Here is a 55,350-nt window from a genome sequence, read left to right on the forward strand (position 1 = left end):
TGCCAGCAGACAAAGAAATGGTCATGCCAGGCGATAACGTGTCGATCACCGTCAAGCTGATCAACCCGATCGCGATGGAAGAAGGTCTGCGCTTCGCTATCCGCGAAGGCGGCCGTACCGTCGGCGCTGGTGTTGTTGCAAAAATCCTGGCTTAATTCTTAAGCCTGCATAAAAGAAGACGCGTCGTCGCCCGGCGCCCTTCTTTTTATTCAACTGCCGGGGTTGGCAAGCATTTTGGTGCTATCATGTCGACCCTGACGGTTGTTGCGTCAGAAATTCCCGTATGACCTCATTGCCGTGCAAACCGCGCGGTTCGTTCTTTTAAGGAAATATCATGTCGGCACCAAACCAAAAAATCCGTATCCGCCTGAAGGCTTTCGATTACAAACTGATCGACCAGTCCGCTCTGGAAATCGTTGAAACCGCGAAGCGCACCGGCGCTGTCGTCAAAGGCCCAGTACCACTGCCTACCCGTATTCAACGTTTCGATGTGCTGCGTTCCCCGCACGTCAACAAAACTTCGCGCGATCAGTTCGAGATCCGTACGCACCAACGCCTGATGGACATCGTTGACCCAACGGACAAAACCGTTGACGCGCTGATGAAGCTGGACCTGCCAGCTGGTGTTGATGTCGAAATCAAACTGCAATAATCGGTTTTAAGAAGGCCGGCGGGGTATCCCGCCGCCTGATGATGGGGCCGGGCCTGCTCACGATCGTGAGTGCGCCCGGCCCCATTGTCATTGGTGCCATGCCTTTGGCGGGGGCTTCCGTCCTGTCTTCATCCTACTCCATCCCATTTTCTTCTTTTCACCTCTCTCACCGGGATTGCCTGCCAGCACAATGCGCGCCAGCTTGATTCCAGCAAAGAGCTCGGTCTATAAAGTGGGGTTAAAACAACAATTGTTAATTGTTTTCTTTCGCGTGCGCGTCGAATGTGAGAAATTTGTAACATGCGTGAGAATGTGTGATTATTTTACAAAAATGATCAGTGCAACGCATCGATTTATAAAACGAAAACAATATTTGAGGAGTAGTTTTGAAAAGTACAGTGATGAGCAATACCTCCCGTTTGAAGAAAAGCACCCTTGCAATAGCATTGACACTGGCCTTCTCCCAATACGCTGTGGCACAAGAAGCTGCCGCACCTGCAGAAAAGCTGCAACGCGTCGAAGTCACCGGCAGCAGCATCAAGCGCACCGAAGCTGAAACAGCTGGCGCACTGCAAGTGCTGACCCGCGATGACATCGAGCGCACCGGCCAGACCACGGCGCTGGGCATCTTGAGTTCCTCCTCCGCCATCAGCACCTCGATTGATTCGTCGAGCAGCAGCTCCGGCAGCTTCGCCACGGGTTCCTCGGGCGTGGGCATGCGCGGCCTGGGCAAGGTCGCGACCCTGGTGCTGGTCAACGGCCGCCGCATTGCACAATACGGCCTGGCCGATGGCGCACAACAGAATTTCACCAACCTGGACGCGATCCCGGCTGCCGCCATCGAGCGCATCGAAATCCTGAAAGATGGCGCATCGGCAATCTACGGTTCCGACGCCATCGCTGGCGTGATCAACATCATCCTGCTGAAAAACTTCGAAGGCGCCAAGATCACTGGCAACTACAAGGAAACGGACCGTTTCAAAGACCAGCGCAGCCGCAACGTGTCGGGCATCGTCGGTTACGGCGATATCGACAAGGATGGTTTCAACACCTACCTGACGTACGAATCCTACAAGAACGACGGTTACACCGCTGGCGACCTGCGCGGCCACTACCCTGAATGGCACCGCCAGACCCCGGGCCGTTCGACCTGGGACGCCATGAGCGCGTTCTCGCCAACCGGCAACTACTTCCTGAGCAGCACGAACATCGTTGCCGCGCCAGGCTGCCCGGCCGACAAGATCGATGCCAAGGACAAGCTGTGCAAGATGGATATCTTGCCGTACACGGGCTTGACCACCAATGCCAAGCGCTATGCGCTGGCCAGCAACACGCACTTCCGCATTGGCAAGAGCATCGACGCCAACTTCGAGATCACTAATGCCGGCGCCAGCAACGATTATATCGTTGCTCCGTTCAACGTCAGCAATGGCAGCGCCACCACGTCGTCGAGCACCTGGTACGACGCGATCAACGGTAAGATGGTTGGTCCATACTTCTATCCAAAATTACCTGTTGGCCACGCCAACAACCCTTACGGCGTACCGGTGGAATACCGCGCCCGCATGATGGACACCGGCGACGGCTTCAACTTCAACCGCACTGAATCCGATCAGACGCGCGTCATGCTGAGTCTGAACGGCGACATCGGTAATTTCGATTGGAAATCCGCCGTCGGCTACATGAACTCGAAAGCCAACAAGGCCACCCGTGCCGTGAGCGCTACTGGTTACACCAATGCCATCGTCAACGGCACCTACAAGTTCGGCCAGCAAAACGATGCCGCGCTGCTGGAGTCGATGTTCCCGGTACGTACCACCAAGGGTGAATCGAAAATCACCTTCGTCGACGCGACCGTGTCCGGTGAAGTGGCGCAATTGCCAGCCGGTCCTTTGAGCGTGGCGTTCGGTACCGACATTCGTCGCGAAAAGTATGAAATGGCCAGCTCGGACAACGTGCTGAGTGGCGACCTGGTCGGCATCGCCGGCCTGCAAGTCAAAGACACCATGGATCACTACGCGCTGTTCGCCGAAGCGACCATCCCGGTGGTCAAGCGTGTGGAAGTGAGTGCCGCAGTGCGTGCCGACAAGTCCACCAACAGCGACGTGCACTTCTCGCCAAAGCTCGGCTTGCGCGTCAACGCCACCGACACTCTGTTGCTGCGCGCCACGGCCGCTGGCGGCTTCCGTGCGCCTAACATCGTTGAAACCGGTAACGGCCTGGGCCGCAGCTCGTTTGCCACCGATGTCAGCGATCCACGTCGTTGCGCAACCGCCAGTGCCTTGAACAAGCTGGTGCAGAACAATCCGGCCGCCACCAGCGTCGACAAGGCTCAGGGCAATACCTTCCAGAACAGTGATTGCAAAGGCGGCGTGCCTAGCTTCGTGTCGGCGAACAAGGACCTGAAACCGGAAACCTCGCGTTCGATCACCGCTGGTTTCGTTTTCGAACCGGTCAAGAACTGGACCGTGGCACTGGACTACTACCATATCGAACGCAAGGACGAAATCGGTACCCGTGGCGTGGCTGATATCCTGCGCGGCGAAGCTGGCCTGCCAGCCGGACAGCTGGTGCGTGTCGATAACTCGGCTTCCGATGCGCAATTCCTGGCACTGGTAAAAAAATACGCACCTGGCAATACCACCAACTTCGGCGGCGTTGGCGCGATCGGCCTGCTGTACAACCCATATGTCAACAGCGGCAAGACCCGTGCTTCGGGCTTCGACTTTGATGCGGGTGGCCGTTTCAACACCGGCATCGGCCAGGTTCGCCTGAAACTGGAAGGTACTTACCTGTGGAAATACCAGGAATTCAGCGTGACCGACAATGCCTATGACACCAACCTGGCAGGTAACTATGACATGGGTTCGCGTCTGAAAGCCAAGCTGCGCGCCAGCCTGAAGGCCGGCTCGTTTGACCACGGCATGACCCTGAACTACGCCAGTGGTTTCAGCAACGACAGCCAGACTTCGCCGACCTACTGCGTTACCAACAAGGTTTCGGCTGAGAACATGGATGCTTGCTCGCGCGTAGGCAGCAACACCACGGTCGATTACAACCTGTCATTCAGCGGTATCAAAAATACCCGTCTGAGCCTTTACATCGACAATCTGTTCGACAAGGCCGCACCAGTGCAGTGGCGCAGAGGCTACGCCGAATCGTTCCAGTTCCGTCGTATTGGCGTATCGGCCAGCTACACCTTCCTCTGATCATCGTCAGTTGAGACTCCACCACCCGGCAGCGATGCCGGGTGTGTCAAAGACCAGGCCGCGTGCCTGGTTTTTTTTGCCCCGCCATCGATGATGGGGGATATCGCTTTACAGTGCCGCAGCCGGCCGATAAAGTTGCTGCATGCTTAACGCCCTCGATACCCATCTATTAAATGCCGCTCCCCGTGAGCGCTTGCGCGGCTGGCCGCGCTTCCTGACCGAATTCTTGTATTTCGGCATCAAGGAGGCGAGGTCGTGCCTGTTTGTGGGGCTGTTTTTTGCCGCCGTCTTCCTGGTGCCGCGCGCCGGCCTGTTCGGCCTGCCGCGCTATGACGTGCTGCTGCTGGTGGCGCTGGCGATCCAGGGCGCGATGGTTTGGAGCGGGCTGGAGACGTGGGATGAATTGAAAGCCATCTGCCTGTTTCATGCGGTCGGCTTCGCGCTGGAAGTGTTCAAGGTGTCGGGGACGATCCAATCGTGGAGCTATCCCGACTTCGCCTACACCAAGGTGTTCGGCGTGCCCCTGTTTTCCGGCTTCATGTATGCGGCCGTCGGCAGCTACATCATCCAGACCTGGCGCCTGCTCGACATGCGGATCCGCCACCATCCACCGTACTGGATGGCGGTGCTGATCGCGCTGCTGATCTACGCCAACTTCTTTACTCACCACTACATCGGCGACTACCGCTGGTATCTGGCTGCCTGCGCGCTGGGCTTGTACGCGCGCACGACCGTGGTGTTCCGCCCGCTCGACCGCGATCGCAGCATGCCCTTGCTGCTCGGTTTCGTGCTGGTCGGCTTCTTCATCTGGCTGGCTGAAAACATCAGCACCTTCTGGGGCGTGTGGCGCTATCCGAACCAGCTAGGCGCGTGGTCGGTCGTGCACGTCAGCAAATGGAGTTCATGGTCGCTGCTGGTGGTGATGACGTTCACCATCGTGGCGCACCTCAAGCACATCAAGGCCAGCATCCACGTCGCCCAGCCTTAGGCCGGGCTTCGGGACGGCTTGTTACAAGCTGGCCGCCACCACGTCGAAGCGCGCGCCCAGCGCCGCTTGCGGGCCGCCTTGCAGTTGCTTCGCATATTGGCGCAGCACTTCCGCCGAATACGTGCGCGAGGCGGGCGACAGCTTCGGCAGCAGCGGCAGCACGCGTTCCAGATAGCCCGTGCCTTCCTGCCACTTGCCTTGCGCGGCCAGGGCTGACGCCAGTTCCACCATGCGGCGGCCAACGCGCGCATCGCTGCGCGGCTGCGCCGCTTCCTCCGTGGCCAGGGCTTGCCGGTACAGTTGCTCCGCTTCCGCATTCTTGCCCTGCAAGCGCTTGATGCGGCCCAGGTTGTACTGGCGCTGCGAGAGGATGTCCGCGCTGGCCCCGGCCTGCTCGGCACTGCGCAGCGCCTGTACGCAAGCCAGTTCCGCTTCGCCAAACTGGCCTTTGAGTTCGGCCGCGTTGCAGGCATCCTGCTGTTCATTGGAGGCGGTGAGCGTCGCTGGTGCCGCGCAGGCGGCCAGCAGGCTGGCGGCGCATAGCAGGCTGATGGTATGGGTCTTCATAGTCTCCTCGGACGGGTGTCAAACACGGTGTATCGGTGGAGTCATGCCGTAATAAATATACTATAAGTTTTTTGGGGTAGGGTGGCTTTTCGCCAGCCCGCGCGATTGACGCCGCTTGCGTGCTTCAGGGATACTCCGGGCTTGTCCATTAATGCGTGCCGCCGCCATGTCCAAGACTGTCCTGATCGTGGAAGATGAACAGGCGATTGCCGACAGCATCGCCTATGCCTTGCGCACGGACGGCTTTACGCCGCGCCATGTGATGCTGGGCGAGCACGCCCTGGCCGCGCTGCGCCCCATGCCCGGCGAAGCGGCGCAGATGCCCGTTCTCGTGGTGCTCGACGTGGGCTTGCCCGACATGAGCGGCCTGGAAGTGTGCCGCCGGCTGCGCCAGTTTTCCGACGTGCCGGTGATCTTCCTGACGGCCCGCAGCGACGAGATCGACCGCATCGTCGGTCTGGAAATCGGCGCTGACGATTACGTCACCAAACCGTTTTCGCCGCGCGAACTGGTGGCGCGCATCCGCGTCATCCTGCGCCGCGCGGGTGTCGCTCAGGTGCCGCGCGAGACTGGCATGACGATAGCCGCGCCTGTCGCCGCGACCGCACCGGCGCGCTTCGAGTTGCGCGCGCTTGAGGCGCGGGTGCTGTTCCACGGCCAGCCGCTGGACCTGACCCGCTATGAATACCTGCTGCTGAAAACCCTGCTCGAGCATCCGGGCCACGTGCTGTCGCGTGCGCAGCTGATGGAGCGCGTGTGGAGCGGTGCGCCCGACACGCTCGAGCGCACCGTCGACGCGCACGTCAAATCGCTGCGCGCCAAGCTGCGCGCCGTCGATGCGCAGGTCGACCCCATCCACACCCACCGTGGCCTCGGCTACAGCCTGGCCGGCGCATGAAGATCGGCCTGCGCATCCTGCTCGGCTACTTCCTGATCGTCGGGCTGGCCGCGTGGTTCCTGCTGAATGTCTTCATGGAGCAGGTCAAGCCGGGCGTGCGCTCGACCCTGGAAGACACCCTGGTCGATACCTCGCAGCTGCTGGCCAGCCTGGTGGCGCCCGACGTGAAGGCGGGCACGCTGGCGCAGTCGCCCGTGGCCGAGCGCATGCAGGATTACGCGCGCCATGGCGTGGACGTCAATATCAATGGCGTGCGCAAGCGCACGCTTGATTACCGCATCACCATCACGGACCGGCACGGCATCGTGCTGTTCGATTCCAGCGGGCGCGACGTGGGGCGCGACTATTCGCGCTGGAATGACGTGTATCTGACCTTGCAGGGCAAGTATGGCGCGCGCAGCACGCGCAGCCGGCCTGACGACGAGATGTCGACGGTGATGCACGTGGCCGCGCCGATTCGCGACGGCAATGAGGTGATCGGCGTGCTGACGGTGGCCAAGCCGAATGCCAGCGTGCAAGCGTTTGTCGAGCGCAGCCAGCGCAAGATATTGCAGCGCGGCGCCGTGCTGTTGCTGCTGTCGCTGCTGATCGGCCTGGCGTTCGCCTGGTGGCTGCACCATGCGCTGGGCAAGCTGATGGACTATATCGGCGACGTGGAAGCGGGGCGCAAGGTGGCGCTGCCGGCGCTGGGCACGAACGAGATCGGTACTCTGGGGCGGGCCTTGGAGGCGATGCGCACGCGCCTCGAGGGCAAGGAATATGTGGAGCAGCTGATGCACACCCTGGCGCATGAATTGAAAAGCCCGATCGCCGCCATCCAGGCCTCGGCCGAGCTGCTGCAGGAAGACATGCCGCCGGCCGAGCGGCGCCAGTTCCTTGCCAGTATCCTGGAACAGAATGCGCGCCAGCGGCAGCTGATCGACAAGCTGCTGGCCCTCGTGCGCGTGGAAAAGCAGCAGCGCCTGGATCATCCCGAGCGCATCGCGCTGGGGCCCTTGCTGGCGCAAGTGGCGCAGGACGCGGCCGCCACCCTGGCGGCGCGCGGCGTGCGCGTGCAGCTGCAGGCCGAAGAGACGAGCGTGGCCGGGGACGCCCTGCTGCTGCGCCAGGCGCTGGGCAACCTGCTCGACAACGCCGCCGGCTTTGCGCCGCCGGGCAGCTGCATCGACCTGACGGCGCAGCGCCACGGCAGCCAGGTGGAAATTGCCGTGCGCGACCGCGGCGCGGGCATTCCCGCGTATGCGCTCGAACGCGTCTTCGAGCGTTTTTATTCCCTGCCGCGCCCGAGCGCCGGCAAGAGCACGGGCCTGGGCTTGCCCTTCGTGCGCGAGGTCGCCTCGCTGCATGGCGGCACGGTCGAAGTGCTCAATCACGCGGAGGGGGGCGCCTGCGCGCGCCTGTGCCTGCCGCTAGCCTAGCGCACTTTATTTGCCCGCTTCACACAGACTGCATCGTCAGCGCATACAGCTTTTTTACACTGGCCGCCTTACTTCAAGGATGCGCCATGCAAAAAACCCTCTTAGTCAAAGCGTTGATCGTGTTCGGCCTGATGTTGCTGATCGGCCTGCCTTTGCTGATGATTCAGGAAACGATCAAGGAGCGGATGGAATTCCGCCAGGAAGCCGTCAACAGCATCGCCGCCGATTCGGTGCGCGAACAAACCATCATCGGCCCCATTCTCGTGATTCCCTACACGGAGCAATATGAAGAGCGTGTGGAGGTGGCCAAGGGCGATGACAAGGAAGCGAAATTGCCGGTGCGCACCGAGTTGCTGCGCCGCCTGGTGCAGCGCCGCCTGATCGTCTACCCAAACGATCTGCAGATCAACGGCAACATCGAGACGGACCGCCGCTACCGCGGCATCCACCAGGTGCTGGTCTACAGCGGGCAGCACGCGTTCAAGGGCGACTTCACGGTGCCGGCCAGCAGCCAGCTGCCGCGCAAAACGCCGGACTCGCGTGTGACCCTGGGCGCGCCTTTCGTGGCCCTGTCCATCGAGGACGTGCGCGGCATCCGCAATATCCCGAAAATCGACTGGGGCGGCCAGAAGATCGAGTTCGAGCAGGGCACCGACCTGTTTGCCTTCCGCAGCGGCCTGCACGCGCCGCTGGGCGCCATGCCGCTGGCGCAAGCGCAACAGGTGAAATTCAGCTTTGACCTGGGCCTCGATGGCATCGAACGCCAGCATTTTGTGCCGGTGGCCAAGAACAGCCAGATCAGCATCAAGTCGAACTGGCCCCATCCGCAGTTTGGCGGGCGCTTCCTGCCGTCGCCGAAGAACCGCCAGATCGACGCCCAGGGTTTCAACGTGGCGTGGAATATCTCGTCGCTGGCCACCAATGCGCAAACGCAGCTGAGCACCATCGAGGGCGAATTCAAGGTGCCCGACAATGCGCCGCTGGGCCAGATCGACCGCTTCAGCGTGGGCTTCATCGAACCGGTGAACGTGTACTCGCAATCGGACCGGGCCACCAAATATGGCTTGCTGTTCGTGGCGCTGACCTTTGCCGCCTTCTTCATCTTTGAAATCCTGAAGAGTCTGCCGATCCATCCGGTGCAATATCTGCTGGTGGGCCTGTCGCTGGTGATCTTCTTCCTGCTGCTGGTGGGCCTGGCCGAGCACATCGCCTTCCTGGCCGCCTACCTGATCGCCAGCGCCGCCTGTATCGTGCTGACCAGCTTTTATCTGGTACACGTGCTGCACAACGCGTGGCGCGGCATCGGCTTCGGCGTGGCGCTGACCTTGCTGTATGGCGCGCTGTATGGCTTGCTGAGCTCGGAAAACAATGCGCTGGTGATGGGCAGCATCCTGTTGTTCGCCGTGCTGGCCGCCATCATGGTGGCGACGCGCAAGGTGGACTGGTATCAGATTGGCAAAGGAGTGCCGCAAGAGTAAGGACTGGCAAGGCGCCATGCGCCGCCATGCATACAGCCAGCCCGGACGGTGATCTGTCCGGGCTGGCTTTTTATTTGGCGGCGGCATTAATTGGTAGTTGGTTGGTATTGTTTACGGTATTCTATTGGCATTGCTTTTTAAGTAATGGCGGGTGCTGCGGCACCTGCCCGGGGCGGTGCGAGGATGGCGTGTCGTCCTGGTTGTTCTTCCATCTGATAAACGGAGATGAAATATGATCAAGAAGTCGATGGCTTTCCTGTTTGCGCTGGGCTTGAGCGCCTCGTATGCGTTTGCCGCTGGCGATGTCACGCAGTGCTATAGCGAGTGCGGGCAAAAAGTGGCCAATTGCCGGGCGCACCTCGGTGGCAGCCCCATCTGCGAAGATCTGTACCAGCATTGCCTGATCAACTGCCAGCAATAAGCTTTTTCGGGCGTCGCGCCCGGGAAGTGCAGGGCAGGGCGCGCAAGCCATTGCGCGCCCTGTGTGTTTCCGCCATTGCCCGCCAGGGCGCATGCCGCCGTGCTTTGCGCCCGTCAAGTTGGCTTGCGGCGGCATTTTTCCGGCGCGCCGACAACTCCCGCAGGGGCGTCGCGCAACACTTTGACATACCTCGTGTTAACTTGTTGCGTCAAGGGTTTTTGTGCTATATACTAGCCGGCTTCGGTATGGATTCGTCTTTTTTGAGTCCTACGTTACTTTGTAGTTAAACAAGCCCCGCCCAATCGCAGGTGGGAATGGAGAAAAAATGAGCCTAGGCCTTCTCGGTCGCAAGGTTGGTATGATGCGCATTTTCACGGATGAAGGGGATTCGATTCCTGTCACCGTGTTGGACGTATCGAACAACCGTGTTGCGCAAATCAAAACCCCTGAAACAGATGGTTACTCCGCTGTTCAGGTCGCATTCGGTCAACGTCGCGCTTCCCGCGTGACCAAAGCTGTTGCTGGTCATCACGCTAAAGCTGGTGTTGAAGCCGGTACTCTGTTGAAAGAGTTCCGTGTCGACGCTGCCAAAGCCGCTGAACTGAAAGCTGGCGATGTTGTCGCTGCTTCCCTGTTCGAAGTCGGTCAAAAGATCGACGTGCAAGGCGTTACCATCGGTAAAGGCTATGCAGGCGTTATCAAACGTTACCACTTCGCTTCTGGCCGTGCAACGCACGGTAACTCGCGTTCGCATAACGTTCCAGGTTCCATCGGTATGGCACAAGATCCAGGTCGCGTTTTCCCTGGTAAGCGCATGACCGGTCATCTGGGTGACGTTAACCGTACGATCCAGAACCTCGTGATCGCCCGTATCGATGCCGACCGTCAGCTGTTGCTGGTCAAAGGCGCGATTCCAGGTGCGAAAAATGGCCAGGTAGTTGTCTCGCCAGCCATCAAAACCAAAGCCAAGAAGGGAGCTTAAACGATGGAACTCAAGCTTCTGAATGCGCAAGGTCAAGCCGCCTCGAACGTTGCTGCAGCCGATACGATTTTCGGCCGTGACTACAATGAAGCGCTGATCCACCAAGTCGTCATCGCTTATCAAGCGAATGCACGTAGTGGTAACCGCAAGCAAAAAGACCGTGAAGAAGTTCACCACACGACGAAAAAGCCATGGCGCCAAAAAGGTACCGGCCGCGCTCGTGCTGGTATGTCGTCGTCGCCACTGTGGCGCGGCGGTGGTCGGATTTTCCCGAACTCGCCTGACGAAAACTTCACCCACAAAGTGAACAAAAAGATGTATCGCGCAGGTATCTGCTCGATCCTGTCGCAGCTGGCTCGCGAAGAGCGCCTGATCGTCATCGACGATCTGACGATCGACGCGCCAAAAACCAAGCTGCTGTCGCAAAAATTGAACGGCCTGGGCTTTGATTCGGTTCTGATCATCACCGACGTTCTGAACGAAAACCTGGAACTGGCATCGCGCAACCTGCCTAACGTACTCGTCGTTGAGCCACGTCACGCAGACCCGATGTCCCTGGTGTTCTACAAGAAGATCCTGGTCACCAAAGCTGCATTGGCCAAGATTGAGGAGATGCTGGCATGAGCGCGATTTTGAAACATAGCGAAGAACGCTTGATGAAGGTGCTGTTGGCGCCCGTGATTTCCGAAAAGGCCACCATGGTCGCGGAAAAGAACGAGCAAATTGTATTCCGCGTACTGCCGGATGCAACCAAGCCTGAAATCAAGGCAGCGGTCGAACTGCTGTTCAAGGTTGAAGTTCTGTCCGTGCAAACTGCAAACCGCGAAGGTAAGCAAAAGCGCACCGGCAAGTTCAACGGCCGTCGTAACCATACCAAGCGTGCTTTCGTGTGCCTGAAGCCTGGCCAGGAAATCAACTTCTCCGAGGAGGCTGCATAATGGCACTCGTTAAGATGAAACCAACCTCGCCAGGCCGTCGCGGCATGGTGAAGGTGGTGAATGCCGACCTGTACAAGGGTCGTCCATTCGCTGCCCTGGTTGAAAAGAAATCCAAGACCGCTGGTCGTAACAACAACGGTCACATCACCACCCGTCATATCGGTGGTGGTCATAAGCAACACTACCGCTTGATCGACTTCAAGCGCACCAAAGATGGTATTCCAGCGAAAGTGGAACGTATCGAATACGATCCAAACCGCACCGCGAATATCGCTCTGCTGTGCTACGCCGACGGCGAACGTCACTACATCATCGCAACCAAAGGCATGGCCGTTGGCGACAGCGTGATGAACGGTTCGGAAGCACCGATCAAATCGGGTAACTGCTTGCCAATCCGTAACATCCCAGTCGGTACCGTGATGCATTGCGTCGAAATGCTGCCAGGTAAAGGTGCCCAAATGGCACGTACCGCCGGCGCTGGCGTTGTGCTGATGGCACGTGAAGGTACCTACGCTCAAGTGCGTCTGCGCTCGGGTGAAGTACGTCGCGTGCACATCGAGTGCCGTGCAACGGTTGGTGAAGTCGGCAATGCCGAGCACAGCCTGCGTAAAATCGGTAAAGCTGGTGCGATGCGCTGGCGCGGTGTTCGTCCTACCGTTCGCGGTGTGGTCATGAACCCTGTCGATCACCCGCACGGTGGTGGTGAAGGTAAAACAGCAGCTGGTCGTCATCCAGTTTCGCCTTGGGGCCAACAGACTAAAGGTAAGAAGACACGCAGCAACAAGCGTACTACTTCCATGATCGTCTCGCGCCGCGGCAAGAAATAAGGGGTAGCACATGACACGTTCATTGAAAAAAGGGCCGTTCTGTGACGCCCACCTGGTGAAAAAAGTTGAAGCCGCGCAAGCAGCCAAAGACAAAAAGCCAATCAAAACCTGGTCGCGTCGTTCGACAATCATGCCTGACTTCATCGGCCTGACGATCGCGGTTCATAACGGCAAGCTGCACGTGCCGGTTTATGTTTCCGAAAACATGGTTGGTCACAAGCTCGGCGAATTCGCACTGACCCGTACGTTCAAGGGCCATGCAGCTGACAAAAAGGCTAAGAAATAATGGAAACTAAAGCTATCCTCAAAGGTGTGCGCCTGTCGGACCAAAAGGGCCGCCTGGTTGCTGACCTGATCCGTGGCAAGAAAGTTGACGCTGCACTCAACATCTTGCAATTCAGCCCGAAAAAAGGTGCTGCGATCATCAAACGCGTTCTGGAATCCGCTATTGCGAATGCCGAGCACAATGATGGTGCGGACATCGACGAATTGTTCGTGAAAACGATCTACGTCGAAAAGGGCCCCGTCCTGAAGCGCTTCACCGCGCGTGCAAAAGGCCGTGGCGACCGTATTTCGAAACAATCCTGTCACGTTTACGTGACTGTCGGTAACTAAGGAGCCACGATGGGTCAGAAAATTCATCCAACCGGTTTCCGTCTGGCGGTCACCCGTAACTGGGCTTCGCGCTGGTATGCAGGCAACGGTAATTTCGCTGCCATGCTGAACGAAGACTTGAAAGCACGTGCTTACCTGAAAAAGAAACTGAAGAACGCATCCGTTGGCCGCATCGTTATCGAGCGCCCAGCCAAGAACGCGCGCTTCACGATCTACAGCTCGCGTCCAGGCGTGGTCATTGGTAAAAAAGGCGAAGACATCGAAGTACTGAAGTCGGCGCTGACCAAGATCATGGGCGTACCTGTTCACGTGAACATCGAAGAAATTCGCAAGCCAGAAATCGACTCGCAACTGATCGCCGATTCGATCGCTCAGCAGCTGGAAAAACGGATCATGTTCCGCCGCGCCATGAAGCGTGCAATGCAAAATGCAATGCGCCTGGGTGCTCTCGGTATCAAGATCATGTCGTCCGGCCGTCTGAACGGTATCGAAATCGCGCGTAAAGAGTGGTACCGCGAAGGCCGTGTGCCTCTGCATACCCTGCGCGCCGATATCGACTACGGTACCAGCGAAGCGTCGACCACCTACGGCATCATCGGTGTCAAGGTGTGGGTATACAAAGGTGACCGCGCGCCTAACGGCGATGCACCAGTCATCGATACCCCAGCTGACGAGAAGAAAAGCCGCGGCCCACGCCGTGACGATGGCAAGCCAGCTGGCCGTCCACGTCCAGCCGGTGCCGGTGCGAAACCATCCACAGCACCAGGTGCACGTGTGCGTACCGCCGCTAAACCGGCCGCCGCAGCAGCACCAGCTGAGAAAGCAGGAGAATAATCATGCTGCAACCAGCACGCAGAAAGTATCGTAAAGAGCAGAAAGGCCGTAATACCGGTATTTCGCACAGCCGCGGCACCGCCGTGTCGTTTGGCGAATTCGGTCTGAAGGCAGTTGCGCGCGGTCGTATCACTGCGCGTCAAATTGAAGCGGCGCGTCGTGCAATGACGCGTCACATCAAGCGCGGTGGCCGTATCTGGATCCGTATCTTCCCGGACAAACCGATTTCGAACAAACCGGCTGAAGTCCGTATGGGTAACGGTAAAGGTAATCCTGAGTACTACGTCGCTGAAATTCAGCCAGGCAAAGTACTGTACGAAATGGATGGCGTTGATGAAGCGCTGGCACGGGAAGCATTCCGTCTTGCCGCCGCTAAACTGCCACTGGCGACGACGTTTGTCATCCGCCAAGTCGGCCAATAATTGGAGTTGTATATGAAAGCATCTGAACTCCGCGGCAAGGACCAGCCAGCTCTGCAAAAAGAGCTGAATGACCTGTTGAAGGCACAGTTCGGCCTGCGCATGCAAATCGCTACGCAGCAGCTGAGCAACACTTCGCAGCTCAAGAAGGTACGCCGCGATATCGCGCGTGTGAAGACGGTAATGAATCTGAAGGAAGCCAAATGAACGAACCAGTGAAACAGTCGCTCAAGCGCACGCTGATCGGTAAAGTGGTTTCGGACAAGATGGACAAGACCGTTACCGTTCTGATCGAGCGCCACGTAAAACATCCTTTGTATGGCAAGATCATCATGCGCTCGAACAAGTATCACGCGCATGACGAGACCAACCAAGTCAAGGCCGGTGATACGGTCGAGATCCAGGAAGGTCGCCCGATCTCCAAAACGAAGGCATGGACGGTGACACGTGTGGTTCAAGCCGCACCAACCGTTTAAATAAAAACCACCGTTTCGGCGGTGGGTTTTAATTAGTACTTGCAGGCCCGCAAATTGTATGTAATACTTGCGGGCTTCGTTCATGTAACGCCGCAAAGTGTCTGGCCACAGACAGTAGCATTCGCGGTCAGTTGATGTATGAAGGTCATGCACCCAAACAGTGAAGCCCAGCAGGGCGGCTCTGGCGGGACCAAGACTGACCGTGGGTCTACATTGTGTGGATTCTTCGGCTTAAGTTGGGAAAGAGAATACTATGATTCAAACTGAAAGCCGGCTCGAAGTGGCTGACAATACCGGTGCCAAAGAAGTAATGTGCATCAAGGTATTGGGCGGCTCCAAGCGCCGTTATGCTGGCATTGGCGATGTGATCAAGGTAACCGTTAAGGTTGCTGCGCCACGTGGCCGTGTCAAAAAAGGTGAAATTTATAACGCCGTGGTTGTGCGCACCGCTAAAGGTGTTCGCCGCCAAGACGGTTCCCTGGTGAAGTTCGACGGCAACGCCGCCGTTCTGTTGAACGCCAAGCTGGAACCGATCGGTACCCGTATTTTTGGACCTGTCACACGCGAACTGCGTACTGAGAAGTTCATGAAAATCGTGTCCCTGGCACCGGAAGTCCTGTAAGGAGTCGTAATGGATAAGATTCGTAAAAACGACGAAGTCATCGTTCTGACCGGGAAAGACAAGGGCAAACGTGGTGTGGTACAGCAGCGTATCGATGCTGAACATATCGTGGTTGACGGCATTAACATCGCTAAAAAAGCGACTAAGCCAAACCCGATGACTGGCGTAACTGGTGGTATCGTCGATAAGACCATGCCAATTCACGTGTCCAACGTTGCATTGTTTAATGCAGCGACTGGCAAGGCAGATCGCGTGGGTTTCAAAGAAGTGGACGGCAAGAAAGTTCGCATCTTTAAATCCTCCGGCGAAGTAGTGAAGGCTTAAGAAATCATGGCACGTCTCCAAGAATTCTATAAAGAAAAAGTCGTTGCCGACCTGACCAGCAAGTTTGGTTACAAGTCGGTAATGGAAGTTCCACGCCTGACCAAGATCACCCTGAACATGGGTGTTGGTGAGGCTATCGCGGATAAAAAAGTTCTCGAGCACGCAGTTGCTGACTTGACCAAGATCGCCGGCCAGAAGCCAGTGACCACCAAGTCCCGCAAAGCGATCGCAGGCTTCAAAATCCGTGAAGGTTACCCGATCGGTACGATGGTCACCCTGCGCGGCGCTCGCATGTACGAGTTCCTGGATCGCTTCATTACCGTGGCTCTGCCGCGCGTACGCGATTTCCGTGGTGTGAACGGCCGTGCATTTGATGGTCGTGGCAACTACAACATCGGTGTCAAGGAACAGATCATTTTCCCTGAAATCGAATACGACAAGATTGACGCGTTGCGCGGTATGAATATCAGCATCACGACAACCGCTAAGACCGATGACGAAGCCAAAGCTTTGCTCGCCGCCTTTAAATTCCCTTTCAGGAACTGATCATGGCCAAACTGTCACTGATTAATCGTGAGATCAAGCGTGCTGACCTGGTGGCGAAATTCGCCCCTAAGCGCGAAGCTCTCAAGGCCATCGTCGATGACCAATCGAAATCGGAAGAAGAGCGCTACGAAGCTCGCCTGAAACTGCAGGCGCTGCCACGTAACTCGAACCCGACGCGTCAACGTAACCGTTGCGCCATCACTGGTCGTCCGCGCGGCACATTCCGTAAATTCGGTCTGGGTCGTATCAAGCTCCGTGAATTCGCCATGCGTGGTGAAATTCCGGGTATGACAAAAGCAAGCTGGTAATAGGAGAATATGCAATGAGTATGAGCGATCCTATCGCCGATATGCTGACCCGCATTCGCAATGCACAAGGCGTGCAAAAGACGACCGTGGCCATGCCATCGTCGAAAGTCAAAATTGCGATTGCCAGCGTCCTGAAGGACGAGGGTTACATTGAAGATTTCGCTGTTGCCGAAGCTGGTGGCAAAGCGGAACTGAAAATCGGTTTGAAGTATTATGTTGGCCGTCCCGTCATTGAGCGCTTGGAGCGCGTGTCCCGTCCGGGTCTGCGCGTCTACAAGGGTAAAGACGAGATCCCTGTTGTGATGAATGGCTTGGGTGTGGCGATCGTGTCGACTCCGCAAGGCGTCATGACTGACCGCAAAGCACGCGCTACCGGTGTCGGCGGCGAAGTTATTTGCTACGTGGCTTAAGGAGTTACACATGTCTCGAGTAGCTAAAATGCCTATCGTAGTGCCAGCTGGCGCCGAAGTCGCCATCTCCGCACAAGCGATCACCGTAAAAGGCCCGCTGGGCGTACTTTCCCAGGCCCTCACCGGCCAGGTCAAAGTGGAAAACAATGCAGGAACCCTGAGTTTCGACGTGGCGAACGACAGCCGCGAAGCCAATGCCATGTCCGGCACGCTGCGCGCACTGGTCAACAACATGGTTGTTGGCGTCACCAAGGGTTTCGAGAAAAAGCTGAACCTGGTAGGCGTGGGTTACAAGGCGCAAGCTCAAGGCGACAAGTTGAATCTGTCCCTGGGTTTCTCGCACCCTGTAGTGCATGACATGCCAGCTGGCGTTACCTGCGCAACACCAACCCCGACCGAGATCCTGATTAAAGGTATCGACCGTCAACAGGTTGGCCAGGTAGCCGCTGAAGTTCGTGCTTACCGCGCTCCTGAGCCTTATAAAGGCAAGGGCGTTCGCTATGCGGACGAAGTGGTTAAGCTTAAAGAAACCAAGAAGAAGTAATTAGGGGCTGACGATGGATAAGAAAGAATCACGGCTTCGCCGCGGACGCCAAACCCGCATCAAGATTGCGGAATTGAAAGTAAATCGCTTGTCGGTGCATCGCACCAACCTGCACATTTACGCCAACCTGATCAGCCCGGACGCTAAAGTCCTGGTTTCGGCCTCGACGGCTGAAGCGGAAGTTCGCGCTGAACTGGCAGGCCAATCCGGCAAAGGCGGCAATGCCGCTGCTGCAGCCTTGATCGGCAAGCGCGTCGCTGAAAAAGCGTTGAAAGCAGGGATTACCGAAGTTGCGTTTGACCGCTCCGGTTTCCGTTACCACGGCCGTGTGAAAGCGTTGGCAGAAGCCGCACGCGAAGCCGGTCTGAAGTTCTAAGGATCAATCATGGCAAAAATGCAAGCAAAAATGCAAAGCGACAAGCCGGATGATGGCATGCGCGAAAAAATGATCGCGATCAACCGCGTGACCAAAGTGGTCAAGGGTGGTCGTATCATGGGTTTCGCCGCGCTGACCGTAGTTGGTGATGGCGATGGCCGCGTCGGCATGGGCAAGGGCAAATCGAAAGAAGTGCCAGTTGGCGTGCAGAAGGCAATGGAAGAAGCCCGTCGCAACCTGATCAAAGTACCGCTCAAAAACGGCACCTTGCATCACACGGTTGTTGGTCGTCACGGCGCCTCCAAGGTCCTGATGAACCCAGCTAAGCCTGGTACTGGCGTTATCGCTGGTGGCGCAATGCGCGCTATCTTCGAAGTGATGGGCGTGACGGACGTGGTGGCGAAATCCACCGGTTCGAACAACCCATACAACCTGGTACGCGCTACGCTGGACGGCCTGTCGAAAATGAGCACTGCTTCCGATATCGCTGCCAAACGCGGCAAGTCGGTCGAAGACATTCTGGCTTAAGGTGGACAAAATGACAAACACAGTCAAAGTGCAATTGGTCAAGGGCTTGATCGGTACGCGCGAATCGCATCGCGCTACCGTGCGCGGTCTGGGTCTGCGTCGTGTAAATTCGGTTTCCGAATTGCAAGACACCCCATCCGTACGCGGCATGATCAATAAAGTATCGTATCTCGTTAAAGTTGTCGGGTAAGCCTTCGGGCTTACACGAACGGAGCAAATCATGGAATTGAATACTATTGCACCAGCCGAAGGCGCTAAGCACTACAAGCGTCGCGTCGGTCGCGGTATCGGCTCCGGCCTGGGTAAAACCTCGGGTCGTGGTCACAAAGGTCAGAAATCGCGTTCGGGCGGCTTTCATAAAGTCGGTTTCGAAGGCGGTCAGATGCCTCTGCAACGCCGTCTGCCTAAGCGCGGTTTCAAATCGATGCACGCAACCTTCAAAGCTGAAGTGCGCCTGTCCGATCTGAACAACCTGGCTGTTGGCGATGTCGACATTCTGGTCTTGAAGCAAGCTGGCGTTCTGGGCGTGTTGGCCCGTGACGTGCGCGTGATCTTGTCCGGCGAAATCACCAAAGCGGTGAATTTGAAGGGCTTGAAAGTGTCCGCTGGCGCGAAAGCAGCCATCGAAGCAGCCGGCGGCTCGGTAGCCTGAGTTGACCGCTAACAGCTTGATCGGAGCGAAAATTGGCGACTAATCCACAACTTGCTAAAAGTGCAGCGGCCGGTTTCCCTTGGGGACGGCTCTGGTTTTTGCTTGGCGCATTGGTGGTTTATCGTATCGGTGCTCACGTCCCGGTTCCCGGGATTGACCCGACACAATTAGCCTCGCTGTTCAAGGAGCACGAAGGCGGCGTCCTGGGCATGTTCAACATGTTCTCGGGCGGTGCCTTGTCTCGTTTTACAGTGTTTGCGCTGGGTATCATGCCTTATATCTCGGCCTCGATCATCATGCAATTGCTGTCGATCGTGTCACCGCAGATGGAAGCGTTGAAAAAAGAAGGCGAAGCAGGTCGTCGCAAGATCACCCAGTACACCCGGTATTTCACGGTTGCCCTGGCACTGTTCCAAGCGTTAGGCATTGCAGTCGCACTGGAGTCGCAAGCTGGTCTGGTGTTGGAACCTGGTCTTGCATTCCGCTTCGTGACGGTCGTCACTTTGTTGACCGGAACAATGTTTTTGATGTGGTTGGGTGAGCAAATTACCGAGCGTGGCTTGGGGAATGGCATCTCGATCATCATTTTTGCCGGGATTGCAGCAGGTCTGCCGTCGGCGTTGGGTGGCTTGTTCACTCAGGTGTCGAATGGTTCGATCGGCAGCTTCAGCGCGATTTTCATCGTGATCCTGGTAGCACTGGTAACGTACTTCGTTGTATTCGTCGAACGTGGTCAGCGCAAAATATTGGTCAATTACGCGAAGCGCCAGGTAGGCAACAAGATTTATGGCGGTCAAACCAGCCATTTGCCGTTGAAGCTGAACATGGCCGGCGTGATCCCGCCGATCTTTGCTTCTTCGATCATCTTGTTCCCGGCCACTATCGTGGACTGGTTTTCAAAGGGCGCCGACAACGCTAACCCTGCGGTGCGGTTCTTGAAAGATTTGGCAGCATCGATGGGGCCTGGTGAGCCTATCCATGCGCTGTTGTACGCAGTGGCGATCGTGTTTTTCTGTTTCTTCTATACAGCGCTGGTCTTTAACAGCAAGGAAACAGCGGATAACTTGAAGAAAAGCGGTGCGTTCATTCCCGGGATTCGTCCAGGCGAGCAGACAGCCCGTTACATCGACAAGATCCTGACACGCTTGACACTTGCCGGCGCAGTCTACATCACCCTGGTGTGTTTATTGCCGGAATTTATGCAAGCCCAGTGGAAAGTACCATTCTATTTCGGCGGTACTTCTTTATTGATTATTGTAGTTGTCACCATGGATTTCATGGCGCAAGTACAGAACTACGTGATGTCGCAGCAATATGATTCACTGCTGCGCAAAGCAAATTTCAAGGGCGGAATTCCGACGCGTTAAGCGCGGTAAACATACCGAATGGCAAAAGACGACGTCATACAGATGCAGGGCGAGATTCTTGAGAATCTCCCAAATGCAACATTTCGAGTGAAGCTGGAGAACGGACACGTGGTGCTCGGGCATATTTCAGGTAAAATGCGGATGAACTATATTCGCATTCTCCCTGGAGACAAGGTGACGGTGGAGTTAACGCCGTACGACCTGAGCCGAGCCCGCATTGTGTTCCGTACCAAGTAACACACTGAATCAAACCAAAGAAGCGAAAGAAAGAGCCCAAAAATGAAAGTTCTCGCATCAGTCAAGCGGATCTGCCGCAACTGCAAGATCATCAAGCGCAAAGGCGTAGTCCGCGTTATCTGCGTGGAACCACGTCACAAGCAGCGTCAAGGTTAATCGAGGAATAACAAATGGCACGTATTGCAGGGGTTAATATCCCAAATCATCAGCATACCGTTATCGGCCTGACGGCCATCTACGGTGTGGGCCGTCCACGCGCAGAGAAAATCTGTGCATCGACCGGTGTAGCAACCAACAAAAAGATCAAAGATCTGGATGACAGCGAACTGGAAAAGCTGCGCGATGAAGTAGGTAAATTCATCGTCGAAGGCGATCTGCGTCGTGAACTGTCCATGAACATCAAGCGTTTGATGGATCTGGGTTGCTACCGCGGCATGCGTCATCGTAAGGGTCTGCCTTGCCGTGGCCAGCGTACGCGTACGAACGCACGTACCCGCAAGGGACCGCGTAAAGCCGCTCAATCGCTGAAAAAATAATCCGCTAGGGAATAATTATGGCTAAGTCGCAAAATAACGCCGCATCAGCACGCGTGCGTAAAAAAGTTAAAAAGAACGTCGCTGAAGGCATCGCACATGTCCACGCATCGTTCAATAACACCATCATTACCATCACCGATCGTCAAGGCAATGCCTTGTCGTGGGCTACCTCCGGCGGTGCAGGCTTCAAGGGTTCGCGTAAATCGACCCCATTCGCAGCGCAGGTCGCCGCGGAAGCCGCTGGTAAAGTGGCTGTTGAGTGTGGCGTAAAGAACCTGGAAGTACGTATCAAGGGCCCAGGTCCTGGTCGTGAATCCGCCGTTCGCGCGCTGAACAACCTGGGCATCAAGATCACCGAGATCCAGGACGTGACGCCGGTACCGCACAACGGTTGCCGTCCACCGAAACGTCGTCGTATCTAAGATAGTGTTGCAGAGGGCGCTTCGGCGCCAGCTGCTTTGCTGTCTGTTGTAACTCAGTACAGTTGTGTGAAAACGCTGGAGCAGGGAGCCGGAAACGGTTATACTGCCCGGCTGTTCTTGCCTGTCAAATTCTGTTTGACGGGTTTTTCGTTTTCAGCCACCGTCTGATTGAAACCAAATCAGACTAGCGCCTAACCGCATCAGTGTGTTTGATCATGCATGTGGCTGGGGCGTTATCATTTAAAAAAAGGAAGTATCGTGGCACGTTATATCGGACCTAAAGCAAAACTTTCCCGCCGTGAAGGTACAGACCTGTTCCTGAAGAGCGCACGTCGCTCGCTGGACAGCAAGTGCAAACTGGACGTCAAGCCAGGCCAGCACGGTGTCAAATCCGGCGCCCGCACCTCGGACTACGGTAACCAACTGCGCGAAAAGCAAAAAGTCAAGCGCATGTACGGCGTGCTGGAACGTCAATTCCGCCGCTACTTCGCTGAAGCAGACCGTCGTAAAGGCAACACCGGCGAAACGCTGTTGAAGTTGCTGGAAACGCGTCTGGACAACGTTTGCTACCGCATGGGCTTTGGCTCGACCCGCGCTGAAGCGCGTCAATTGGTCAGCCACAAAGCGTTCACCGTGAACGGTATCGTTGTGAACATCGCTTCGTACGCAGTCAAAGTTGGCGACATCGTTGCTGTTCGTGAAAAATCGAAAAAGCAAGTGCGTATCGTTGAAGCACTGTCGCTGGCTGAACAAGTTGGTATGCCTAGCTGGGTTTCGGTTGATGCCAAGAAAATGGAAGGTACCTTCAAGTCCCTGCCAGAGCGTAACGAAATCGCTAACGACGTCAACGAATCGCTGATCGTCGAGCTGTACTCGCGTTAATAGTAGTCAGTAGCAAGATCTCCGCCCACTTTGCTTTTGTAAAGTGGGCGTTTCACTAATGCCATCAGCCTTATCGGTGTAATGAGCCGAGGGTATTGAAAAGGACATTTCATGCAAAACAGTTTGTTGAAGCCACGTATTATCGATGTTGAAGCTCTCGGTGCAGGTCACGCCAAGGTCGTGATGGAACCGTTCGAGCGCGGCTATGGCCACACATTGGGTAACGCGTTGCGCCGCGTTCTGCTGTCGTCGATGGTAGGCTACGCGCCGACCGAAGTGACGATCGCTGGCGTCGTCCACGAATATTCCTCCCTCGATGGCGTGCAAGAAGACGTCGTCGATCTGTTGCTGAACTTGAAGGGTGTGGTTTTCAAAGTCCACAACCGCGATTCGGTAACCCTGACCCTGAAAAAAGAAGGCGAAGGCGCGATCCTGGCCTCCGACATCGACCTGCCGCATGACGTCGAACTGATCAACCCTGACCACGTGATCGCCCACCTGACCGCTGGTGGCAAGCTGGACATGCAGATCAAGGTTGAAAAAGGCCGCGGCTACGTTCCTGGTAACGTGCGTCGCCTGTCGGAAGACACGAACAAGACCATCGGCCGCATCATTCTGGATGCGTCGTTCTCGCCAGTGCGCCGTGTATCGTACTTCGTTGAATCGGCCCGCGTTGAACAGCGTACCGACCTGGACAAGCTGATCATCAACATCGAAACCAACGGCGTGATCTCGCCGGAAGAAGCGATCCGCCAGTCGGCCCGCGTCCTGGTGGACCAGTTGAATGTGTTCGCCGCTCTGGAAGGCACAGAAGCCGCCGCCGAAGCGCCATCGCGCGCTCCTCTGGTCGATCCTATCCTGTTGCGTCCAGTCGACGATCTGGAGTTGACCGTGCGTTCGGCGAACTGCCTGAAAGCGGAAAACATCTACTACATCGGCGACCTGATCCAACGTTCGGAAAACGAACTGCTGAAAACGCCAAATCTGGGCCGCAAGTCCCTGAACGAAATCAAGGAAGTGCTGGCATCGCGCGGCTTGACCTTGGGCATGAAGCTGGAAAACTGGCCGCCTGCCGGCCTGGAAAAGTAATTCGAAGTTTGTAGCAAACTGCCTGGGACAGGTGTCCCAGGCTTTTATTTTTGAAGTACCAAACCGGTCCGCGATGAAACCCTGGTTTCATTGATCGAAGAACTGGATTTAAACTCACTACCGAAAGGATTTACCATGCGTCACGGTCACGGCCTCCGTAAACTGAATCGTACCTCGTCCCACCGTCTGGCAATGCTGCGCAACATGACAGTATCGCTGCTGCGTCACGAAGCGATCAAAACCACCCTGCCAAAAGCAAAAGAACTGCGCCGCGTTGTCGAGCCAATTCTGACCCTGGGCAAAACCGACTCCCTGGCAAACAAGCGTCTGGCCTTCAACCGCCTGCGCGACCGTGAAATGGTCGTCAAACTGTTCGCTGAACTGGGCCCACGTTTCGCCAACCGTAACGGTGGTTATGTGCGTATCCTGAAAATGGGTTTCCGCGTCGGCGATAACGCTCCTATGGCGTTCGTTGAACTGATGGATCGTCCAGATACGACCGAAGCAGTTGAAGTTGCTGGCGAGTAATCCCAGTAGCCGCTTCAAGAAAAGCCAGGCCTAGCCTGGCTTTTTTGTTTTCTGCTGCAGCTATCCTTGCTGCGGTGTACTATTCTTCTTTCGCGCCGGCCCTGCAGCCACTGCACGCCCCGCGCGTCTCTTGTTGAATGGCACAGCTGATGCCGCAGAAAAAGGTCGTTCATGTCCCGTTTCCCTTCCAGCGCCACCGCGCGCGCCGCTCCCCTACGTCAACTGTTGCTGTGGTTTGCCACCAGCTTGCTGCTGGCCATGGCCGTCTTTGGCGCCAATCATGCCCGTGCCGACGATGAATTCCTCGATCCCGAGCTGGCCTTCAAGTTTTCCGCCCGCATGCAGGATCCGTCCACCATCGCCGTCACCTATGTGATCGCCGATGGCTACTATATGTACCACGAGCGCTTCAAGTTCGAGGCTGTGGGCGCCAAACTGGGCACGCCCGTGTATCCGGCTGGCAAAGTCAAGTTTGACGATACTTTCCAGAAGAACGTTGAAACGTTCCGCAAGACGCTGACCATCACGATTCCCGTGGAAGCGGCCGGCGCGTTCACCCTGAAGGCGACGGGCCAGGGCTGCTCCGACAAGGGCCTGTGTTATGCGCCGCAGGATGCCACGGCCCAGCTGGTGGGCGGTGGCGGTGGCCAGAGCATGGCGCCGGGCGGCTTGCCATCGAAATTCGCCTTGCCGGCCGCGCCCGCAGTCGACACGGCGGCCGTCAACGGTCCGCAGGCGCAAGCGTCGCCTGGCGTGTCCGTGATGAGCATTCCCCAGGCCGACATTACCAGCACGCCCGAGCCGGTCGCGGCGGCCCCCGTGGCGGCAAGCGCCGCGCCCGCGCAAAGCGAAATGGGCAAGATCGAAGCGGCACTGAAGGGCGGCAAGCTGCTCGTCATCGTGCCCCTGTTCATGTTGCTGGGCCTGGGCCTGGCCTTTACGCCGTGCGTGCTGCCGATGGTGCCGATCTTGTCGTCGATCATCATCGGCGATGGCGCCAAGGTCAGCCGCTCGCGCGGCTTGCTGCTGTCGCTGACGTACGCGTTGGGCATGGCCATCGTCTACACGGCGCTGGGCGTGGCGGCCGGTCTGGCGGGCGAAGGCCTGGCCGCGCAACTGCAAAACCCGTGGGTGCTCGGTTTCTTTGCCTTGCTGATGGCGGGCCTGGCCCTGTCGATGTTCGGTTTTTATGAGCTGCAAGTGCCGGCTTTCCTGCAAGGCAAGCTGACGTCCGTGTCGAACCAGCAATCGTCGGGCCGCCTGGCGGGCGTGTTCGTCATGGGCGCCATTTCCGCCCTGATCGTGGGGCCATGCGTGGCCGCGCCGCTGGCCGGCGCCTTGCTGTACATCAGCCAGACACGCGACGTCGTCATCGGCGGCAGCGCCCTGTTCGCCATGGCCGTGGGCATGAGCGTGCCGCTGCTGCTGGTGGGTGTGTCGGCCGGCACCTTGTTGCCGCGCGCCGGCGCGTGGATGGATGCCGTCAAGCGCTTCTTTGGCGTGCTTCAGCTGGGCGTGGCCTGGTGGCTGGTCTCGCCCGTGCTGCCGGGCGCCGTGCAGATGCTGGGCTGGACGGTCTTGTTTGTTGGCTATGGCATGTATCTGCTGGTGGGCAAGAGCGGCGCGAAGAACGCCTGGGTGGCCAAGGCCTTCGGCCTCGTGTTCGCCGTGCTGGGCGCGATGCAACTGGTTGGCGTGGCCAGCGGTGGCCGCGACCCGCTGGCGCCTCTGGCGCACCTCGGTGGTGGTCAGGTGCATGCGCAACCATTTACGCGTGTAAAGACCCTGGCGCAGCTCGATGCGGCGTTGGCCCAGCTGAACGGCAAGCCGGCCTTGCTGGACTTTTATGCGGACTGGTGCGTGTCGTGCATCGAGATGGAAAAACTGACCTTCGTCGACCCCGCCGTGCGCGAGAAGATGGGGCAAGCCGTGTTGCTGCAAGTGGACGTGACGGCCAATGATGCGGACGACAAGGCCATGCTGAAACGTTTCCAGCTGTTCGGCCCGCCGGGCATCATCATGTTCAATCCGCAGGGACAGGAAATTGCCCAGTCGCGCGTGATCGGCTTCCAGAACGCGGCCACTTTCCTGACCTCGTTGCGCAAGCTGGAGGAGTAGGGCGGGTTAGCCCGTCAGGGCGTAACCCGACACCACCGCACACATCAACAAGGTTGTCGGATTACGCGGCGTTCCGCCGCTAATCCGACCTGCGCTCAGCCTGCTTTATGGTGTGCACCATGACCACGATGGTGGCCGCGCATTCCACCATCTTTGCCGCCAGGCACGCTGTCATCAAACAATTTCTTTTGCTCCGGCGTCAGCACGGCGTAGAACGTTTTCAGCGAGGCCAATCGGCTTTCCTGGTCGGCGATGCGTTCCTTCGACATGGCGATCCATTGTTCCATGCGTTCCGGCGCCGACAGCTTGGCCATCGCTTCGCGCTTGGCTTTCCAGTCGCCCATCGGCTTTTTCGGTGCGTTGGCGGCCGTGAACGTGGCCCAAGCCGGTTCCTGGGCGGCCGTCAGCTTCAGCTTGTCGTGCAGGCGAGCCTGGTACTTGGCCATGCGTTCGGCGGGATTGCCTCCGCGGTGCTGGCCGCGCTGGCCTTCATGTTGCATCTTGGTGCTGGCGGCAGGCGCGCTGGCGGCCGCTTCCTGGGCGTGGACGGTCAGCGATGCCGCACTCATGCCGAGTACGCTCATGGCGATGATCAAATTCTTGCGTAAAGTCTTCATTGAGGCGTTCATCTGGATTCCTTTGTAAAGTGAGGGATGTACATGTTGCTGCACATGAATCCATGTTGGACTCGCCATGTTTCCCCGAAGTGTCCGCTGCCAGACAGTTTGTATCTATATGTTTCTTCGGGTCTTCTATATACAAGACGATACAAATGCGTTGTGCAAGGCCGGGGGAAGTGGGGATAATTCGTACCATGGAACCCACTTCTACAATTCTCATCGTCGACGATGACCGCGATATCCGCAGCCTGCTGGCGGACTACCTGGAAACGAACGCCTACCGCACCCTGGGCGCGGCAGATGGCACGGCCATGTGGAAAATCCTCGATGAAACGCGGCCCGATTTGATCGTGCTCGACTTGAACCTGCCCGGTGACGACGGCCTGACCTTGTGCCGCAAGCTGCGCGCCCAATCGACGGTGCCGGTGATCATGCTGACGGCGCGCAATGAACCGCTGGACCGCATCCTGGGCCTGGAAATGGGCGCCGACGATTATTTGCCGAAACCGTTCGAGCCGCGCGAATTGCTGGCGCGCATACGCAGCGTGTTGCGCCGCAGCCATGCCATGCCGTCGAACGTGCCGTCGGACAAGGCGCAGCAAATCCGCTTTTCCGGCTGGACCCTGGACTTGACGGCGCGCCACCTGCTCAATCCCAGCGGCCTGGTGATCATGCTGTCGGGCGCGGAATTCCGCCTGCTGCGCGTCTTCCTCGAGCACCCGAACCGCGTGCTCAACCGCGACCAGCTGCTGAACCTGACGCAGGGCCGCGACGCGGACCCGTTCGACCGCTCGATCGATATCCAGATCAGCCGCCTGCGGCAAAAACTCGGCGAAGATGCCCGCTTGCCGCAAATCATCAAGACCGTGCGCAACGGCGGCTACGTGCTGGCCGGCCAGGTCAATGTGGAGCCGCACGCGTGAAGGCCTTCCTGGGCTCGATGACGGGCAGAGTCTTCGTGTTTTTGCTGATCGGCATCGTCGCTTCGGCCGCGCTGACGCAGTGGCTGGCCGTAGGCGAACGCCAGCGCGCCATCGAGCAATACCGCGATTACCACGCCGTCGAGCGGGCCGAGCAGCTGGTGATGGCGGCCGACGTGGTGCCGCTGGCCTCGCGCGCCGCCTACCTGAAGGTGGCCAACAAGGGCAGCGTGCGCCTGGAATTGCGTCCCGATGTCGAGCATGTACCGGGCAAGCCGACGGAATTTTCCACCGCCCTGCAAGCCAAACTGGGTGAAGGTTTCAAGGTCAGCGCGCTGGCCGAACGCCCGGCCGCCTGTATCGAACCGCGCAAATCACCGGGCATGTTTTCCGCCAAGCCATGGGGCGGCACCTGCGAAAACCTCGACGTGCGCATGCAGGATGGCCACGTGCTGCGCCTGATGGTCTTGCCGCCGCGCCAGCAGCCGCCATTCAATGAACATAACGACTGGATGACCTTGCTGCCTTTCCTGATCAGCATTGCCATCCTCGCCTACCTGGTCACGCGCATGACCATGCGCCCGCTCAAGCAGCTGGCGCAGGCGGCGAAAGACCTGGGCAACGACATCAACCATCCGCCGCTGACCCTGTCGGGCGCCAGCGAAATCCGCCAGGCCAGCGCCGCCTTCAACGCCATGCAGGCGCGCATCCGCCAGCACATTTCCCAGCGTACACAGATGCTGGCCGCCATTACGCATGACTTGCAAACGCCGCTCACGCGCTTGCGCCTGCGTCTGGAAAAAGTGGCCGATACGGAATTGTATGACCGCCTCGTGGGCGACCTGTCGGCCATGCAAAGCATGGTCAAGGAAGGGCTGGACCTGGCCCGCTCGATGGACAGCACGGAAGCGATGCAGGCGCTCGATCTCGATTCCCTGTTGGACAGCGTTTGCTCCGACGCGGCCGATGCCGGCCAGAATGTCACCTTGGCCGGGCAAGCCAGCATGGCCTTGATGGCGCGCCCGATCGCCATGCGGCGCTGCCTGGTGAACCTGATCGACAATGCCGTCAAATATGGCCAGTACGCGCAAGTCACCGTCGAGCGCATCCCCGGTGCCGCGCGCATCCGCATCCGCGATGGCGGGCCGGGCATTGCGCCAGATCAGCTGGCCAAGGTGTTCGAACCGTTTTACCGTATCGAGACCTCGCGTTCGCGCGAGTCGGGCGGCACGGGCCTGGGCCTGACCATCGCGCGCAATATCGCCGAGCAGCACGGCGCCACGGTTTTGCTGTCCAATCACGTCGACGGTGGACTGGAAGTCACCCTCATCGTGCCAGAGTATTACGCAGGAAAGTGAGCATTTCCGTGCGACAATATTGTGCTTTATGCCTCCCTGGCAACTACATTCAACCTGCAGCCCTGCGCTGCGACAGCGTGACAGAACAATGAAAAAGACTAGTCTGGCAATCCTCGTGGCTGCGGCCCTGTGTATCGGTGGCGGCATCTGGTATTTCACTCATCCGTCCGGCGCGGCGGCCGGTGGGCAGGATGGCAAAGGGGGCAAGGGCGGACAGGCGCCGACGACGGTGAGCGTGGTCGCGCCCGTGCGGGAGGATGTGCCGATGGTGCTGCAAGCCAATGGCAGCGTGATGCCGATCAGCAGCGTCGACTTGCACCCGCAGACGACCAGCACGATTACCAAGGTGCATATCCGCGAAGGCCAGTTCGTCAAGCAGGGCGAGCTGATGTTTACGCTGGACGCGCGCAGCGAGCATGCGAATGTCGACAAGGCGCAGGCGCAGGTCTTGCGCGACCGCGCCTCGGTACAGGATTTCGAGCGCCAGCTCAAGCGCAACCAGGATTTGCTGAGCAAGAATTTCATTGCCCAGGGCGCTGTCGATACCCTGCAAAGCCAGCTCGACGCGGCACGTGCCTTGCTGGCCGCCGACCAGGCCGCCTTGCGCGCCGCCCAGGTCGATTCCAGCTACACCGTCCTGCGCGCGCCGCAGGCGGGCAGGGTGGGCGCCATCAATGTCTATGCGGGCAGCCTGGTGCAGCCGACCACGTCGCTGACCAGCATCACCCAGCTCGACCCGATCGACGTGGTCTTCACCTTGCCGGAAAGCAGCTTGTCCGGCTTGCTGGCGGCGCAAAAGGCGGGCGAGGTGGCGGTCAAGGCGCTGCTGTCGGACGCGGGCGGCAAGCAGCTCGATGGCAAGCTGAACTTTATCGACAATGCCGTCGATCCCGCCACGGGCGTGATCAAGATCAAGGCCCGCTTCAATAATGGCGGCACCGATTTGTGGCCAGGCCAGTACGTGAATACGCAGCTGACCGTGCGCACCCTCAAGGATGCGCTGGTGATCCCGCAAAACGCCATCATCACGAGTACCGCCGGCACGTTTGTGTACTCGATGGAAGCGGACAGCACGGCCAAGATGCGCAAGATTGCCCGCGTGTACGCATTTGGACCGAATGCCGTCGTCACCGGCCTGGCCGGCGATGAAAAAGTCATCGTCGATGGCAAGCAGAACTTGCGTCCGGGTAGCAAGGTGCGCCTGGCGGAAAAACACAAGGCTGCCGATGGCGCCGCCGCAGCACAGGGCAAGCCAGCATGAACCTGTCCGAACTGAGCATCCGCCGCCCCGTCATGGTGGTGCTGCTGTCCCTCTCCATCATCCTGGCCGGCGTGCTGGCCTACCTGCAAATTCCCGTGGCAGCCTTGCCGAGCTACAACACGCCCGTCATCAACGTGAGCGCCGACCTGGCCGGTGCCAGCCCGGAAACCATGGCTTCGTCGGTGGCCTTGCCGCTGGAAAAACAATTTTCCACCATTTCAGGCCTCAGCCTGATCACGTCCACGAGTACCCTGGGCAATACCTCGCTGACCCTGGAGTTTGACGCCAGCATCAATATCAATGAGGCGGCCGTCGACGTGCAGGCGGCCCTGCTGCGCGCGCAGCGCCAGTTGCCGACGGAAATGACGGACTTGCCGTCCTACCGCAAGGTCAATCCGGCCGATGCGCCCGTGCTGTTCATCCAGATGACGTCGCCCTCGCTGAACTTGTCGGACCTCAACGATTATGCGGAAAATCTGATCGCGCCGAGCCTGTCGACCCTGCCCGGCGTCGCCCAGGTCATCGTCAATGGCCAGAAGCGCTTTGCCGTGCGCGTGCGCGCCCGTGCCGACCTGATGAATGCGCGCAACTTGACGATGGACGAGCTGGCCATTGCCTTGCGCACCTCGAACACGAATTCCCCGCTGGGCATCCTTGACGGCCCCAGCCAGACCCTGACCATCCAGGGCAATCCGCAAATGATGAAAGCGGCTGATTTTGCCGAACTGATCGTCGCCAGCCGCAATGGCCAGCCCGTGCGCCTGAAAGACGTGGCCGAGGTGGAAGACAGCTTTCAATCGATCAAGGCCGTCGGCAGTTTCAATGGCGAGCGCTCGATCAGCCTGATGGTGCAGCGCCAACCGGACGCCAACACCGTGCAAGTGGTCGATGGCGTGCGCCGATTGCTGCCGGGCTTCAAGGAGCAATTGCCGCAGTCGATACAGATCAGCCTGGTCAACGACCGCTCGCTGTCGATCCGCGAAGCCATCCACGACGTGAATCTGACCCTGGCCCTGACGGTGGTGCTGGTGGTGCTGGTGATCTTTTTGTTCCTGCACCGCGCGGCCGCCACCTTCATTCCGGCCGTCACCATGCCGATCTCGCTGCTCGGCGCGCTGGCCCTGCTGTACTGGCTCGGCTACAGCCTCGACAACGTGTCCCTGCTGGGCATTACCCTGGCCGTGGGCCTCGTCGTCGACGATGCCATCGTGGTGCTGGAAAACATCGTCCGCCATATCGAGATGGGCAAGAAGCCGATACGCGCGGCGCTGGAAGGGGCGAAGGAGATGGGCTTTACCATCATTTCGATTTCCGTCTCGCTGGTGGCCGTCTTCATCCCCATCTTCTTCATGCCGGGCGTGATCGGCTTGCTGTTCCATGAGTTCGCCGTCGTCGTCTCGCTGGCCGTGCTGGTGTCCGCCATTGTGTCGCTGACCCTGGTGCCGATGCTGGCCAGCCGCTTCCTGCCGGCCGACTCGCGCGAGCACAATGACAGCGACCCGAGCCATGGCGAGAAAACCTTTATCGGCCGTCATTTCGAAGCGGGTTTCACGGCATTGCGCAACGGCTATGTGCATCTGCTCGACAAGGCCCTGGCGCACCGCAACGTGGTGCTGTTCGTTGCCGTGTGCACCTTTGCGCTGACGGTGCTGCTGTACGCGACCATTCCGAAAGGATTCTTCCCCGAGGAAGACCTGGGCCAGATCCAGGTGAATACGGAAGCGTCGGAAGACATCTCCTCTGCGGCGCTGCAAGATTTGCAGGCGCGCGTGGCGGCCGTGCTCAAGGCGGACCCCAGCGTGCAGGACGTGACGTCGTTCGTCGGCGGCGGCAACACGGGCCGCATGTTCATGGTCTTGAAGCCGCGCAGCGAGCGGCCGAAAATGCCCGTGGTGCTGGAAAACCTGCGCCGCGCGGCGGGCACCGTGCCGGGCATGGCCGTGTATTTCCGGCCCGTGCAAAACTTGCAGCTGGGAGGACGCCAGAGCAAGAGCCGCTACCAGTACACCCTGCAAAGCGTCAGTCCCGACGCCTTGAATGACTGGGCGGAAAAGTTTATTGCCGGCATGCGCACGGATCCCGCCTTCCGCGACGTCACCAGCGATTCGCAGATCAAGGGTTTGCAGGCATCGCTGAGGATCGACCGCGACAAGGCCAATCTGCTGGGCGTGCAAATGTCCGATATCCGCACGGCACTGTACAGCGCCTTTGGCGAGCGGCAAGTGTCGACCATCTATTCGTCGGCAGCCAGCTATTACGTGATCCTGGAAGCGGCCACGGCAGACCGCCAGTATGACGATGCGCTCACGCGCGTGTCCGTGCGCAGCAAGACGGGCGAACTGGTGAAACTGTCAAGTATTGCCTACGTGGAACGCACGATCGGGCCCACGTCCGTCAACCACCAGGGACAGTTGCAGGCCGTCACCATCGCCTTCAACCTGGCGCCGGACGTGCCGCTGGGCATCGCCACGGGCAAGATCGACGCGATGGCCAAGGACATGAGCTTGCCGGCCTCCATCATCACGCGCTATGGCGGCGACGCGGCCGTGTTCCAGAGCTCGCAGGCTAGTCAGATCATCCTCATCATTGCCGCGCTGGTCGTGATCTATGTGCTGCTCGGCGTGCTGTATGAAAGCTATATCCACCCGCTGACCATCCTGGCCGGCTTGCCATCGGCGGCCGTGGGCGCGCTGCTGACCCTGCGCCTGTTCGGCATGGACCTGACCATGATCGCCATCATCGGTATCCTGATGCTGATCGGTATCGTCAAGAAAAACGCCATCATGATGATCGACTTCGCCCTGCATGCGCAGCGCAACGAAGGCATGAGCCCACCTGAGGCCATCCGCCAGGCGTGCATTCTGCGTTTCCGTCCCATCATGATGACGACGGCGGCAGCCCTGATGGGCGCCTTGCCGATCGCCCTGGGCCTGGGCGCCGGCGCCGAGCTGCGCCAGCCGCTGGGCCTAGCCGTGGTCGGCGGATTGCTGTTCTCGCAAGTGATTACCCTGTTCATCACTCCCGTCATCTATTTATTCCTGGACAAGTACAGCGGCACGGGGCCGATGACGGACGAGCAACTGGTGGCGCTCGACAACAAGGCTTGAGTACTTGAGCACTTGCGTGACCCGTGACCGGCGTCTCCTTCCTGCGTGAATGGGGCGCCGGTTTTGTATGGGCAGTGATACATACGGTAACAACCGTCAAGGGAGGGCTCGGGTACTCTGGTCAGCGCTGCAAGGAATGTCGCTATCCTGTACGCTTCGGGTTGGAAAGGCCGAGGAAGTGTTCCCAAAAGCAAGGGACTCTGGCACTATGGCTGCCCTGTAATGTTATTTCTTCGCTACACAGAAAGCACGATTCATTTTGCATGACACGACCCATTTGTTGGCTGCCGATTCCGATGTTTGCCCCACCTGCGGGCAAGTGATCCAGCCACCACCGGCCTACGGGTCCAGGACCAGCACGACGCGCAAGGTGGCGCTCGGCGTGTCCGTCTTGCTGCACGTGCTGCTGGCGGCGTATGTCCTGTTGCGCGGCGACACGATCGAAAAGATTCCGCCGCCGAAGAAGGAAAGCGCGATGGTCTACATCGCGCCGCTGAAAGACAAGCCGCAACCGAAGCCGCAACCGAAGCCCACACCAAAACCGAAGGACACGAAAGTGGCCAAGGTGAAACCGCCGCCGGCCCCGAGCAAGCGCGTGGTGACAAAAGACGTGCCGCGCGACAAGCCGAAACTGGAAACCTACACGCCGCCGCTGGTATCGAAAGTGCCGTTGCCGCCGCCGCCGGCTGAAGACATGAGCTCGATGATCGAGCAGCGCCGCAAGCAGCGCGAGGCGCAGAACCCCACGCCGCCGGCCGAGGAAAGCGAAAACGACCGCGCCATGCGCGTGGCCAAGGCGAATATCGCCGGCGCCCAGGGACGCAATTCGGGCAGCGACCGCGAGGATTCGGGCGGCGTGTTTTCCATCGTCAACCAGACCTCGTTCAGCGCGGAAGTCAAGTTCAAGGGCTGGAATGGCAACTTCAAGCGCAATTGGCTGAAGCAGGAAAAAGTCGAACTGGGCAATGAACCCGATATCGAATCGGCCATCATCAAGAAGATGATTCAGCTGATCCGTGCCGAAAAACCTGGTGATTTCGTGTGGGAATCGCGGCGCCTGGGGCGTAACGTCAACCTCAGCGCCAGGGTGGAAGACACGGCCGAGCTGACGGCGTTCCTGCGCCAGGAATTCTTTTCCGAGAAGCGCTCTGGGCCGGGACGGCGCTAGGCGCCAGGACGCGCTGCAATAAAAAAAGGCTGCGTCGTGTGAACGGGCAGCCTTTTTTACGCAGCGTTGATCTCGATCAAGCCGGTTTGTCGGTTCCCGCTTCCGGCTCGACGTCGTCTTCCATCTCGATCAGTTCGACCATCTGGGCCGCGCCGTCTTCGCTGATGCCGGCCAGTTCCATGATCTTGTCATTGGCTTCGTCGATGCCGACTCTTTTCAGAGCCGAGAACAGTTGCACAGTGAACGGGAAGCCAACGCCGTCTTCATCCACGTAGCTGTCGAGCTTGGCTTTCGCCTGGCGCAAGGCATTCACGGATTCGTTGCGGTTCAGCTTATCGACTTTCGTCAGGATGCAGTGGATCGGTTTGCCCGTCGGGGCGAACCATTCCAGCATCTGGATGTCCAGGTCGGTGAACGGGCGGCGCGAATCCATGATCAGGATCAAACCTGCCAATTGCTCGCGGCGCTGCACATAGTCACCCAGCAGGCGCTGCCAGTGCAATTTGGCCGAGCCCGATACTTCCGCATAGCCGTAGCCCGGCAAGTCGACCAGCAGGCATTCGATCTCTTCAACGATGGTGGCATCCTTGCGGTGCTGCGCCACGTGGGCGCCGCCGATGGAGAAGTAGTTGATGTGCTGGGTACGGCCAGGTGTCTTGGAGGCGAACGCCAAGCCTTTCTGATTACACAAGATGTTGATGGCGGTCGATTTACCGGCATTGGAGCGGCCGGCAAAGGCGATTTCCGGCACCGTGGTATCGGGCAGGTCACGCAATTGGTTGACGGTCGTAAAGAAGCGGGCTTGCCAGAGTTTTGACATGGGAGTAGTAAAGCAACAAAAGGGAGCGATAAGGGAGCGATAACGCCAAGAAGCTATTGTACAATAAGGGGTTGTTTATTGTTGCCGGCGTAGCAGCGATGCGGCTTGCGGCCCTGAAAATAAAGCAAAAATCCACAGGGCGCGGCAATGTCCACCACTAATTTCTCACTGTCTCAGGGTGCCTGAATGAATCGTGCGTTTTCACCGTTGTTCAAATCCATGCTGCTCGCTTTGCTGGCTGTATCGGCAACTGCCTCCGCGGTCGAAGCACCGAAACCGGCCGTCAAGGCTGACGCTGCCAAGGGCGCTACCCTGTACGCCGATGGCGATGCGGCGCGCGGCCTGCCTGCCTGCGTCTCCTGCCATGGCGCGGCCGGCAATTCGACCATCACGGTCAATCCGAAGCTGGCCGGTCAGCACGAAAGCTATATCTACAAGCAATTGGTCGACTTCACGACGCCGCAGCGCAACCAGCCCGTCATGACGACGTACGCGAAGATGCTCAGCGACGCCGACAAGAAGAATATCGCTGCCTACCTGGGCACGCAGCTGTCCAAGCCGGGCGCCGCGAAAAACAAGGATACGATCGACCTGGGCAAGAAAATCTACCGTGGTGGCATTGCTTCCAAGCAAGTTGCAGCCTGCGCCAGCTGTCATGGCGCGACGGGCAATGGCATTCCCGTCCAGTATCCGCGCATCGCCGGCCAGCATCAGGATTACACGGTGGCCCAGTTGACGATGTTCCGCAGCACCAAGGCCGATGCCCGCAAGAACAGCGCGGAAATGCACACCATCGCCGCCCGCATGTCGGATGACGAGATCGCCGCCGTGGCCGATTATATCGCCGGCCTGAAGTAAGTTTTCATAGTGGCAAGAGATTGCCAGGCGCAGCAGCGCGCGTGAACAAGGGCGGCCGTCTCAACGGGCTGCCCTTTTTCATGGTAGGGGCCAAACAGGAGTATGCTGCCGCCTTGCGCGGAGAAACACTCTGCTCCATGCCTACATTTTCTTGAAGATTGCATATCCCGTATGAGTATCCACGTATGAGCACAGGCACGACCGGAATCGAGTTAAAGACCCAACGCCGCAGCCTGGCTGAATTCGTCGAGCTGGTCTCGTCGATGCGCTTTGCCATCAGCCTGCTGACCCTGATCGCCGTCGCATCGATCATTGGCACCGTGCTCAAGCAAAACGAGCCCATGCCCAATTATGTCAACCAGTTCGGTCCGTTCTGGTTCGCCGTTTTCGACAAGCTGAGCCTGTATTCCGTGTATTCGGCCTGGTGGTTCCTCGTGATCATGGGTTTCCTCGTCGCCTCGACCTCGCTGTGCATCGTGCGCAATGCGCCGAAGATGCTCAAGGACATGCGTAGCTGGCGCGAAACCGTGCGCGAGCAATCGTTGCGCAATTTCCACCACAAGCTGGAATGGCAGGTGCCGCTGCCGCGCGCCGTGCTGGCGCAGCAGATGGTGATGCGCCTGAAAGACGCCGGCTATGCGGCCAAGGTGGTCGAGAAGGACAACGCCACCCTGGTGGCGGCCAAGCGTGGCGCGGCCAATAAATGGGGCTATATCTTTGCCCACGGCGCCATCGTCATCATCTGCGTGGGCGGCTTGCTCGACTCGGAAATGCCGATCCGTGTGCAACAGTGGTTCTTCGGCAAGACGCCATTTGCCGGCAGCGGCGTGATCGCCGACATTCCCGCCCAGCACCGTTTGAGCCTGTCGAATCCTACGTTCCGCGGCAATACCATGATTCCGGAAGGTTCGTCGAGCAACACGGCCATCATTCCCCAGGCCGACGGCGTGCTGATCCAGGATCTGCCCATCACCATCCTGCTGAAAAAATTCCACATCGATTTCTACAGCACGGGCATGCCCAAGCTGTTCGCCAGCGATGTGGTCGTCACCGATCATGAAACAGGGAAAAGTTTCCCAGCGACCATCAAAGTCAACCAGCCGCTGCTGTACAAGGGCCTGGCCCTGTACCAGTCCAGCTTTGAAGATGGCGGCAGCAAGCTCAAGTTGACGGGTTTTCCCATGACGGGCAAGACGACGAAACGTTTCGATATCGGCGGCGAAGTGGGCGGCAGCACGCCGCTCGAGCGCAGCGATGGCAATTCCTACACAGTGGAATGGTCGGGTTTCCGTCCGTTCAACGTGGAAAACCTCAGCGCGGGCCAGGATGTGCGCGCCGTCAGCAAGGCGGAAAGTTTCAACGAGAAATTCTCCGTCGGCCTGGACAAGCGCCTCGGCTCGGCCGCGAAGAACGCGAACAACAAGGATCTCAAGAACGTCGGCCCCTCGGTGCAATACAAATTGCGCGACAAGACAGGCCAGGCGCGCGAGTACCAGAACTACATGCAGCCCGTCACGGTCGATGGCACGACGGTGTTCCTGGCCGGCATGCGCGTCAACCCCAGCGACCCGTTCAGCTATCTGCGCATTCCCGCCGATGACAATTACAGCGTGAACGAATGGATGCGCTTGCGTGCCGCGCTGCAAGATCCGGCGCTGCGCCAGCAGGCGGCCACGCGCTATGCGGCGCGCGCCATGCCACAGGCGGGCGCGGAAGCCTTGCGCGGCCAGTTGCAGGAATCGGCCGCGAAAAGCCTCGGCATCTTTGCCGGCAATGGGCAAGAGGGCGGTTTCCTCGCCATTTCGCGTTTCCTGGAGAAAATTCCTGCCGCTGAGCAAGAAAAAGCGGCCGACATCTTCATGAAAATCTTGAATGGCAGCCTGTGGGACTTGTGGCAGGCGGCGCGTGCCCAGGACGGCTTGAAAGCCATCGAGGCCGATGACAAGCATGGCCGTTTCCTGCAACTGGCGACGAATGCGCTGTCCGACAGCTTCTTCTATGGCGCGCCCGTGTATCTGCAACTCGACGACTTCACGGAAATCAAGGCATCCGTGCTGCAAGTGACGCGTTCGCCAGGCAAGAGCGTCGTCTACCTCGGTTGTCTGTTCCTCGTGATCGGCGTATTTTCCATGTTCTATATCCGCGAGCGCCGCCTGTGGGTGTGGATCAAGGATGGCGAGGGCGGCAGCGAGGCCTTGATGGCCATGAGCACGCAACGCAAGACCCTGGATTTTGAAAAAGAATTTGAGAACTTGAAGGCAAAGCTGCCGCAATCGGCGTAAGCTGCGCTGAGTTGGATTGGCTGAGTTTCGGGACGCTGCAGCGCCGCCGGGAATGGAGAAAATGATGGAATTGGCAAACAAGCAAATATATACGCAGGAACCAGGATTTTTCAAGCGCCTGAGCCTGATCGATTGGCTGTATGGCGCCGGCTTGCTGGCCGCCTCCCTGTTCGGCCTGATGCGTTTTGGCGCCTTCATGGATATCTATGAAAAAGCCATCCTGCTGGCCGCGGCGCCCACGTTCGCGTGGCTGGGGTGGTACTGGAAGCCCGTGCGCTGGCTGATCCCCGTGGCGGCCGTGCTGTCGCTGTTCGCCATCGAGCTGTATGCGGGCCACCTGGAGATGGCGAACCAGAAATTCTTCCTGAAATACATCTTGTCGAGCCAGTCCGCCATCCTGTGGATGGGCACGCTTTTCGTGCTGTCGACCCTGTTCTACTGGATCGGCCTGGTGGCGCGCTCGGAATTCGGCTCGTCCGTCGGTTCCCTGCTGTGCTGGGCCGGCGTCGTGCTGGGCCTGACGGGCATGCTGGTGCGCTGGTACGAGTCTTACCTGATCGGCGCCGACGTGGGCCACATCCCCGTATCGAACCTGTATGAAGTGTTCATCCTGTTTTCCCTGATCACGGCCATGTTCTACCTGTACTACGAGCAGCATTACGCGACGCGCCAGCTGGGCGCCTTCGTCATGCTGGTCATTTCGGCGGCCGTCGTGTTCCTGATGTGGTACACGGTCACGCGCGACGCGGCCGAAATCCAGCCGCTGGTGCCGGCCCTGCAAAGCTGGTGGATGAAAATCCACGTGCCGGCCAACTTCATCGGCTACGGCACCTTCGCCCTGTCGGCCATGGTGGCTGCGGCCTACCTGCTCAAGTCGAGCGGCTACCTGGTCGACCGCCTGCCGTCGCTGGAAGTGCTCGACGACGTCATGTACAAGGCTATTTCCGTCGGCTTCGCTTTCTTTACGGTAGCGACCATCCTGGGCGCCCTGTGGGCGGCCGAAGCATGGGGCGGCTACTGGTCGTGGGATCCGAAAGAAACGTGGGCGCTGATCGTCTGGCTCAACTATGCAGCCTGGCTGCACATGCGCCTGATGACGGGCTTGCGCGGCCGCGTCGCCTCGTGGTGGGCGCTGGTAGGTTTGCTGGTGACGACGTTTGCTTTCCTGGGCGTCAACATGTTCCTCTCCGGCCTGCATTCTTACGGCAAACTTTAATGACAGAAGCGTCATGAACGGCCCGGAAAAACTGGTGTAAGGTATATCCAATCACCTTTTTCCGGAGCCGCCATGTTGATCAAGCGCAGTCCCAACGGCATTGAGTTGCCGTATTCTTCCGAAATCACGCCGCGCGCCGTATTCGAATCGCGCCGCAGCTTCATCAAGCAAGTGGCGCTGGGCTCCGTGTCCAGTGCGGCCTTGCTGGAAATGGCCAGCCGCGAAGCGTTCGCGCAAGGCACCAATCCCAAGCTGGCTGCCAAGCTCAATCCTGCCTATTCCGCGCTGGACAAGCAGACGGCCTATAAAGACGCCACCAGCTACAACAATTTCTACGAATTCGGCACGGACAAGAGCGATCCGGCGCAAAACGCGGGCACCCTGCGCACACGGCCGTGGACGGTCAGCATCGAAGGCGAAGTCAAGAAGCCGATGACCCTGGACCTCGACGCGCTGCTGAAGCTGGCGCCGCTGGAAGAGCGCGTCTACCGGCTGCGCTGCGTGGAAGGCTGGTCGATGGTCATCCCTTGGGTCGGTTACTCCTTCTCGGAAATCATCAAGAAGGTCGAGCCGACGGGCAATGCCAAATACGTGGAATTCATCACCCTGGCCGACAAGAAACAGATGCCGGGCGTGGGCAGCCGCGTGCTGCAGTGGCCGTATACGGAAGGCTTGCGCATCGATGAAGCGAACCATCCGCTGGCGCTGCTGACCTTGGGCATGTATGGCGAAACCTTGCCGAACCAGAACGGTGCGCCCGTGCGCATGGTCTTGCCGTGGAAATATGGTTTCAAGTCAGCCAAATCCATCGTCAAGATCCGCTTCGTCAAGGAACAGCCGCGCACGTCCTGGAACCTGTCGGCGCCGTCCGAATACGGTTTTTACTCGAACGTGAATCCGAACGTCGATCATCCGCGCTGGTCGCAAGCTTCCGAGCGGCGCATCGGCGAAGACGGTTTTCTCGCGCGCAAGCGCAAGACCCTGATGTTCAACGGCTACAACGATGTCGCTTCCTTGTACGCGGGCATGGACCTGAAGAAATTCTTTTAAGGAAAGACCATGGCCCTCAATCCCACAGCCAGGCAGTTGTCGCTGCTGAAAAGCCTGATCTTTTTGCTGGCGCTGCTGCCGTTTGCACGCATGGTCTGGCTGACGTACACGGGGCAGTTGGTGGAGCCGCTGGAATTCATCACGCGCGGCACGGGCGACTGGACCCTATATTTCCTGTGCATCAGCCTGGCGGTGACGCCCTTGCGCCGTATCACGCAGTGGAATTGGCTGATCAAGCTGCGGCGCATGCTGGGCCTGTTCGCCTTTTTCTACGCGGCGCTGCACTTCACCACCTTTTTATGGTTCGATCACTTTTTCGATGTGCAGGAAATGTGGAAGGACGTGCTCAAGCGCCCGTTCATCACGGTAGGCTTTATCGCTTTCGTGCTGCTCATTCCGCTGGCCGTGACGAGCACGAACGGCATGGTCAAACGACTGGGTGGCAAGCGCTGGCAGTGGCTGCACCGGCTGATCTACATCATCGCGCCGCTGGGCATCTTGCACTTCTGGTGGATGAAGGCGGGCAAGAATAATTTCGCGCAACCGATCCTGTTCGGCAGCATCGTCGCGCTACTGCTGTTAATCCGCGTTTATTTCGCCTGGAGCAAGCGGGAGAAAAGCGCCAGGGCGGCCAAGGCTGCCACCCCGGTACGCTCGGCTTAGGTTGCCGGCACGATCACCGGTGGCGGCGGCACGGGCGCCGGTTCGACGGGGCCTTTGGCTGGCGCGCCTTTGGCCGCGGGTGGCTTGGGCAGGTACAGGGGGCCGGTCTGGCCGCAGCCGGCCAGGACGCTAGAAACCACAATGGCGGTGCCGATATAAAACGCTGAGGATGACTTCACGATTAGAATCACGGTTTGATTAAGATCTTTGGAGTGTAGCATGAGCGAATCGGAATTCCTGGCCCTGGCCGAAGCCACCCTGACCCAGATCGAGGCGGCGCTGGACCGGCTGAACGATGAAGACGTGCTCGACGTCGAATGCAGCCGTAGCGGCAATGTGCTGGAAATCGAGTTCATCGATAACGGCACGAAAATCATCGTCAACAGCCAGGCCCCCATGCGCGAAATGTGGGTGGCCGCCCGTTCCGGCGGTTTCCACTACAAGCGCGTGGGCGACGAGTGGATCAACACGCGCGACGGCTCCGAACTGTTCGCGGCCCTGTCGGCCATGGCCAGCGAGCAGGCGGGCGCGCCGGTGGTCCTGAAGTAACTCTGACTGCCGTGGCAATAAAAAAAGGGCAGCCTTTGCAGGCTGCCCTTTTTGCATGATTACCGTTTAAAACAACTCGTTCTTCACGGCTTCTTTCGCTTTCTCTTCCTCCGGCGTGCCGCGCGCCGCGCCTTCCAGGCTGCCTACGCCCGTGCCCGGTGGATTTTCCGCATAGTAGTACTCGTCGCCCACGTGGATCAGGCCTTCCGGCACGGCGCGTTCCTCGACGGGAATGCTTTTCAGAGCTTTCGCCATGTAGCTGATCCAGATCGGCAAGGCCAGGCCGCCGCCCGTTTCGCGGTTGCCCAGGTTGCGCGGCTGGTCGTAGCCGATCCAGGCGATACCGACCAGCTTGGCCTGGTAGCCGGCAAACCACGCATCGATGGAATCGTTGGTCGTGCCCGTCTTGCCGGCCAGGTCGGGACGCTTCAAGGCCATGGCTTTATTGGCCGTGCCGAAGCGCACGACGTCATTGAGCATGCTGTTCATCATGAAGGCATTGCGCTCGTCGATGACCCGGTTGGCTTCCTCGCCCGCGAGGTCCGGCTTGGCTTGCGACAACACATTGCCATCGCTATCGGTGACCTTGGCGATCAGGTACGGGTTGACCTTGTAGCCGCCATTGGCGAACACGGCATAGGCGCCCGCCATCTGCAGCGGCGTCACGTTGCCGGCGCCCAGGGCCAGGGTCAGGTATGGCGGGTTTTTGTCCGCGTCAAAGCCGAAGCGCGTCGCGTATTCCTGGCCATACTTGGCGCCGATCTTGTGCAGGATGCGGATGGAAATCATGTTTTTCGATTTCATCAAGCCCTTGCGCATGGTCATCGGGCCATCGTATTTACTGTCGTAGTTCTTCGGTTCCCACGCCTGGCCGCCCGTCTGGCCCGCGTCGAACGAGATCGGCGCATCGTTGATGATGGTGGCCGGCGACAGGCCCCGTTCCAGCGACGCGGAATAGATGAAGGGCTTGAAGGCCGAACCTGGCTGGCGCCATGCCTGCGTGACGTGGTTGAACTTGTTGCGGTTGTAATCGAAACCGCCCACCATGGCGCGGATGGCGCCGTCGGTGGTGCTGGCCGAGACGAACGCCGATTGCACTTCCGGCATCTGCGTCAAGACCCAGGCATTGCCTTCTTGCATGACGCGGATCACGGCGCCGCGCTTGATGCGGCGGTTCGGCGCCGCTTTTTCCGACAGCCAGGCCGCGCCGAAGGTCAGGCCGGGGCCGGTAATGGTGATTTCCTCGCCGGCCGAGGTGACGGCCTGCAGCGATTTGGGTGACGCCTGCAGCACCATGGCGGCGATGATGTCGTCGCTGTCCGGATGGTCGGCCAGTTCCGTTTCGATCGCATCGTCCGCTTCGGCCTTGGTTTTCGGAATTTCGATATACGCTTCCGGGCCGCGGTAGCCGTGGCGTTTTTCGTAATCCATCACGCCCTTGCGCAAGGCGATGTAGGCGGCATCTTGGTCGGCCTTGGTAATGGTGGTATAGACGTTCAGGCCGCGCGTATAGGTGTCTTCCTTGAATTGCTCGTAGACGAGCTGGCGCGCCATTTCCGACACGTATTCTGCATGCACGCCAAAGGCGCTGCTGTCGGTTTTCACTTTCAGCTCTTCATTCTTGGCTTCCGTGTATTGCTCTGGCGTGATGTAGCCCAGCTGCGCCATGCGCTGCAGAATGTATTGCTGGCGCATGCGCGCGCGTTTCGGATTGACGACGGGGTTGTAGGCCGACGGCGCCTTCGGCAAGCCGGCCAGCATGGCCGCTTCGGCCACGGTCAGGTCCTGGATATTCTTGCCGAAATAGATTTGCGCGGCCGAGGCGAAGCCGTAGGCGCGCTGACCCAGATAAATCTGGTTCATATACACTTCCAGGATCTGGTCCTTGCTGAGGTTTTTCTCGATCTTCCAGGCCAGCAAGACTTCATACGCCTTGCGTTTCAAGGTCTGTTCGCTGGACAGGAAGAAATTGCGTGCCACCTGCTGCGTGATGGTCGAGGCGCCTTGCTTGGCGCCACCCGTCAGGTTGTGCAGGGCCGCGCGCGTGATGCCCAGGTAATCGACGCCGCCATGTTCATAGAAGCGGTCATCTTCGATGGCCAGCACGGCTTTCTTCATGACATCGGGAATATCCTTGATGTGCACCATGTTGCGCCGCTCTTCACCGAACTCGCCGATCAGCACGCTGTCGGAGGTGAAAATGCGCAGCGGCATTTTCGGCTTGTAATCGGTCAGGGTATCGAGCGCCGGCAGGTTCGGATACGCCATGGCCAGGCCGAATACCACCAGCAGCACGCCGACGACGCCCAGGCCCAGGAACGATACCAGGGCCATCAGCAAAAAGCGTTTGGGTTTGCTGCCCTTCTGGGGCGGTTTCGAGCCAGCGTTGCCAGCGGATTTTGAAGATGTCATGCGTGTCATGTCTTTCAGTAAATTTATGCCGGTCAATTATAAGCGAGCTTGCCGGGGTGGCAGCGCGCTGTGGCGCTTGCCGGGGGAGACAGTCGAAACTTGCCGATACTCTATATAAGCGTGTATTGGCCCGCTGGCAACCAGGATTTGGTAACAATTATCCTGCGCCAGATCACGGCCCTGCCAGATAGGCGCCGCGCGCCGCAGACTCCAGCGTGAAATCCATTTACAAGCCAGCGCTGCCGGGACTAGGCTTTCGGGTGGCAGGACCTCCTTCCACGCTGACTTTTCTCTATGAAAAACATGTCCATCAGCAGTTTTCTTGGCACCGGCTTGCTGGGCGTCGACATGGCGGACGATGCCGTACGCGTGGTCGAGTTGAGGCGCCGGCGGGGGAAACTGTCGTGCCGGCATTACGGCAGTTCTGCGCTGGCCGCAGGAGTGATGTTTGAAGGCAATATCGAAGATCTGCAGGGCCTGGCCGATGCCGTGCGTCAGGCTTATCGCGACAGTGGCAGCGGCTGCACCCGCGTGGCGCTGGCCATGCCGGCCACGGCCCTGATCACGCATGCGATCCGCCTGCCTGCCGGATTGCCGGAGGAGCAGCTGGAAATCCTCGTGGAACTGGAAGCGGCGCAATACATGCCGTTTCCGCTGGAAGACGCCAGTCTGGATTTTGTCATGCTCGGCCCCGCGCCGCCGCTTGCCGGCCAGGCAGGCAGCGAGATCGACGTGCTGCTGGTGGCGGCGCGGCGTGCCAGCGTGCAGCACCGTCTCGATGCGGCCAAGGCGGCCGGGTTGACGCCGGTCATCATGGATAGCGAGGCGCTGGCCTTGCAGGCGGCGCTCGCACAGGGCGGCTGGCAAGCCTTGTCCGACGGCGGCGTGGCGTACCAGTTGGCCTGGGGCCTGGCCATGCACCGGTACGCCCGATGAAGACCGTGGCGAAAGTGCCGTGTATCAACCTTTTGCCATATCGCCAGGCGGCGCGCCGCAAGCGCATTCAGTGGCTGCTGTGGCAACTGGCCGGCGGGGCGCTGATGGGATTGCTGCTGGCCCTGGCGGCAGGCGCCTGGCTGCAACAGCAGCTCGACGCACAGCTGCGCCGCCAGGAGGACTGGCAACATCGCATGCAGCAAGTCAATGTCGTCCTTGCCGCGGGCAAGCGGGTGCAGGGCGAGACGGCGGCGCTGCTGCAGCGCCAGCAGGCCATTGCCAGTTTGCAAGAGCAACGCCATGCCTGGGTGCGCATGCTGGCGGCTCTGGCCCGGGCGATGCCGACTGGCGTGGCCTTGCACAGTGTGCGCCAGGAAACGGCGATGGTGCGCCTGCAAGGGCAGGCCGTGTCGCAGGACAAGGTCGCGGCATTGCTGTTGGCGCTGGAGCAGGCCGCGCCCTGGTCCCGCCCTGAAGTGCTGGAAGTGCGCGGCGCGGCCGATGGCGCCGTGGAATGGACGATACGGCTGGCTTTGGCACCCGCTGGGCAATCTTAATCGTGGAGGTTGATCATGCTGAGCTTGAAGACCGCATCGCTGTGGCCGTTACCGGCGCGCCTCGCTTGCGCCGCCCTGGCCGGTGCGCTGGTGGCCGCGCTGCTGCACGCCGTGTGGCTGGCTGGAATGATGGCCGCCGTGCAGGCGGCGCAAGGCGAGGAGGGCCGCTTGCGCACCGATTATCTGGCGGCGCAGGCCAGGGCGAAGCAGTTGCCGCAGTGGCGTGCAGAGCAGGGCCAGGCCGGCGCCGAACTGGCCCTGCTGGAACAGCAATTGCCGGACCAGCAAGCAATGGCGGCGCTGTTGACGGACATTAACGCCGCCGGCCAGGCGCGCGGCCTGCAATTTTCACTGTTCAAGCCGGGTGCTGCGCGGCCGCAAGCGCCGTATGTCGCCTTGCCGATCGCCATACAGTTGCGCGGCGGCTACCACGCCATGGGCGCGCTGCTGGCGGACCTGGCGCGCTTGCCGCGCATCGTCACCGTGCATGCGCTGGCCCTGACCCTCGGCAAGGACCGCTTGCTGACCCTCGATGCCGTGTTGCAAGCGTATCGCTTGCCCGAAGCGGGGGAACTGGCGGCGCAAGCGGTATTGGCACCCAAGGCGGGCGCGCCCGTAGTGACACCAACTTGGCGTCCGCTTGCCGCTGTCGCGCCGCATCCCTACGAGGCCGCCGCCCTGGCTGATCCTTTTAACGCCTTGCCGCCCGCGCCCAGTCAGCAGGGTGGCGTGGCGGGGCCCGACCTGCGGCGAATGCGCGAACCGCTGGAAAGCGTGGCCTTGCCGGCCATCAGCATGGTTGGCAGCGTGCAACAGGATGGGCGCCTGAGCGCATTGCTGCTGGCGGGCCAGCGCGTGTACCGGGTGGCGGTGGGCCAATATCTGGGACCGGACCACGGCCAGGTCACGCAAATCAGTGAACAGGCGCTGCAATACAAGGAGCTGCTGCAGGATGGGGGAGGCGGGTGGCGCGAGCGGCGCGGCAGCCTGGCCTTGCAGGTGGCGGGGGCTGCTCCGAAGGCCAGCCTGCCCGAGGCGGCGCCATGAGGCCGCACCGCATGCTCCTGGCCGTGATGCTGTGCCTGCATGCCGGCGGCCTTGCCCAGGAAGCCGTGGTGCAGGTGTCGGCGCCGCGCCTGTATGCGGGCGACAAAATCTCCGTCGATTTCCAGAACGTGGGCGTGCGCGCGGCCCTGCACATCCTGGCCGATGCGTCGGGGCAAAACATCATCGCCAGCGACAGCGTGGCGGGCAATGTGACCGTGCGCTTGCGCGACTTGCCGTGGGACCAGGCGCTCGACGTGCTGCTGCAGGCCAAGGGCCTGGACATGCGGCGCAACGGCAACGTGCTGTGGATCGCGCCGCGCGAGGAAATCCTTGCGCGCGAAAAGCTGGAACTGGAACAGCGCGCGCAGATCGCGGAACTCGAACCGTTGCAGTCAGCCATCTTCCAGCTCAATTACCAGAAGGCCGAAGCGTTCCGCACCGTGTTCGGCCTGGACGCGGGGGAAGGGCGCAGCCGGCTGCTGTCGCGCCGTGGCAGCGTGCTGATCGAGCCGCGCACGAATCAGCTGTTCGTCACCGACGTGCCGGCGCGCCTGGAACAGATCCGCCAGCTGATCGCGAAGACGGATATTGCAACGCGACAAGTGATGATCGAGGCGCGCATCGTCGAGGCGAACGACAGTTTCAGCCGCAACCTGGGCGCGCGCCTGGGTTTTACGGACCAGCGCCTGGCGGCAGGCCAGCTGCCAGGCTTTTCCCTGGGCGGCAGCGGACGCCGCGCGGCTGTCGGCGGCAGCTACCAGGGCGTGGGCGAGGCGACGGGGCAAACGGTGGCCGGCAGCGGCGCCTTCGTGCCGAACACGCAATTCGTCAATTTGCCGGCCGCCAGCATCAATGGCTTGCAGCCGGCCAGCTTCGCCCTGAGCCTGTTTTCGGCGGCCGCCAACCGCTTCTTGAACCTGGAATTGTCCGCGCTGGAAGCGGACGGCCGGGGCAAGATCATTTCCAGCCCCCGCGTGGTGACGGCCGACAAGGTGCTGGCGCTGATCGAGCAGGGCATTGAGCTGCCCTACCAGGTGGCCACCAGCAGCGGCGCCACGTCGATCACGTTCCGCAAGGCGAATTTGCGCCTGGAAGTGACGCCACAGATCACGCCGGACGGCAATGTGGTGCTGGAAGTGGACGTCAACAAGGATAGCGTGGGCCAGGAAACCCGTTCCGGCTTCGCCATCGACACCAAGCACGTGCGCACGCAAGTGATGGTGGAAGATGGCGGCACGGTGGTGCTGGGCGGTATTTATCAGCAATCCGAACGGGGCACGGACAGCAAGGTGCCGATTCTTGGCGACATTCCCGTGCTCGGTGTTTTTTTCCGTAGCACGGGCCGCAGTCAAGAAAAAACGGAACTAATGGTGTTTATTACGCCGAAAATAGTGGCAGATCGGCCAGCAACACGTTAATGTCACATCTTTACGTTTAAGTAACAATGCAAACGAAAGCGGACTGATGGCGACTATGCGGAATGTATCTTTGGGCAACACTTATTGGAGTCGGGTATCGAACTGGCTGGTCTTGCTGGCGCTGGGCGCCTTGCTGGCCGCGTGTGGCGGCGGTGGCGGCGACCCGACCCTGGGTGTCAAGGATGGCGCGAATGCCGGTGTCGGCAGCGTGGTACTGGTGGCTGGCGCAACAACGATTGTGGCATCGGGCGCGGACGGGACGGAAGTCGTGCTGACGGCAGTGGTGAAAAATCCCGGCAATAATGCCATGACTGGCCAGACGGTGACCTTCACCGCCAGTTCTGGCACCATCAGCAACACCAACCGCGTGACGGATGCGAATGGCACGGTGACGGAAAAACTCAGCGTGAAGGGCGATGCGAGCTTGCGCGACATTACCATCAAGGCCAGCAGCGGCGGCGTCGAGTCGGCCCCCGTGGTGGTGAAAGTGGTGCCTGTCACCTCGGGTATTGCCAGCTTGCTGCTGACCTCTTCCGGCGGCACTCTGGCGTCGTCGGGCGGTATCGCCGTCAACATGATCGCCTTTGTCAAAGACGCCAACAATGCCGTCGTGCCCAATGCCAGCGTGACATTCAGTGCCGATTCGGGCGCGCTGGGTGCGACAAAGGTCAATACTAATGCGCAGGGACAGGCGCTGGTCAGCCTGAATACGGGGGGCGACGCCAGCTTGCGCACGATCAAGGTCACGGCCAGCGCAGGCGCGCAGACGGCCAGCACGGACATCGGCGTCAGCGGCACCCGGCTGGTCATCAGTGCCTTTTCAACGGTGAACCTGAAGACGAGCACCGACATGGTGGTCAAGCTGGTCGATTCGAGCGGCAATCCCCTCGTTGGCAAACCGGTGACCTTCAGCGCCCGCAGCAATGCCATCACGGTCAAGGGCGGCGGCGCCAGTCCCGCGCTGACGGACAACAACGGCCAGCTGGTGTTGAGCTACAACGCCCAGGCGGGCAGCAGCGACAGCATCAGCGTCAAGGCGCAGGGTGACAGCGTCGTCTTGCCAATTGCAATCAATGCATCGAACTTCACGATCAATGCCGTGTCGGGAGGCAATGTTGCCTTGGCGACCTTGAACACGAACACCTGCTATGCGGTGACGGTGCATAGCGATGTGGCTGGCGTGCCACAAACGGGCAATGTGCGTTTCAGCACGTCGCGCGGCGCCATCTACCAGGACGCCGCCTGCGGCACGCCATTGCAGGCGCCGCTGGCGCTGGTGGGCGGCAATGCCATCGCTTACGTACAGGCCAGCGGCGCCGGCCTGACCGCCCTCACGGCGAAGTACGAAGACAGCGGCGCCTCGGTACAGTCGGAAGTGGAGTTCGTTGCACCACTGACGGCCCAGGCCACGATCAGCCTGCAAGCCGACCCGGCGGTCATCGGCGCCAATACGGCCGGCAGCACAGCGCAGCGCAGCGCCTTGCGCGCCATCGTGCGCGATGGCATGGCGGAAAACAACCTGGTCAAGAATGCACAGGTGAGCTTCTCGATCCAGACCGACGCCAGCAATGGTTCTCTGAGCTCGCCTTCGCTGGTTGCCACCGACAGCGATGGCGTGGCCACGGTCAGCTACATCGCGGGGCAGGGCACCACCGGTGTCGATGGCGTCGTTGTCAAAGCGCAACTGCAGGGTGTGTCGAGCAATGCGGCCACGGTCAAGCTGACGGTGACGAAAAAATCGCTGTTCATCAGCGCCGGCAGCGGCAATGCGCTCGACGCCTCCGACAGCAGCACCTACCGCAAGACGTATAGCGTGTTTGTGACGGACGCCGCCGGCAACCCCGTGCCGGACGTGATCATCACGGCAGCCGCCTGGCCACGCTATTATTACAAGGGTTATCTGCAATACTCTCAGGCTGCCCAGTCGTGGGTGGTGGCGGCCGCGTTGAAGTGCGACAATGAAGACCGGGACCGCAGCGGTACCTTCAATCCGAATAACGACCTCAATCTGAATGGCCGTCTGGACCCGGGCATTCCGCTCAATCTGTCGACCGGCGGCAAGACCGACAGCTCGGGAACGGCGCTCGTCACCCTGACTTATCCGCGTGACAGGGCCCACTGGCTGGACGTCGAATTGACGATTCGCGGCAATAGTTCCGGGACGGAGGCAACTTATGTCGGTTACACTTTGCTTCCGGGGCTGGCCACGGACTTTAACCGCGTGGATATTTCACCGCCAGGCGTAATTAGTCCGTATGGGCAAGCCACTGATTGTCGTAATCCAAATTAACTGTCGCAGCACATGCAAAATCTGTTTTTAGTAGGCCTCATGGGCGCAGGTAAAACCACGATCGGGCGCATCCTGGCCCGCAAGCTGGGCTTGCGCTTTGTCGATTCCGACCACGAAATCGAAGCACGCACGGGAGCGACCATCCCGTGGATCTTTGAAATCGAGGGCGAGGCCAGCTTTCGCCGGCGCGAGGCCGAGGTCATCCGCGACCTGAGCGCCCAGCAAGGTATCGTCATGGCCACGGGCGGCGGGGCCATCCTCAACGCCGACAGCCGCGCCTACCTGAAGGAACGGGGCACGGTCGTCTACCTGCGCGCCAGCGTCAGCAACATCCTCGCGCGCACCAGCCACGACAAGAACCGTCCCCTGCTGCAGACGGCCGACCCGCGCCGGAAGCTCGAAGAATTGACGGCGCAGCGCGAGCCCCATTACATGGAAGTGGCCGACATTGTGATCGACACGGGCCGTCCTAACGTACAATCGATGGTTCAGACCATCCTGATGCAGCTGGCCAGCCTCGAATGCGAGGCCTCGCCCAACTGCGTCATTCATGCAGAGCCTTCGATGAACGAGCAATCCAAAATGTTGTTGAGCGTAGACCTCGACGAACGCAGTTATCCGATCGCCATCGGTCCTGGCCTGCTGGCCGACGCCGACGCGCTGCTGCGCCATATCAGCGGCCACAAGGTGGCCATCGTCACCAATACCACCGTCGCGCCGCTGTACCTGGGCCGCCTGCAGGCGGCGCTTGCCAGCGACGGCCGCGAAGTGATCAGCATCGTCCTGCCGGATGGCGAAGAATATAAAAACTGGGCCAGCCTGATGCAGATCTTCGACGCGCTGCTGGCCAATAAATGCGACCGCAAGACCACCCTGGTGGCGCTGGGCGGCGGCGTGATCGGCGACCTGACCGGCTATGCGGCAGCGAGCTACATGCGCGGCATCGGCTTCGTGCAGGTGCCTACCACCCTGCTGGCGCAGGTTGATTCCTCCGTCGGCGGCAAGACGGGCATCAACCACCCGCTGGGCAAGAACATGATCGGCGCCTTCTACCAGCCGCGCGCCGTGATCGCCGATACCTCGACCCTGGAAACCCTGCCGGCACGCGAGCTGTCGGCGGGCCTGGCCGAAGTGATCAAGCATGGCGCCATCATCGACGCCGCGTTTTTCGACTGGATCGAGGCGAACATGGCCAAGCTGATGGCGCGCGACAAGGGCGCCTTGGCCTACGCGATCGCCCGCTCGTGCGAAATCAAGGCCGACGTGGTGCGCCAGGACGAACGCGAAGGCGGCTTGCGCGCCATCCTGAACTTCGGCCACACCTTCGGCCACGCCATCGAGGCGGGCCTGGGCTACGGCCATTGGCTGCACGGCGAAGCCGTCGGCTGCGGCATGGTGATGGCGGCCGACCTGTCGTGCCGCATGGGCTATATCGACCAGGCTGCCGTCGAGCGTGTGCGCAAACTCGTCGCCGCCGCCGGCCTGCCGGTCAAGGCGCCGGACCTCGGCGTCGAGCGCTGGCTGGAATTGATGGAGGTCGACAAGAAGAACGAGGGCGGCGCCATCAAGTTCATCCTGTTGCAACCGCTGGGCAGCCCGAACATCACGTCCGCGCCCCACGAACTGGTGCTGGCCACCCTGGCCGCCGGAGTGCAATAACGTGCTGCCGGAAGACTTCCTTGCCCCTTATGCGGCCCACTCGGCACAGGGCCAGGGACGTCGTTTTGCCGAGGCGCCGCACGCCTCGCGCAGCCAGTTCCAGCGCGACCGCGACCGCATCATCCACTCCTCGGCCTTCCGCCGCCTCGAATACAAGACCCAGGTTTTCCTCAACCACGAGGGCGACCTGTTCCGAACGCGACTGACGCACAGCCTGGAAGTGGCGCAAGTGGGCCGTTCGATTGCGCGCAACCTGCGCCTCAATGAAGACCTGGTGGAAGCCATCGCGCTCGCGCATGACCTGGGCCACACGCCGTTCGGCCACGTGGGCCAGGACGTGCTCAATGAATGCATGCAGGAGCATGGCGGCTTCGAGCACAACCTGCAAAGCCTGCGCGTGGTCGACACGCTGGAAGAGCACTACGGCGCCTTCGATGGCTTGAACCTGATGTTCGAGACGCGCGAAGGCATCTTGAAACACTGCTCGCTGACGCATGCGCGCGAACTGGGTCCCGTGGCGCAGCGCTTCATCGACCGCACGCAACCGACCTTGGAAGCGCAGCTGACCAACCTGGCCGATGAAATCGCCTACAACAGCCACGATATCGACGACGGTCTGCGTTCCGGCCTGATCACCATCGCCCAGCTGGAAGAGGTGGAATTCTTCGGCCGCCTGTGGCGCGACGTGCAGCAGGCGTTCCCCGGTCTGTCGGGCCGGCGCGCCATCTATGAAACCCTGCGCCGCCTGATCACGGCCCTGGCCGACGATCTGATCGTCACCTCGACCGGCCTGATTGCCGATGCCGCGCCGCGTGATGTGAACGAAGTGCGCGCCAGTGCCCCGCTGATCCGTTTTTCGGACGCCATGCGCAAGGATGCGACGGACCTGAAACGCTTTTTACGGGCGAACCTGTATCGCCACTATCAGGTCAACCGCATGCGCGTAAAGGCCAGCCGCATCGTGCGCGAACTGTACGACAGCTTCATGGCCGAACCGGCCCTGCTGCCGCCCGACTACCAGCTCAAGGATGGCGACGTCACGCAGCAGGCGCGCAAGATCGCCGACTACATCGCCGGCATGACGGACCGCTACGCGATCCGCGAGCATCGCCGGTTGTATTCGCTCGACGAGTTGTAACGGTCCCTGCGGGCACTGACCTGCCCGCGCGGCGCTGCGTGTCGGGTTACGCCGTGCCGGCTAACCCGACCTACCAATGCAAGCGGTCATGGGGAATCCGATCTACTCCGCATTGTCGATCCTGTCAATTGGCATGATCATCTAGGTCCCCGCACTATCACCCCAATACCCCCGCAGCATCTTCTTTTCTATCATGGCAGCAAGTCAACAAGGGCTTGCCGCCCATAGTCAAGGAGAGTGTCATGATTGAATCGCGCCGCAGTTTCTTGCGCGCCTTGCCAGCCGTAACCATCGGGGCGGCCATCGCGCCGCTGCCGAGCAAGGCGGCCACCAAGGGCGAAGGTGGCCAGCGCTGGGCGATGGTGGTCGATGTGCAGAAGTGCATCGGCTGCCAGGCTTGCACGGTCTCCTGCATCATGGAAAACGCCGTACCGGAAAACAGCTTCCGCACCGTCGTCTCCATCTATGAAGTCAAGGAAGAGAACCGTTGCGGTACCTACATGCTGCCGCGCCTGTGCAACCACTGCGCCAATCCCCCCTGCATTCCCGTCTGTCCCGTGGGCGCCACCTTCCAGCGCAAGGATGGCGTCGTCGTCGTCGATGGCGACCGCTGCGTGGGCTGCGCCTACTGCGTGCAAGCGTGTCCGTACGACGCGCGCTTCATCAACCACGAAACGGGCAAGGCTGACAAATGCACGTTCTGCGCGCACCGCGTCGACGAAGGTTTGCTGCCGGCCTGCGTGGAAACCTGCGTGGGCGGCGCGCGCATCTTCGGCGACCTCAATGACCCGGAAAGCCTGGTGCACCAGCTGCTCACCGAGAACAAGGTGAAGGTACTGAAACCCGAGCAGGGCACCCAGCCCCACGTATTTTATTTGGGACTGGACACGCGCTTCGCCGGCCACGTCGAAGGCGAAGCGACTCTTTGGCAACCGAGCAAACACGGGAAATAAACCATGGACAGCCACATCACCGAAATTGTCAACGTCACGCGCGAAGCGGCATGGCTGCCGTGGGCGGTGCAGTATTTTTTCCTCATCGGCCTCAGTTACGGCAGCTTCATGCTGACCTTGCCGTACTTCGTCTTCGGCCGCAAGGCGTATGAACGCCTGGGGCGCATCGCGCTGCTGGCGTCCCTCGTGTGCGGCATGACGGCGCCCGTGGCGCTGCTGGCCGACCTGCACGGGCCGGGCCGCTTCTACCATTTCTATATCTACTTCCAGCCGCAATCGTGGATGTCGTGGGGCTCGTTCTTTATTCCCCTGTATTTGGGTTGCCTGATGCTGTACGCGTGGCTGGCGCTGCGCGTGGATTTTGCCACGCGAGGGCAGGGACATGACCGACTTGCCTTTGCCTATCGCCTGCTGGGACGCGGTGGCGCCGCTTCCTTGCGCGCTATCCGCATCGCCGCCGTTTGCACCTTGCTGGCCGCCTTCGTGGTGGGCCTGTACACGGGGATGGAAGTGATGGTGGTGCGTGCCCGTCCCCTGTGGTTCACGCCCTTCCTGCCGGCGCAATTTGCGGCCACGGCCTTTGTTGGCGCGGTGGGCCTGGCGCTGCTGTTCAACCGCTTCCTGCCGGGCCGCGAGCAGGCGCTGGAAGTATCGCTGAACCGCGCGCTGGCCCTGTCGCTGGCGCTGGTGCTGGCCCTGGGCAGCGGCTGGCTGTTCGTCAGTCTCTCCGGTGTGAGCGCCAGCCACAGCATGGCGTTCACCCAGGTGGCGGGCATGCCGCAATGGCAGTTCACGGCTGTCTGGGCCGTGCTGTCGTCCATCGTGCCGATGGCCCTGGCCATCTGGCGCCCGGCCAC

General features: G+C 59.8%; 61 protein-coding genes and 1 pseudogene (1 of these 62 only partly in view). 57 read left to right on the forward strand and 5 right to left on the reverse strand.

The window, feature by feature from the left end; genetic code table 11:
* The 4 genes from AC54AG_RS21625 to AC54AG_RS21640 all read left to right on the forward strand — a co-directional run.
* Positions 1-155 (forward strand): EF-Tu C-terminal domain-related protein (locus AC54AG_RS21625; RefSeq protein WP_479723897.1); only part of this gene is annotated, 155 nt, incomplete at its 5' end.
* 179 nt (positions 156-334) lie between these two features.
* Positions 335-652, forward strand: coding sequence for a 30S ribosomal protein S10 (rpsJ, locus tag AC54AG_RS21630; protein ID WP_010394389.1), 318 nt, complete (start codon positions 335-337; stop codon positions 650-652).
* A 401-nt stretch (positions 653-1,053) separates the two neighbouring features.
* On the forward strand, positions 1,054-3,861 hold the full coding sequence (locus AC54AG_RS21635) for a TonB-dependent receptor plug domain-containing protein (RefSeq protein ID WP_496631553.1): 2,808 nt from the start codon (positions 1,054-1,056) through the stop codon (positions 3,859-3,861).
* Between the two features lie 142 nt (positions 3,862-4,003).
* A complete protein-coding gene (locus AC54AG_RS21640; RefSeq protein WP_046681662.1) occupies positions 4,004-4,849 on the forward strand; it encodes a DUF817 domain-containing protein in 846 nt (281 codons plus the stop codon).
* 21 nt (positions 4,850-4,870) lie between these two features.
* Here AC54AG_RS21640 and AC54AG_RS21645 read toward each other — a convergent pair whose 3' ends face one another.
* Positions 4,871-5,416: a tetratricopeptide repeat protein gene (locus AC54AG_RS21645; protein ID WP_496631554.1), complete on the reverse strand. Its 546-nt coding sequence runs from the start codon at positions 5,414-5,416 to the stop codon at positions 4,871-4,873.
* A 166-nt stretch (positions 5,417-5,582) separates the two neighbouring features.
* Here AC54AG_RS21645 and creB point away from each other — a divergent pair, with 166 nt between their 5' ends.
* The 33 genes from creB to dsbD all read left to right on the forward strand — a co-directional run bounded on the left by creB (position 5,583) and on the right by dsbD (position 26,211).
* The gene (gene creB / locus AC54AG_RS21650; protein ID WP_338680549.1) at positions 5,583-6,314 is read left to right on the forward strand and encodes a two-component system response regulator CreB; all 732 of its coding nucleotides are present in this window, start codon (positions 5,583-5,585) and stop codon (positions 6,312-6,314) included.
* On the forward strand, positions 6,311-7,732 hold the full coding sequence (gene creC, locus AC54AG_RS21655; RefSeq protein WP_496631555.1) for a two-component system sensor histidine kinase CreC: 1,422 nt from the start codon (positions 6,311-6,313) through the stop codon (positions 7,730-7,732). Before creB ends, creC begins: the two co-directional genes overlap by 4 nt.
* A gap of 86 nt (positions 7,733-7,818) precedes the next feature.
* The gene (gene creD / locus AC54AG_RS21660; protein WP_496631556.1) at positions 7,819-9,210 is read left to right on the forward strand and encodes a cell envelope integrity protein CreD; all 1,392 of its coding nucleotides are present in this window, start codon (positions 7,819-7,821) and stop codon (positions 9,208-9,210) included.
* A gap of 232 nt (positions 9,211-9,442) precedes the next feature.
* Positions 9,443-9,631 (forward strand): hypothetical protein, encoded by a 189-nt coding sequence (locus AC54AG_RS21665; RefSeq protein ID WP_034753196.1) that lies wholly within the window; start codon positions 9,443-9,445, stop codon positions 9,629-9,631.
* A gap of 325 nt (positions 9,632-9,956) precedes the next feature.
* A complete protein-coding gene (gene rplC, locus AC54AG_RS21670; RefSeq protein ID WP_010394393.1) occupies positions 9,957-10,613 on the forward strand; it encodes a 50S ribosomal protein L3 in 657 nt (218 codons plus the stop codon).
* 3 nt (positions 10,614-10,616) lie between these two features.
* Positions 10,617-11,237, forward strand: a complete 621-nt coding sequence (gene rplD, locus AC54AG_RS21675; protein WP_034753197.1) for a 50S ribosomal protein L4 — start codon at positions 10,617-10,619, stop codon at positions 11,235-11,237.
* Complete coding sequence (gene rplW, locus AC54AG_RS21680; RefSeq protein ID WP_010394398.1) at positions 11,234-11,551, forward strand: 50S ribosomal protein L23; 318 nt, start codon at positions 11,234-11,236, stop codon at positions 11,549-11,551. Before rplD ends, rplW begins: the two co-directional genes overlap by 4 nt.
* Positions 11,551-12,378, forward strand: a complete 828-nt coding sequence (rplB, locus tag AC54AG_RS21685; protein WP_034753198.1) for a 50S ribosomal protein L2 — start codon at positions 11,551-11,553, stop codon at positions 12,376-12,378. The genes rplW and rplB overlap by 1 nt, the downstream gene beginning before the upstream one ends.
* Positions 12,379-12,388: 10 nt before the next feature.
* The gene (gene rpsS / locus AC54AG_RS21690; RefSeq protein ID WP_008444295.1) at positions 12,389-12,664 is read left to right on the forward strand and encodes a 30S ribosomal protein S19; all 276 of its coding nucleotides are present in this window, start codon (positions 12,389-12,391) and stop codon (positions 12,662-12,664) included.
* Positions 12,661-12,993: a 50S ribosomal protein L22 gene (gene rplV / locus AC54AG_RS21695; RefSeq protein ID WP_170840583.1), complete on the forward strand. Its 333-nt coding sequence runs from the start codon at positions 12,661-12,663 to the stop codon at positions 12,991-12,993. Before rpsS ends, rplV begins: the two co-directional genes overlap by 4 nt.
* A gap of 9 nt (positions 12,994-13,002) precedes the next feature.
* Positions 13,003-13,827: a 30S ribosomal protein S3 gene (gene rpsC, locus AC54AG_RS21700; RefSeq protein WP_034753199.1), complete on the forward strand. Its 825-nt coding sequence runs from the start codon at positions 13,003-13,005 to the stop codon at positions 13,825-13,827.
* 2 nt (positions 13,828-13,829) lie between these two features.
* Entirely contained in the window at positions 13,830-14,249 is a 420-nt protein-coding gene (gene rplP, locus AC54AG_RS21705) for a 50S ribosomal protein L16 (RefSeq protein ID WP_034753201.1), read from the forward strand.
* 12 nt (positions 14,250-14,261) lie between these two features.
* Positions 14,262-14,453, forward strand: a complete 192-nt coding sequence (gene rpmC / locus AC54AG_RS21710) for a 50S ribosomal protein L29 (protein ID WP_010394412.1) — start codon at positions 14,262-14,264, stop codon at positions 14,451-14,453.
* Positions 14,450-14,722 (forward strand): 30S ribosomal protein S17, encoded by a 273-nt coding sequence (gene rpsQ / locus AC54AG_RS21715; RefSeq protein ID WP_010394415.1) that lies wholly within the window; start codon positions 14,450-14,452, stop codon positions 14,720-14,722. The genes rpmC and rpsQ overlap by 4 nt, the downstream gene beginning before the upstream one ends.
* A gap of 253 nt (positions 14,723-14,975) precedes the next feature.
* A complete protein-coding gene (gene rplN, locus AC54AG_RS21720) occupies positions 14,976-15,344 on the forward strand; it encodes a 50S ribosomal protein L14 (protein ID WP_008444317.1) in 369 nt (122 codons plus the stop codon).
* A 9-nt stretch (positions 15,345-15,353) separates the two neighbouring features.
* On the forward strand, positions 15,354-15,668 hold the full coding sequence (gene rplX, locus AC54AG_RS21725; protein ID WP_034753204.1) for a 50S ribosomal protein L24: 315 nt from the start codon (positions 15,354-15,356) through the stop codon (positions 15,666-15,668).
* Positions 15,669-15,674: 6 nt separating this feature from the next.
* The gene (gene rplE, locus AC54AG_RS21730) at positions 15,675-16,214 is read left to right on the forward strand and encodes a 50S ribosomal protein L5 (RefSeq protein ID WP_010394421.1); all 540 of its coding nucleotides are present in this window, start codon (positions 15,675-15,677) and stop codon (positions 16,212-16,214) included.
* Between the two features lie 2 nt (positions 16,215-16,216).
* The gene (gene rpsN, locus AC54AG_RS21735; RefSeq protein WP_010394423.1) at positions 16,217-16,522 is read left to right on the forward strand and encodes a 30S ribosomal protein S14; all 306 of its coding nucleotides are present in this window, start codon (positions 16,217-16,219) and stop codon (positions 16,520-16,522) included.
* A gap of 14 nt (positions 16,523-16,536) precedes the next feature.
* On the forward strand, positions 16,537-16,932 hold the full coding sequence (gene rpsH / locus AC54AG_RS21740; RefSeq protein WP_034753208.1) for a 30S ribosomal protein S8: 396 nt from the start codon (positions 16,537-16,539) through the stop codon (positions 16,930-16,932).
* Positions 16,933-16,942: 10 nt separating this feature from the next.
* Positions 16,943-17,476: a 50S ribosomal protein L6 gene (gene rplF / locus AC54AG_RS21745; RefSeq protein WP_034778281.1), complete on the forward strand. Its 534-nt coding sequence runs from the start codon at positions 16,943-16,945 to the stop codon at positions 17,474-17,476.
* Positions 17,477-17,489: 13 nt separating this feature from the next.
* The gene (gene rplR, locus AC54AG_RS21750) at positions 17,490-17,852 is read left to right on the forward strand and encodes a 50S ribosomal protein L18 (RefSeq protein WP_010394431.1); all 363 of its coding nucleotides are present in this window, start codon (positions 17,490-17,492) and stop codon (positions 17,850-17,852) included.
* A gap of 9 nt (positions 17,853-17,861) precedes the next feature.
* Complete coding sequence (gene rpsE / locus AC54AG_RS21755) at positions 17,862-18,380, forward strand: 30S ribosomal protein S5 (protein ID WP_010394433.1); 519 nt, start codon at positions 17,862-17,864, stop codon at positions 18,378-18,380.
* Positions 18,381-18,390: 10 nt separating this feature from the next.
* Complete coding sequence (gene rpmD / locus AC54AG_RS21760) at positions 18,391-18,570, forward strand: 50S ribosomal protein L30 (protein ID WP_010394435.1); 180 nt, start codon at positions 18,391-18,393, stop codon at positions 18,568-18,570.
* Between the two features lie 30 nt (positions 18,571-18,600).
* Positions 18,601-19,032 (forward strand): 50S ribosomal protein L15, encoded by a 432-nt coding sequence (gene rplO / locus AC54AG_RS21765; protein WP_034753211.1) that lies wholly within the window; start codon positions 18,601-18,603, stop codon positions 19,030-19,032.
* A 32-nt stretch (positions 19,033-19,064) separates the two neighbouring features.
* Positions 19,065-20,399: a preprotein translocase subunit SecY gene (secY, locus tag AC54AG_RS21770; RefSeq protein WP_010394438.1), complete on the forward strand. Its 1,335-nt coding sequence runs from the start codon at positions 19,065-19,067 to the stop codon at positions 20,397-20,399.
* Between the two features lie 18 nt (positions 20,400-20,417).
* On the forward strand, positions 20,418-20,636 hold the full coding sequence (gene infA, locus AC54AG_RS21775; protein ID WP_005663428.1) for a translation initiation factor IF-1: 219 nt from the start codon (positions 20,418-20,420) through the stop codon (positions 20,634-20,636).
* 42 nt (positions 20,637-20,678) lie between these two features.
* Complete coding sequence (gene rpmJ / locus AC54AG_RS21780) at positions 20,679-20,792, forward strand: 50S ribosomal protein L36 (protein WP_010394471.1); 114 nt, start codon at positions 20,679-20,681, stop codon at positions 20,790-20,792.
* 14 nt (positions 20,793-20,806) lie between these two features.
* Positions 20,807-21,172 (forward strand): 30S ribosomal protein S13, encoded by a 366-nt coding sequence (rpsM, locus tag AC54AG_RS21785; protein WP_046681666.1) that lies wholly within the window; start codon positions 20,807-20,809, stop codon positions 21,170-21,172.
* Positions 21,173-21,189: 17 nt separating this feature from the next.
* On the forward strand, positions 21,190-21,594 hold the full coding sequence (gene rpsK / locus AC54AG_RS21790) for a 30S ribosomal protein S11 (RefSeq protein WP_010394475.1): 405 nt from the start codon (positions 21,190-21,192) through the stop codon (positions 21,592-21,594).
* 258 nt (positions 21,595-21,852) lie between these two features.
* Positions 21,853-22,476: a 30S ribosomal protein S4 gene (rpsD, locus tag AC54AG_RS21795; RefSeq protein ID WP_010394478.1), complete on the forward strand. Its 624-nt coding sequence runs from the start codon at positions 21,853-21,855 to the stop codon at positions 22,474-22,476.
* A gap of 111 nt (positions 22,477-22,587) precedes the next feature.
* On the forward strand, positions 22,588-23,565 hold the full coding sequence (locus tag AC54AG_RS21800) for a DNA-directed RNA polymerase subunit alpha (protein WP_008444343.1): 978 nt from the start codon (positions 22,588-22,590) through the stop codon (positions 23,563-23,565).
* A gap of 135 nt (positions 23,566-23,700) precedes the next feature.
* Positions 23,701-24,093 (forward strand): 50S ribosomal protein L17, encoded by a 393-nt coding sequence (gene rplQ, locus AC54AG_RS21805; protein WP_034753219.1) that lies wholly within the window; start codon positions 23,701-23,703, stop codon positions 24,091-24,093.
* Between the two features lie 171 nt (positions 24,094-24,264).
* Positions 24,265-26,211 carry a protein-disulfide reductase DsbD gene (gene dsbD, locus AC54AG_RS21810; RefSeq protein ID WP_496631557.1) on the forward strand — a complete coding sequence of 649 codons (1,947 nt, stop codon included), beginning with the start codon at positions 24,265-24,267 and terminating at the stop codon, positions 26,209-26,211.
* 95 nt (positions 26,212-26,306) lie between these two features.
* Here the strand turns inward: dsbD and AC54AG_RS21815 are convergent, their stop codons facing one another.
* The gene (locus AC54AG_RS21815) at positions 26,307-26,840 is read right to left on the reverse strand and encodes a Spy/CpxP family protein refolding chaperone (RefSeq protein WP_496631558.1); all 534 of its coding nucleotides are present in this window, start codon (positions 26,838-26,840) and stop codon (positions 26,307-26,309) included.
* 185 nt (positions 26,841-27,025) lie between these two features.
* Between AC54AG_RS21815 and AC54AG_RS21820 the strand changes: the two genes are divergently transcribed.
* From AC54AG_RS21820 to AC54AG_RS21840, 5 genes are all read left to right on the forward strand, one after another.
* Complete coding sequence (locus AC54AG_RS21820) at positions 27,026-27,754, forward strand: response regulator (RefSeq protein WP_034753223.1); 729 nt, start codon at positions 27,026-27,028, stop codon at positions 27,752-27,754.
* Positions 27,751-29,109: an ATP-binding protein gene (locus tag AC54AG_RS21825; RefSeq protein ID WP_034753225.1), complete on the forward strand. Its 1,359-nt coding sequence runs from the start codon at positions 27,751-27,753 to the stop codon at positions 29,107-29,109. The genes AC54AG_RS21820 and AC54AG_RS21825 overlap by 4 nt, the downstream gene beginning before the upstream one ends.
* 88 nt (positions 29,110-29,197) lie before the next feature.
* Positions 29,198-30,370, forward strand: coding sequence for an efflux RND transporter periplasmic adaptor subunit (locus AC54AG_RS21830; RefSeq protein WP_456129469.1), 1,173 nt, complete (start codon positions 29,198-29,200; stop codon positions 30,368-30,370).
* Entirely contained in the window at positions 30,367-33,477 is a 3,111-nt protein-coding gene (locus AC54AG_RS21835) for an efflux RND transporter permease subunit (RefSeq protein WP_496631559.1), read from the forward strand. The genes AC54AG_RS21830 and AC54AG_RS21835 overlap by 4 nt, the downstream gene beginning before the upstream one ends.
* Positions 33,478-33,736: 259 nt before the next feature.
* Complete coding sequence (locus AC54AG_RS21840) at positions 33,737-34,645, forward strand: hypothetical protein (RefSeq protein WP_331778455.1); 909 nt, start codon at positions 33,737-33,739, stop codon at positions 34,643-34,645.
* A 76-nt stretch (positions 34,646-34,721) separates the two neighbouring features.
* Here the strand turns inward: AC54AG_RS21840 and yihA are convergent, their stop codons facing one another.
* Complete coding sequence (yihA, locus tag AC54AG_RS21845) at positions 34,722-35,465, reverse strand: ribosome biogenesis GTP-binding protein YihA/YsxC (RefSeq protein ID WP_034753234.1); 744 nt, start codon at positions 35,463-35,465, stop codon at positions 34,722-34,724.
* 186 nt (positions 35,466-35,651) lie between these two features.
* Between yihA and AC54AG_RS21850 the strand changes: the two genes are divergently transcribed.
* The 5 genes from AC54AG_RS21850 (at position 35,652) to msrQ (ending at position 41,534) form a co-directional block, all read left to right on the forward strand.
* Positions 35,652-36,323 (forward strand): c-type cytochrome, encoded by a 672-nt coding sequence (locus AC54AG_RS21850; RefSeq protein WP_035824033.1) that lies wholly within the window; start codon positions 35,652-35,654, stop codon positions 36,321-36,323.
* 185 nt (positions 36,324-36,508) lie between these two features.
* Positions 36,509-38,605 carry a cytochrome c biogenesis protein ResB gene (locus tag AC54AG_RS21855; protein ID WP_331778456.1) on the forward strand — a complete coding sequence of 699 codons (2,097 nt, stop codon included), beginning with the start codon at positions 36,509-36,511 and terminating at the stop codon, positions 38,603-38,605.
* Between the two features lie 64 nt (positions 38,606-38,669).
* Positions 38,670-39,821 carry a c-type cytochrome biogenesis protein CcsB gene (ccsB, locus tag AC54AG_RS21860; protein ID WP_034753239.1) on the forward strand — a complete coding sequence of 384 codons (1,152 nt, stop codon included), beginning with the start codon at positions 38,670-38,672 and terminating at the stop codon, positions 39,819-39,821.
* 72 nt (positions 39,822-39,893) lie between these two features.
* Complete coding sequence (msrP, locus tag AC54AG_RS21865; protein ID WP_034753241.1) at positions 39,894-40,871, forward strand: protein-methionine-sulfoxide reductase catalytic subunit MsrP; 978 nt, start codon at positions 39,894-39,896, stop codon at positions 40,869-40,871.
* Positions 40,872-40,880: 9 nt separating this feature from the next.
* Positions 40,881-41,534 carry a protein-methionine-sulfoxide reductase heme-binding subunit MsrQ gene (gene msrQ / locus AC54AG_RS21870; protein WP_331778457.1) on the forward strand — a complete coding sequence of 218 codons (654 nt, stop codon included), beginning with the start codon at positions 40,881-40,883 and terminating at the stop codon, positions 41,532-41,534.
* On the opposite strand, the gene lptM is transcribed toward msrQ, so the two are convergent.
* A complete protein-coding gene (lptM, locus tag AC54AG_RS21875) occupies positions 41,531-41,713 on the reverse strand; it encodes an LPS translocon maturation chaperone LptM (RefSeq protein WP_034753244.1) in 183 nt (60 codons plus the stop codon). The two genes, msrQ and lptM, sit on opposite strands and share 4 nt — an antisense overlap.
* A 40-nt stretch (positions 41,714-41,753) precedes the next feature.
* On the opposite strand from lptM, the gene cyaY reads away from it, so the two are divergent.
* Complete coding sequence (cyaY, locus tag AC54AG_RS21880; protein WP_035824041.1) at positions 41,754-42,083, forward strand: iron donor protein CyaY; 330 nt, start codon at positions 41,754-41,756, stop codon at positions 42,081-42,083.
* 66 nt (positions 42,084-42,149) lie between these two features.
* Here the strand turns inward: cyaY and AC54AG_RS21885 are convergent, their stop codons facing one another.
* Positions 42,150-44,495 carry a penicillin-binding protein 1A gene (locus AC54AG_RS21885; protein ID WP_034753639.1) on the reverse strand — a complete coding sequence of 782 codons (2,346 nt, stop codon included), beginning with the start codon at positions 44,493-44,495 and terminating at the stop codon, positions 42,150-42,152.
* 303 nt (positions 44,496-44,798) lie between these two features.
* Here AC54AG_RS21885 and pilM point away from each other — a divergent pair, with 303 nt between their 5' ends.
* The 9 genes and pseudogenes from pilM to nrfD form a co-directional block, all read left to right on the forward strand.
* The gene (gene pilM, locus AC54AG_RS21890) at positions 44,799-45,431 is read left to right on the forward strand and encodes a pilus assembly protein PilM (protein WP_070305287.1); all 633 of its coding nucleotides are present in this window, start codon (positions 44,799-44,801) and stop codon (positions 45,429-45,431) included.
* Positions 45,428-45,988, forward strand: coding sequence for a PilN domain-containing protein (locus tag AC54AG_RS21895; protein ID WP_331778458.1), 561 nt, complete (start codon positions 45,428-45,430; stop codon positions 45,986-45,988). Before pilM ends, AC54AG_RS21895 begins: the two co-directional genes overlap by 4 nt.
* A 15-nt stretch (positions 45,989-46,003) precedes the next feature.
* A complete protein-coding gene (locus AC54AG_RS21900; RefSeq protein WP_496631560.1) occupies positions 46,004-47,035 on the forward strand; it encodes a pilus assembly protein PilP in 1,032 nt (343 codons plus the stop codon).
* Positions 47,036-47,127: 92 nt separating this feature from the next.
* Positions 47,128-48,453: pseudogene (locus AC54AG_RS21905) on the forward strand (type IV pilus secretin PilQ); the annotation flags it as partial.
* 70 nt (positions 48,454-48,523) lie between these two features.
* The gene (locus tag AC54AG_RS21910) at positions 48,524-50,743 is read left to right on the forward strand and encodes an Ig-like domain-containing protein (protein ID WP_496631561.1); all 2,220 of its coding nucleotides are present in this window, start codon (positions 48,524-48,526) and stop codon (positions 50,741-50,743) included.
* 39 nt (positions 50,744-50,782) lie between these two features.
* Complete coding sequence (gene aroKB / locus AC54AG_RS21915; protein ID WP_496631562.1) at positions 50,783-52,402, forward strand: bifunctional shikimate kinase/3-dehydroquinate synthase AroKB; 1,620 nt, start codon at positions 50,783-50,785, stop codon at positions 52,400-52,402.
* A gap of 1 nt (position 52,403) precedes the next feature.
* On the forward strand, positions 52,404-53,540 hold the full coding sequence (locus AC54AG_RS21920) for a deoxyguanosinetriphosphate triphosphohydrolase (protein ID WP_070305297.1): 1,137 nt from the start codon (positions 52,404-52,406) through the stop codon (positions 53,538-53,540).
* 242 nt (positions 53,541-53,782) lie between these two features.
* On the forward strand, positions 53,783-54,493 hold the full coding sequence (gene dsrO / locus AC54AG_RS21925) for a sulfate reduction electron transfer complex DsrMKJOP subunit DsrO (protein WP_496631563.1): 711 nt from the start codon (positions 53,783-53,785) through the stop codon (positions 54,491-54,493).
* A 3-nt stretch (positions 54,494-54,496) separates the two neighbouring features.
* Positions 54,497-55,350 carry the 5' portion of an NrfD/PsrC family molybdoenzyme membrane anchor subunit gene (nrfD, locus tag AC54AG_RS21930; RefSeq protein ID WP_496631564.1) on the forward strand. Its footprint extends 259 nt past the window's final position, so only the first 854 of its 1,113 coding nucleotides appear in the window; its start codon is at positions 54,497-54,499; the stop codon falls past the right edge of the window.

This window comes from Janthinobacterium sp. BCJ23, assembly GCF_059617945.1.

What these genes read in the sequence shown, in the direction of transcription:
- rpsJ (WP_010394389.1), top strand. Translation starts at nt 335, where the DNA reads ATGTCGGCACCAAACCAAAAAATCCGTATCCGCCTGAAGGCTTTCGAT.
- AC54AG_RS21635 (WP_496631553.1), top strand. Translation starts at nt 1,054, where the DNA reads ATGAGCAATACCTCCCGTTTGAAGAAAAGCACCCTTGCAATAGCATTG.
- AC54AG_RS21640 (WP_046681662.1), top strand. Translation starts at nt 4,004, where the DNA reads ATGCTTAACGCCCTCGATACCCATCTATTAAATGCCGCTCCCCGTGAG.
- AC54AG_RS21645 (WP_496631554.1), bottom strand. Translation starts at nt 5,416, where the DNA reads ATGAAGACCCATACCATCAGCCTGCTATGCGCCGCCAGCCTGCTGGCC.
- creB (WP_338680549.1), top strand. Translation starts at nt 5,583, where the DNA reads ATGTCCAAGACTGTCCTGATCGTGGAAGATGAACAGGCGATTGCCGAC.
- creC (WP_496631555.1), top strand. Translation starts at nt 6,311, where the DNA reads ATGAAGATCGGCCTGCGCATCCTGCTCGGCTACTTCCTGATCGTCGGG.
- creD (WP_496631556.1), top strand. Translation starts at nt 7,819, where the DNA reads ATGCAAAAAACCCTCTTAGTCAAAGCGTTGATCGTGTTCGGCCTGATG.
- AC54AG_RS21665 (WP_034753196.1), top strand. Translation starts at nt 9,443, where the DNA reads ATGATCAAGAAGTCGATGGCTTTCCTGTTTGCGCTGGGCTTGAGCGCC.
- rplC (WP_010394393.1), top strand. Translation starts at nt 9,957, where the DNA reads ATGAGCCTAGGCCTTCTCGGTCGCAAGGTTGGTATGATGCGCATTTTC.
- rplD (WP_034753197.1), top strand. Translation starts at nt 10,617, where the DNA reads ATGGAACTCAAGCTTCTGAATGCGCAAGGTCAAGCCGCCTCGAACGTT.
- rplW (WP_010394398.1), top strand. Translation starts at nt 11,234, where the DNA reads ATGAGCGCGATTTTGAAACATAGCGAAGAACGCTTGATGAAGGTGCTG.
- rplB (WP_034753198.1), top strand. Translation starts at nt 11,551, where the DNA reads ATGGCACTCGTTAAGATGAAACCAACCTCGCCAGGCCGTCGCGGCATG.
- rpsS (WP_008444295.1), top strand. Translation starts at nt 12,389, where the DNA reads ATGACACGTTCATTGAAAAAAGGGCCGTTCTGTGACGCCCACCTGGTG.
- rpsC (WP_034753199.1), top strand. Translation starts at nt 13,003, where the DNA reads ATGGGTCAGAAAATTCATCCAACCGGTTTCCGTCTGGCGGTCACCCGT.
- rplP (WP_034753201.1), top strand. Translation starts at nt 13,830, where the DNA reads ATGCTGCAACCAGCACGCAGAAAGTATCGTAAAGAGCAGAAAGGCCGT.
- rpmC (WP_010394412.1), top strand. Translation starts at nt 14,262, where the DNA reads ATGAAAGCATCTGAACTCCGCGGCAAGGACCAGCCAGCTCTGCAAAAA.
- rpsQ (WP_010394415.1), top strand. Translation starts at nt 14,450, where the DNA reads ATGAACGAACCAGTGAAACAGTCGCTCAAGCGCACGCTGATCGGTAAA.
- rplN (WP_008444317.1), top strand. Translation starts at nt 14,976, where the DNA reads ATGATTCAAACTGAAAGCCGGCTCGAAGTGGCTGACAATACCGGTGCC.
- rplX (WP_034753204.1), top strand. Translation starts at nt 15,354, where the DNA reads ATGGATAAGATTCGTAAAAACGACGAAGTCATCGTTCTGACCGGGAAA.
- rplE (WP_010394421.1), top strand. Translation starts at nt 15,675, where the DNA reads ATGGCACGTCTCCAAGAATTCTATAAAGAAAAAGTCGTTGCCGACCTG.
- rpsN (WP_010394423.1), top strand. Translation starts at nt 16,217, where the DNA reads ATGGCCAAACTGTCACTGATTAATCGTGAGATCAAGCGTGCTGACCTG.
- rpsH (WP_034753208.1), top strand. Translation starts at nt 16,537, where the DNA reads ATGAGTATGAGCGATCCTATCGCCGATATGCTGACCCGCATTCGCAAT.
- rplF (WP_034778281.1), top strand. Translation starts at nt 16,943, where the DNA reads ATGTCTCGAGTAGCTAAAATGCCTATCGTAGTGCCAGCTGGCGCCGAA.
- rplR (WP_010394431.1), top strand. Translation starts at nt 17,490, where the DNA reads ATGGATAAGAAAGAATCACGGCTTCGCCGCGGACGCCAAACCCGCATC.
- rpsE (WP_010394433.1), top strand. Translation starts at nt 17,862, where the DNA reads ATGGCAAAAATGCAAGCAAAAATGCAAAGCGACAAGCCGGATGATGGC.
- rpmD (WP_010394435.1), top strand. Translation starts at nt 18,391, where the DNA reads ATGACAAACACAGTCAAAGTGCAATTGGTCAAGGGCTTGATCGGTACG.
- rplO (WP_034753211.1), top strand. Translation starts at nt 18,601, where the DNA reads ATGGAATTGAATACTATTGCACCAGCCGAAGGCGCTAAGCACTACAAG.
- infA (WP_005663428.1), top strand. Translation starts at nt 20,418, where the DNA reads ATGGCAAAAGACGACGTCATACAGATGCAGGGCGAGATTCTTGAGAAT.
- rpmJ (WP_010394471.1), top strand. Translation starts at nt 20,679, where the DNA reads ATGAAAGTTCTCGCATCAGTCAAGCGGATCTGCCGCAACTGCAAGATC.
- rpsM (WP_046681666.1), top strand. Translation starts at nt 20,807, where the DNA reads ATGGCACGTATTGCAGGGGTTAATATCCCAAATCATCAGCATACCGTT.
- rpsK (WP_010394475.1), top strand. Translation starts at nt 21,190, where the DNA reads ATGGCTAAGTCGCAAAATAACGCCGCATCAGCACGCGTGCGTAAAAAA.
- AC54AG_RS21800 (WP_008444343.1), top strand. Translation starts at nt 22,588, where the DNA reads ATGCAAAACAGTTTGTTGAAGCCACGTATTATCGATGTTGAAGCTCTC.
- rplQ (WP_034753219.1), top strand. Translation starts at nt 23,701, where the DNA reads ATGCGTCACGGTCACGGCCTCCGTAAACTGAATCGTACCTCGTCCCAC.
- dsbD (WP_496631557.1), top strand. Translation starts at nt 24,265, where the DNA reads ATGTCCCGTTTCCCTTCCAGCGCCACCGCGCGCGCCGCTCCCCTACGT.
- AC54AG_RS21815 (WP_496631558.1), bottom strand. Translation starts at nt 26,840, where the DNA reads ATGAACGCCTCAATGAAGACTTTACGCAAGAATTTGATCATCGCCATG.
- AC54AG_RS21820 (WP_034753223.1), top strand. Translation starts at nt 27,026, where the DNA reads ATGGAACCCACTTCTACAATTCTCATCGTCGACGATGACCGCGATATC.
- AC54AG_RS21830 (WP_456129469.1), top strand. Translation starts at nt 29,198, where the DNA reads ATGAAAAAGACTAGTCTGGCAATCCTCGTGGCTGCGGCCCTGTGTATC.
- AC54AG_RS21835 (WP_496631559.1), top strand. Translation starts at nt 30,367, where the DNA reads ATGAACCTGTCCGAACTGAGCATCCGCCGCCCCGTCATGGTGGTGCTG.
- yihA (WP_034753234.1), bottom strand. Translation starts at nt 35,465, where the DNA reads ATGTCAAAACTCTGGCAAGCCCGCTTCTTTACGACCGTCAACCAATTG.
- AC54AG_RS21850 (WP_035824033.1), top strand. Translation starts at nt 35,652, where the DNA reads ATGAATCGTGCGTTTTCACCGTTGTTCAAATCCATGCTGCTCGCTTTG.
- AC54AG_RS21855 (WP_331778456.1), top strand. Translation starts at nt 36,509, where the DNA reads ATGAGCACAGGCACGACCGGAATCGAGTTAAAGACCCAACGCCGCAGC.
- ccsB (WP_034753239.1), top strand. Translation starts at nt 38,670, where the DNA reads ATGGAATTGGCAAACAAGCAAATATATACGCAGGAACCAGGATTTTTC.
- msrP (WP_034753241.1), top strand. Translation starts at nt 39,894, where the DNA reads ATGTTGATCAAGCGCAGTCCCAACGGCATTGAGTTGCCGTATTCTTCC.
- msrQ (WP_331778457.1), top strand. Translation starts at nt 40,881, where the DNA reads ATGGCCCTCAATCCCACAGCCAGGCAGTTGTCGCTGCTGAAAAGCCTG.
- cyaY (WP_035824041.1), top strand. Translation starts at nt 41,754, where the DNA reads ATGAGCGAATCGGAATTCCTGGCCCTGGCCGAAGCCACCCTGACCCAG.
- AC54AG_RS21885 (WP_034753639.1), bottom strand. Translation starts at nt 44,495, where the DNA reads ATGACATCTTCAAAATCCGCTGGCAACGCTGGCTCGAAACCGCCCCAG.
- pilM (WP_070305287.1), top strand. Translation starts at nt 44,799, where the DNA reads ATGTCCATCAGCAGTTTTCTTGGCACCGGCTTGCTGGGCGTCGACATG.
- AC54AG_RS21895 (WP_331778458.1), top strand. Translation starts at nt 45,428, where the DNA reads ATGAAGACCGTGGCGAAAGTGCCGTGTATCAACCTTTTGCCATATCGC.
- AC54AG_RS21900 (WP_496631560.1), top strand. Translation starts at nt 46,004, where the DNA reads ATGCTGAGCTTGAAGACCGCATCGCTGTGGCCGTTACCGGCGCGCCTC.
- aroKB (WP_496631562.1), top strand. Translation starts at nt 50,783, where the DNA reads ATGGGCGCAGGTAAAACCACGATCGGGCGCATCCTGGCCCGCAAGCTG.
- dsrO (WP_496631563.1), top strand. Translation starts at nt 53,783, where the DNA reads ATGATTGAATCGCGCCGCAGTTTCTTGCGCGCCTTGCCAGCCGTAACC.